The sequence below is a fragment of the Marinirhabdus gelatinilytica genome, assembly GCF_003353425.1.
Classification (GTDB): domain Bacteria; phylum Bacteroidota; class Bacteroidia; order Flavobacteriales; family Flavobacteriaceae; genus Marinirhabdus; species Marinirhabdus gelatinilytica.
In genome coordinates, this window is record NZ_QRAO01000001.1 from 865,073 (window position 1) to 922,743 (window position 57,671).

A 57,671-nucleotide genomic window follows, 5' to 3' on the forward strand; every position below is an offset into this window, starting at 1 on the left:
TGGTTGGGAAATAATAGGCGGCAGGTGCGCTGTAGGGTGCAGGGGCTATGAGAACGCCATCTTCCATCAAATTTATTTTTGCACTACGTTCAGGTGATGTGCCTCGTAAACTTATATTTGGGCGTAGTCCAAACCCATCCTCTTCGTAAATATTAATTCCTGGAACTGTTTGTAAAACCCTGTTGATATTGGTGTAAGAGAATTTTTTTAAATCCTCTTCAGAAATATAACTCGCAGATCCCGTTTTGTTTTTAATCTCAAATTTACTGCCCAGTATGGTGTTGGCAGATATAATAACCTCTTTTAGACGTTCCGTTTTTTGTTGGATGGTATCTTCTTTTTGAGGATTTGTTTGCCCCCATATATACGTAAACTGTAGGATAAATAGTAGAAAAAATAGAATTCTCATTGGTAATAAATTATTTAGAATGATTTTAAATAGAAGACAAATGTAATGTGCTGATTTCAAAAAACCAATATTATTTAGAATTATTCTTAATAATACTTTTGAAGTATTTTATATTCAGTAGTTTATATCTTATAAGAATTTTAAATTTATTAAAGTGTCTAATAATGGATTACTTAATTAAATTTCTGTTAATCCCAATAAAAACTGTTAAAATTTTGTAATTTTGCAAAGATGAAACAAGTTATCCATAAAATATTATCTATTTCGATGGCTTTTGTAGTGATGTTTTCTACAATGTCTTTTACCGTGGATATGCACTATTGTGGGGGAAACTTGGTTGATTTCAGTTTATTCTCAAAAGCTGAAGGTTGTGGAATGGAAAAGGCACAACCAGTCAAAAGTTGTGAGAATCCTAAAATGACTGAGAAATCTTGTTGTACAGACCAACAAATTGTAAAGGAAGGTAAAGACGACCTTAAAATATCTTTTGACACGCTTTCATTTGAGCAGCAAACGTTCATCGCTGCTTTTACATATTCTTATATAAACTTATTTGAAGGAACCGAATCTGAAGAAGTTCCTTTTGAAGATTACCCGCGACCCTTTGTCAAACGGGATGTGCAAGTGCTGCACCAGACTTTCTTAATTTGATTTGTTAGATTTTTTGAATGAAGCCCAACAGCTACGCTGTAGTGGGCTAAAACTCGTGTTTGTCATTTTTTGCAGCACGTAATTCCAAAACTCTAATAATCAAATGCTATGCTGAATAAGAGCATTAAATTTCTCATAGAAAACAAACTTGTTGCCGTTCTACTACTCGCCCTATTTGTGGGTTGGGGCGTGGTCAACGCACCCTTTAATTGGGAAACAGGCTTTTTGCCTACAGACCCAGTATCCGTTGATGCCATACCTGATATTGGCGAGAACCAACAAATTGTTTTTACAAAGTGGCAAGGTCGCTCGCCACAGGATATTGAAGACCAAATTACCTATCCGCTAACCACTTCGCTTCTGGGCATACCAGGCGTGAAAACCATCCGTAGTTCTTCTATGTTTGGATTTTCCAGCATCTACATCATTTTTGAAGAAGATATCGAATTCTATTGGTCGCGCAGTCGCATACTCGAAAAACTGAACTCACTTCCTGCAGACCTTTTACCTGATGGTGTCAACCCATCACTTGGTCCAGATGCCACAGGACTCGGACAGATATTTTGGTACACTTTGGAAGGTCGTGATAAAGACGGAAACGTAACTGGTGGTTGGGATTTACAGGAATTACGTAGCATACAGGATTACTATATCAAATATGGATTATCCTCTGCAAGCGGTGTTTCTGAAGTGGCTTCCATAGGTGGCTATGTTCAGGAATATCAAGTGGATATTGACCCAGAAAAAATGCGCCAATATAACGTGAGTATGGGCGATGTGGTAAAAGCCGTGAAGCAGAGTAATCAAGATATAGGCGCACAAACACTCGAAATCAATCAAGCGGAATATCTCGTGCGCGGATTGGGCTACGTAAAGTCCATAGCAGATATTGAAAATGCGGTAGTAGATTCTGAAAACTTTACATCCATACGCATTAAGGATGTGGCAAACGTTCATTTGGGACCAGCGGCAAGACGTGGTATTCTCGATAATGAAGGTGCCGAAGTCGTAGGCGGTGTCGTAGTCGCTCGCTACGGTGCAAATCCCTTGGAAGTCATTAACAATGTCAAGGCTCAAATTGCCGAAATAAGCTCGGGACTTCCCACAAAAACACTATCAGATGGTCGCACTTCACAAGTAACCATCGTGCCATTTTACGACCGTACCGAACTCATACAAGAAACGTTGGGCACTCTCAACGAAGCCCTGACTTTGGAAATCTTGATTACCATTTTGGTTATCATAATAATGGTATTCAACCTACGTGCATCCATCCTTATTTCAGGATTGTTACCCGTAGCCGTTTTGATGGTTTTTATCACGATGAAGCTCTTTAATGTAGATGCCAACATTGTCGCATTATCGGGTATCGCCATTGCCATAGGAACGATGGTCGACGTGGGCGTCATACTTGCTGAAAATATGATACGACACTTGGAAGATGAAAAGCTGCGCCTTAATAAAAATGGTACCGAATACACCACAAACGAAATCATCTACAACGCAACTGCCGAAGTTTCTGGCGCTATCCTAACAGCAGTTTTAACAACAATAATCAGTTTCCTGCCCGTATTTACAATGATAGGTGCCGAAGGAAAACTGTTCCGCCCGCTTGCTTTTACCAAAACAATGGCACTCACGGCATCACTCATCATTGCGTTATTTCTCATTCCACCCATCGCGGCATTCCTGTTCCGCAAGACGAGTGTGCGGGAACGTACACAGTATGTCATCAATGGCTTACTTGTTTTATTGGGAATTATCGCCATCGTTTACGGTTTTTGGTTAGGACTAATTCTTATCGCCTTTGCCGCAACATCATTTTTAAGGATGCGAGGTACGCTTTCGCTAAAGCGCAAAAACCTGCTTGACATCATCATTTCATCGGTTGCCATCGTATTCCTTCTGGCAGAATACTGGCGACCATTAGGTTTCGACCGAAGCATTGTGATGAACCTGGTATTTGTTTCCATCATCTGTTTTGGACTTCTTGGTGTGTTTTCGATTTTCAGGATATACTATGAGCGTATTTTGAAATGGGCACTTCAGAATAGGTATCTGTTCTTAATCGTTCCGGCTACGGTACTCACGCTGGGTATCATTATAATGCGGAATACGGGCAAAGAGTTTATGCCAGCGCTCAATGAAGGTTCATTCCTATTGATGCCCACATCCTTACCGCACGCAGGTGTTGAAGAAAACAAGCGTGTGCTGCAACAGCTCGATATGGCGGTGGCAAGCATCCCAGAGATTGAAACTGTGGTGGGAAAGGCTGGAAGAACGGAAAGCGCACTCGACCCAGCACCACTCTCAATGTATGAAAATGTTATTCAGTATAAATCTGAATATATGCGGAATAGTTCTGGCGAGCGACAACGCTATAAGGTCAATGACGATGGGTTATTTGTACTGAAGAATAACAAATTCATTATCAACCCAAATTACGAGGTAGATGAGGATGCCAATTATGACGAAGCCTCACTCAAAACCACTGCCACACGGGAAGATTTGATTGAAGATGAAAACGGCGAATACTACCGAAACTGGCGACCAGACATTCAAAGTCCAGATGATATTTGGAACGAAATTGTGCGAGTAACCAAGTTGCCAGGCGTTACATCTGCACCCAAGTTGCAACCCATCGAAACACGATTGGTTATGCTACAAACAGGAATGCGAGCACCTATGGGCATCAAGGTAAAAGGGCCTGATTTAAAATCCATAGAAAACTTCGGACTGGAATTGGAAGACATTTTAAAACAAGCCGAAGGCGTTAAGGAACAAGCTGTTTTTGCAGACCGTATCGTGGGCAAACCCTACTTGCTCATCGATATTAAGCGAGACCAATTGGCTCGATATGGCATATCCATTATGGATGTACAGGAAATCCTGCAAGTGGCCGTGGGCGGGATGCCACTTACGCAAACTGTGGAAGGTCGTGAACGCTATGCCGTGCGTGTGCGCTATCCACGAGAATTACGGGCAAATCCAGACGACTTGCGTAATATCTATGTTCCCGTTGAGAAAGGAAGTCCTGTACCGCTGGGCGAATTGGTTGAAATTCGATACGAACAAGGACCACAGGTCATTAAAAGTGAAGACACTTTTCTTATTGGCTACGTGCTGTTTGACAAACTCGATGGCTTTGCCGAAGTGGATGTGGTAGAAAATGCCCAAGCCTTGATTCAAGAAAATATTGATAACGGTTCGCTGGTCGTACCACAAGGTGTTAGCTATCGCTTTACGGGTACTTATGAAAATCAGTTGCGGGCAGAGAAAACCTTATCGGTTGTCGTACCACTCTGTTTGCTGGTTATTTTCTTGATTTTGTATTTCCAATTTAGGTCGGTTTCTACATCGCTTATGGTGTTTACCGCCATTGCCGTAGCCTTTGCAGGTGGTTTCATAATGATTTGGTTGTATGGGCAAGATTGGTTTTTCAACTTCAGCTTTTTCGGCGAAAATCTGCGGGACTTGTTCAATATGAAAACCATCAATTTAAGTGTGGCCGTTTGGGTAGGTTTTATTGCCCTTTTCGGTATCGCAACGGATGATGGTGTAGTAATGGCCACCTATTTAGACCAATCTTTTAAAAGCAACGAGCCAGACAACCAAAAAGGCATACGACTCGCCACTTTGGAAGCCGCAGGTAAACGTATTCGTCCGTGTTTGATGACAACCGTAACCACAGTTTTGGCACTACTACCAGTACTCACATCTACAGGAAAAGGAAGCGATATAATGATACCGATGGCGATTCCCATTTTTGGCGGAATGATAATCGATGTCACGTCCTATTTCCTACTGCCAGTCCTATATAGCTGGAAAAAGGAATACCAACTTAAAAAAGCAAACAGATGAAAAAATTAAAATATATACTGGTGTTTTTGTTTGTTTCCGCTTTCGCGAAAGCACAACAATTACAATCCTACATTCAGGAAGCTGAGGCCAACAATCCAGAAATTCAAGCCTTTGAATTGCGATACAACATCGCCGAAGAAAAGGTAAACGAAGCCAACTGGATTCCCAATACCGAAGTAAGTGCCGGCTATTTTGTGAGCGAGCCTGAAACCAGAGTGGGCGCACAACGTGCACGAATTGGTGTAAAACAAATGTTGCCGTGGTTCGGCACTATCACGGCTCGTGAAAATTACGCAACAGCAATGGCAGATGCCGAATATGTGGAAATCACGATTGCAAAGCGCAAGCTCGCACTTTCGGTCGCACAATCGTATTATCGACTTTATGCTATAAGAGCCAAACAAGAAGTGTTGGACGAAAATATTCAGCTACTGGAAACCTACGAACAACTTGCACTCACATCTGTAGAAGTGGGCAAAGCGAGTGCCGTAGATGTATTGCGACTTCAAATACGGCAAAATGAATTACAACAACAAAAGGAAGTGCTGGAAGAAGAATTTACAGCAGAACAAACGGCTTTCAACAACTTGCTCAACCGTGATGCAATAATGACGGTTGACGTCGTTCCAGAAATGGAAATTCCACAGGAAGACCCATTTTACAAAAATGAAGCGTTAGCACTCAATCCCGAACTGCTCAAATATGACAAGCTCTACGAATCGGTAGCACAATCTGAACTGCTCAACCAGCGCGAGAGTTTACCAATGATTGGTTTTGGTTTAGACTACTTGCCCGTAACAGAACGTAGCGACGTCAACTTCAGCGATAATGGGAAAGATGTATTGATGCCTATGGTATCGGTTTCCATACCCATTTTCAACAACCGTTACAAATCCATTTCAAGACAGAACGAGTTGCGACAGCAAGAAATAGAGACCCAAAAGGAACAGCGATTGAATGTGCTGGAATCCGCTTTCGCGAAAGCGCAATCACAACGCAACCAAGCACGCATCGCATACAACACACAAGAGCGCAACCTAAAACAAGCCCAAGATGCCGAAGAAATTCTGGTAAAAAATTATGAAACTGGCACTATCGATTTTAATGATGTGCTGGACATTCAGGAATTGCAGTTGAAGTTTCAAATGAATCAAATCGAGTCGGTGCAAATGTACTACGTGCAATCGGCCATTATTAACTATTTAATCAATTAATTATGGTCAATGATTTTTACATAAAGAATATGGTATGTGATAGATGTATCAAGGTTTTAAGGGATGAACTGGATAAGCAAAATATCGAATTGTTACAAATCGAATTAGGCCGTTTGCGTCTCCATATCGAGAGCGATGATGAAATCCAAAAATTGGAAACGTTGCTCGAAAACAATGGTTTTTCCCTTATAGATAGTACCGAAGAAAAACTCACAGAGCAGGTTAAGGTAGAACTGATTAAAGCATTACAAAAATTGCCTTTAGAACTAAACGAGAAATTATCCGTGCATTTAGCAGAAGCATTGGGTCAAGAATACTCAAAAATCAGTAAGGTATTCTCTTTTACTGAAGGAATTACCATTGAAAAGTATTTCATCAAATTGAAAATTGAAAAGGTGAAAGAATTGATTCAAGGCAAGGAACTCAACTTTACCGAAATGGGACAACTTCTGGGTTATAGCCATATTAATCATTTGAGCAGTCAATTTAAAAATGAAACGGGAATGAGCTTGACAGCCTATAAATCCCAACAGAAAAATTTTAGGAATTCATTGGACAAAATTATGTAGATAACAACCATAATTATGACACAAGCAGTTGATTTACAACAGTAATTTTATTAAAATAAAATTAAGAACTATGAAAATAACAAACATAATCAATACAACACTTCTATTGTTCCTTACCTCGGTTACATTTGGCCAAGTCGGAACAAACGGTGATGACCGTAAAGAAGAAGGACGACCTGTAAAAGAGTACAATCTTACCTTGGAACAAAAGGAAATGACCCTTGGAGGCGTAACGGCCAATGGAATGACTATAAATGGCAGCATTCCTGGCCCTACATTAGAATTTAATGAAGGAGACCTTGCCATAATCAATGTGACCAATAAAATGGACGAAGAAACTTCAGTGCATTGGCACGGTTTAATCCTTCCAAATTTCTATGACGGTGTGCCTTATTTAACTACGCCGCCAATTGAACCTGGCACAACTTTTCAGTATAGAATTCCTATTAATCAATCCGGCACCTATTGGTATCATTCACATACTTTATTACAGGAACAAAAGGGAGTTTATGGCTCTATTATCATTCATCCAAAAGAAAAGACATTGGATTATGATAAAGATTTGGTTGTGGTACTTTCTGATTGGACCAATGAAAAACCTATGAATGTGCTACGCAACCTCAAAAGGGCTAACGAATGGTATCAGGTAAAAAAGGGTACATCAGTGCCCTTAAGTAGAGTCATCAAAGAGGGCGCATTGGGAGCCCAATTCAAATTCTGGCGAGACCGTATGGAGGGAGCAGACATAACAGATATTTACTACCCTGCTTTTTTATCCAATGGAAAAAGAGTAGCAGAATACCCAAAGTTTAAAGCAGGAGAAAAAATCAGGCTTCGCTTTATAAATGCATCGGCTTCATCCTATTATTGGGTGGATTTTGGAGGGGGTAATCCAATGATAGTTTCAGGTGATGGTGTGGATGTAGAGCCCGTACATAAAAGCCGATTTCTTTTTGCAGTGGCAGAGACCTATGATGTTATTGTTACTATTCCGGAAGGGACTTTAGAAATTACCGCCACGGCACAGGATGGTTCTGGCAATACTTCAATCCGTTTGGGAAATGGAAAACTTTTTCCGGCAACGGTAATAGATAGGCCAGACAAAGTAGCAATGATGAAGCAAATGGCAAAAATGGATATGAAAATGGGTGCACCTGCATTGGTGGGAAACAGAAAGAAAAAAACACCGGAGTTTTTGATGCAGAAATATGGAATGAAGATGGATATGAAAGATGGGCAGATGAAAATGAACAATAATATGTCAATGGATGAAGGTACAATGAAGAAGCAAATGGAAATGAAAGATGACAAAATGGATATGGACAATACAATGGAGATGAAAAAGGACTCTATGCCAATGAGCCATACCGAAGCATCGAGCAAAATGAAAGACCATATGAATCACGATATGTCCAAGATGCAAAAAGACAGTGCCACTTTTGATTACAGTACTCGTAAAACCTATTTTAACTATGATTTCTTAAAGGCAAAGGAAGAAACCACTTATAAGAAAGACATACCGGTAAATGATATTCTGCTCAACCTAACAGGAAATATGCAGCGCTATGTATGGAGTATGAATGGCGTACCACTTTCTGAAACCGATAAAATCAAAATAAAAGGAGGAGAAGTAACAAGAATCACACTAAATAACATAACAATGATGCACCACCCAATGCATTTGCACGGGCATTTCTTTAGGGTAATCAATGAAAACGGGGAGCGTTCGCCCTTAAAACATACGGTCAATGTGCCACCGATGCAAAAAGTGGTCATTGAATTCTATAACGAAGAGTATGGTGATTGGTTCTTTCACTGTCACATATTGTATCATTTAATGAGTGGTATGAACCGTATATTTAGTTATGATACACCACGAGATGAACGGATGGAGGAATTTCCGGTTGAAAAGCTTATACACGAGACTGACCTCTATTATTCTTGGGGGGCTGCACGCGTAGGATCAAACTTTAACGAGCTGTTTTTGATGTCGAGCAACATCCGTAACGAATTTGGACTGCGCGCCGAGTTTGATTATGACCAAAATGCCGAGATAGAAGTAAATTATAATCGATACCTCAATGATTGGGTACGCGTATATGCAGGGGTAAATACCGAAACTTCTACACCAGATTCTTACGATACATTTAATACCGTTGGACTGGTCGGGGTTAAATACTTTACGCCTTACAGATTTAATGTAGATGTGAGTATGGACCATCAATTACGCCCAAGGATACGGCTGGATAGAGAGTTGTTGATTTTTCCAAGAATATTTTTAGAAGGAGAGTATGAGTACAGAGCGGATTTTGGTTGGGTCAATGATTTGGAAAATAATAAATCTTTTGAAAGCGAAACCCAATGGTTGGTAGGGCTCGCATACATCGTTTCCAGAAATTTTTCAATACAAGGAAATTACAATAATCGTTATGGCTGGGGAGGCGGCCTTTTAGTCAGATTTTAATAAATGGCACAATACAAGAAAAATAGTTTGAGTTTAACCGGAGCGGTGTCGCTTGGTACTGGTGTAATGATAGGTGCAGGAATATTTGCCTTGTTAGGACAGGTAGCTGAGTTATCAGGGCAATGGTTTCCGTATGCTTTTCTTGTAGGTGCTATCATTTCAGGATTTAGTGCATATACGTATGTGAAACTTTCCAATGCGTATCCATCTGCTGGCGGTATTGCTACCTATCTAAAAAAGATATATGGTAAGGGTGTGGTAACAGCTTCTGGAGCCTTGCTAATGGCATTTTCAATGGTGATTAATGAAAGTTTGGTAGCACGTACTTTTGGTTCGTACACGCTTCAATTATTCGATATAAATGACAATAGTGTTTGGGTGCCTATCCTTGGGGTAGTACTGTTAATCGTTGCGTTTTTAATCAATATTTCTGGAAACAATATCATTGGCAAATCTTCCTTTGCAATGGCTATTTTAAAAATTGGAGGTATTGCAATTTTTGCCATTGGTGGATTATGGGCGGCAGGATTTTCATTTTCTGAAGTTGTCCCTTCAGAAAGTTTGACAGAATACCCTATTACCAATTATTTAGGAGCCTTGGCTCTTTCAATTTTAGCTTATAAGGGCTTTACTACAATCACAAATAGCGGTGAGGAAATCACCAATCCCAATAAAAATGTAGGACGTGCTATAATAATTTCACTTGTTATCTGTACCGTGGTATATCTACTTGTTGCATTCGCTGTTTCTTCTAATCTTACTATTGAAGAGATAATCAAAGCTAAGGACTATTCATTGGCCGAGGCATCAAGGCCTGCTTTCGGAAAGTACGGATTATGGTTCACTGTGGGTATCGCTATCATAGCTACTATTTCAGGTGTGGTAGCAAGCATTTTTGCAGTGTCAAGGATGACTACAATGCTAACTCAGATGAATCTAATTCCCCATAAACATTTTGGGTTACCTGGTAAGTTGCAAAAACATATGCTCATTTATACTGTGGTATTGGCGCTCACAATGACCATTCTTTTTGACCTTACAAGAATTGCATCATTAGGTGCTATTTTCTATCTAATTATGGATGTAGGAATTCACTGGGGCGTACTTAAAAATATGAGAAAAGACATAAACGCCCGTGCCTCTATTCTATATACAGCAATATTATTGGATTGTATTGTTTTGGCCGCATTCTTATGGATAAAGGCTTCTAGTGACCTATTGGTCGTAATTGTAGCCGCAATACTGATAGTATTGATTTTTTTAGGTGAAAAATGGTTCTTGAAAAATAAAAATGAAGAAAATCAAATGAAAATGAATGAGAAATTATGATTGATATCAAAGAATAAAAAAATAAATGTTTAACAAAAAAAGAATAAAATTATGATGCTATTGTATTGGATAATTGGTATAGCCATTCTTGTATGGGTGATTTTTCTTATTTCTGGAAGAAGAAAAAAGTAAAACTTTGGTAGTTAAAGTTTTTAAAAATCTTACTTGAATTGTGAAATATACCAACTGAAAGTTCAAAGAAATTGAATAAAGAATTAAAAAAACAAATACAGCTAATAAAACAGAAGAGTTATGGAAAATAGCGAGGACAAAAAACAAAGATTGCATAGTCAGAATTATACTGAGAGCCGAAACACATCTTACAGTATTGTTAGACGCTACGGTTCCATAACTTTTGATGAGGCACTAACACAGTTAAGAGATGTTTTAAAGGACAAAGGATTTGACATCATCGGAGAAATGGATGTCAAGGACTATCTGAAGGACTATAACATCGATATGTCTCACCTAATAATTATGATGGTTTGTCATAAAGAAACGGCTGCCAACTTACTGTCCAACGATATCCAAATGACCTCACTCGTGCCTTGTAAAATTAGCATCAAAGCAATCGATGATGCTTCTTTAATCGAGGTTTCTATTGAAGACGTTGAGACAACTTGGGCCATCTCTGACAAATCTGAAATAGAAGAAATAGCAAAAAGCGTAGGACAAGATTTAAAAGGAATCTTAGACCATTTAGGTCCAAAACATTTTAAACTATAGAATAATAATTTAACTCAAAAACAATGAAAACACTATTAAAAACTTCAATTCTAACCCTTGCACTCATTGCAATTGTAAGCTGTAAGGAAAAACAAACCGTAGAAATTAACACCCCTGAAGAGGTGAAGGCGGCCAAGAAAAAAACCGCAGATATCGCAGACCAAGGTTTTATTGACGGAATGACGGGAAAAGTATGGCATAATTATCTTGAAATCAAGATGGCACTTGTAAGAGACGATGCAGAAAAGGCAAGATCCATAAGTAAGGATATGGCTGCCTCTTTTGGCGAAGAAAGAATGGAGATGAAAAACTTAGCGCAAGATATGGCCAATACTGAAGACATTAAAACCCTGAGAGAATTGTTCGCACAATTTACCGAAAAGGCAGGGCCAATGTTTGAAGATGCACTATCTGAAGGAACCATATACAAAAAATTCTGCCCAATGGCATTTAACAATGAAGGTGCCTTTTGGTATGCCGACGTTAAGGAAATAACCAATCCCTATTTCGGAGATAAAATGTTGAAATGTGGGTCGGTAAAGAAAACTATTAATAAATAACCCTTAAATAAACAAAGATGAAAACGATTAAACAAAAATTAATTATACCCATAATCGCAATAGCTTTAGTTAGTGTTACTGCTTGTAAAGACGGAAGTAAAAATGAACCTGCAGCACCAATGAGCAACGAGATGTACCAAGAGCCTATGGATGACAAAGACGATATGTCAATGAGTGACAATCAAGATGCAAAAGCAGAAGCAATCCTGAAAGATTACTTCAACTTGAAAGATGCTCTTGTAGGCGATGACAATGATAAGGCAAAAGAATTGGGCGCAACGCTTGCAAGTACTTTAGGAAGTTTTGATGCATCCAGCTATTCAGATAGTGAACAACAGGATCTCAAGGATATTATGGAAGATGCAATTGAACACGCAGAACACATTTCAGAAAGTGATATAGCACATCAGCGAGAGCACTTTAAAGTTTTAAGTAAAGATGTTATAGATATGGTTGCTATAACAGGTACAGAGATGAAACTCTACGAGCAGTTTTGCCCTATGTATGATGGCGGAACGGCGTGGTTAAGTACTAAAGAGGAAGTACGCAATCCTTACTACGGTAGCAAAATGTTAACCTGTGGCGAAGTACAGCGAGAAATCAACTAAATGAAAGTAGTAAAAATCATAGCGGTAGTGTTATTGGTAGCGTTTGTGGGGATTCAATTTATACCCACAACACGCAACCAAAGTAATATGGTACCCGAAACTGATTTTATGTTGGTTAATAATGTTCCAGAGAACATTCAAAACAAGTTACAGGTATCCTGCTATGATTGTCACAGTAATAATACGCAATACCCTTGGTATAATAAAGTTCAGCCTGTTGCTTGGTTTTTGGAAGACCATATTAAAGAAGGCAAGGCCGAACTAAATTTCAATGAATGGGATTCACTATCAAGCCGAAGAAAGACCAGTAAGTTAAGGTCTATCATCAACCAGATTGAAAATGGCGAAATGCCTTTGGATTCTTATACCTTGATTCATAGAGACGCAAAGTTTTCAGAAGCGGAGGCAGAAGAAATAATCAACTGGGTAACACAATTAAAAGACAGCTTATAAATAATTAAAAAATAAAAAGATGAAAAAGTTAAAAATGAGTATAGCCACTATGTTATTGTTGGCAGTTTCTTTTACCAATGCGCAGGAAAAGGAAAAAATGAAGATGGACCATAAAATGGACCACGGCAAAATGATGGATATGAACAGTGATGCAAAAGCAGAAGCAATTTTAAATGATTATTTCAGTCTAAAGAATGCCTTGGTGGCAGACGATACCAAAAAGGCAGCCCAAGAAGGTGCAAAATTGGTAGCTTCTCTTAAAGCCTTTGATACCAGTAGCTATACCAAAGAACAGCAAGAAGAATTGGCCGATATTATAGAAGATGCTACAGAACACGCAGAACATATTGCTGAAAGTGCTATTGACCATCAAAGAGAGCATTTTAAAACATTGAGCAAAGATATAACGGATATGGTGGCGATTACAGGAACAAAGAACACACTGTACCAACAATTTTGCCCTATGTACGATAAGGGTAGTGCTTGGTTAAGTACAAACAACGAGATAAGAAACCCATATTACGGCAGTAGAATGCTTAAATGCGGCAAAGTACAAAAGACTATTCAGTAGATAATCCCTTCCCTAAGCATTTTTTGTTGTTCTGGTTTATTAGTTAACAGAATACATAAAATGTCCGGAATATCTTGAGTAGTCATTAAGTCCTGTCGTGGGAAGGAAAAATAGATGATGGTTAGTGTTAGTTCCTTCCCAGGTCAGGCAAAAATTTAAGTCCTAATAAGAGAGAGGGTGCATACTGTTTGGTTGGTTAATGAAACCCTTTCTCTTAATTAGGTACAACAGATTTTGTGAAATAGAAAAGTTGATTTGGTTAGTAGCAGCCTGCACAAGGGAGAGGGATTAAACCCTTAAAATAATAACATCTCTCTTCCTATGTCAGGCAATTTAAAACTTTTGAAAAAGAGAAGTTTAGTGAAGAGTACTTGGTTTTGGGAGGTGAACATTTGAAATGGTTGATTGGTTAATAACAGTTCGCCTCTCATTATCAAGTATAAATTTAGGGTTGCAGCTTCATTAAAGAAAACTGAAAAATAAATAGGTAATGAAAGATTGTTGCAATACAGGTAATAGCAAAGCACAGATCAAAAACCCGTTAAAAAAGTGGTTCAATTATATAATATATACTGTTATAGCCGTCGTAGTTCTTGGGGCTTTAGTATTAAAATTAACTGGCAACTAATTGTAATTAATAAAAGTTAATGTGAAAACATAGAAAAATTAATAAACGAAACCGAAACAAAGACATATGAAGAAATTTTTATAAAACCCTCAAAAGAATGTGTGACGAAAAGGACATAGAAACCACGGCTGCCTTTTATGGGCAACTTTTCAATAGTTCAAAGTACGTACTATTGGTAGTGCTTATTGCTACAGCTATCGGGCTGTATGTTTTGCCTAATATTAATGCTACTTACGCAGTGATTATACTATTGGCTATAACACTAATAAAGATAGGATTTATCATAGCCCTATCCTTTAATCAATTAATGAAAATTATCGGACAGAGCCATTTGCTGAGCCACGTTTTGATGTTATTCGGATTTTTAATTGTCCTGATTGTACTTTCATTCGCTTTAGACTATACAGCATTACATTTTTTTGATTCTACTCATTTTAAGATAAATAATAGTTCCGGAAATAATGGGCTGTTGACATTTTTCGATATGTCCTATTTCAGTCTAATTACATTCTCATCTGTAGGCTACGGTGATATAGTTCCAAAAACGATTACAGCTAAAACCTTGGTGGCACTTGAAGTGGCTCTCAGATTTTTTGTCCTTGTATTTGGTATCGCAAACGTGAATAGAATTCGAGTAAATAAATAACCCTAAATAACAAAAATTATGAAAACTCTAAAATTAACAACAATCCTAATGCTACTTACGTTTGCCACAGGCCAAATGTTTAGTCAAAACGTAGATTTAGGCACCGAGAAAGAAGCTGTTCTAAAAGTAATGAAAACCTATAAGGATGCGTTACAAAACTTGACAACTGAAGGTACTTTTGACCTATTCACAGAAGATTCCGAGGTTTTTGAATCTGGTGGTGTTGAAGGCACCTACGCCCACTATATAGAACATCATTTGGGTCCAGAATTGGGGCATTTCAAGAAATTTGAATTTTCAGATTATGAAATTGATGCAGAAGTAGATTTGCCCTATGCGTTTACTACCGAAACTTATGTCTACACCATAGTTCTCAATCCCGATGATAAAGGCAATACCCGAACCATAAAGAAAAAAGGGGTGGCGACTTCTATCCTTAAGAAGATAGATGATAAATGGCAGATAGTTAAAACCCATTCATCATCAAGGAATGCAAAATAAAATTTAACCTGTGAGCGAGTTTTTAAAACAATGGGGCGAAGCTGCCTATACCACAACGGGATTTTTCTGGATGGCTTTGTGGGCATTCATCTTGGGCTACATAATCAGTAGTATGATACAGATTTTTGTGACGGAAAAACGTATGCAGAAAACGATGGGGAAAGACGAATCCAAAAGTGTGCTGTTGGGTACATTCTTCGGATTTATCAGTAGCTCGTGCAGTTTTGCTGCATTGGCAAGTGCAAAATCTCTCTTCAAAAAAGGGGCGAGTTTTGTGTCCTCTATTGCCTTCCTGCTGGCATCAACCAATTTAGTCATCGAATTGGGAATCATTATTTCCATCTTTTTGGGATGGCAGTTCGTGGTTGGGGAATATGTTGGCGGTATATTGCTCATACTTATATGCTGGATTCTCATTCGTATCATCAATCCCAAAAAACTCATTGAAAAAGCGAAAAAAAACCTTGAAGGGCAGGACGATGATGAAATGGATGGTTCCAAAGACTGGAAAAAGCAGATACAACAGGAAGATAGCTGGTCACGGGTCGCCAAGAAGTATAAAATGGAATGGCAGATGGTCTGGAAGGACGTAACAGTAGGCTTTACCATTGCAGGAATCGTAGCGGCCTTTGTCCCTGATTCATTTTTCCAAACCCTGTTTATCAACAGTGGTCAAGGCAAAACTGATTTTACCTTTCTCGAAGTTCTGGAGCATATTGTCGTGGGGCCAGTTGCTGCATTTTTGACCTTTATCGGTTCTATGGGCAACATACCTTTAGCAGCCCTACTATTTGGTAAGGGCGTAAGTTTTGCGGGTGTTATGGCATTTATTTTTAGCGATTTGGTTGTTTTCCCAGTATTACGAATTAACGCTAAATATTATGGTTGGAAAATGTCGTTTTTCATTTTGTTTCTACTTTTTACGGCTCTAATTGGAACATCTTTGGCCCTGCATTATTCATTCGACTTGCTGAGTATGTTACCAGACCCTTCGCAAGTCAAGATTCAGGATAAAGACCATTTCAAGATTGATTATACATTCTACTTAAATATTACTTTTCTTATGATTTCAGGATACCTGATTTATTTAGGATTTTACAAGAAAAAGGATGTTGAGCATTCAATGAGTGAAATGGCACCAAAAAGTCCATTACTGGAAACAATATTAAAATATGCGGCCTTCATTTGCTATGTGTGGTTAGCAGGTGGATTGATTGTAAAAATCTTTATACAATAACTATGAAACACAAATATCACATACACGGTATGACCTGCAATGGTTGTAGAAAACACGTTGAAGAAACGCTTTCTAAAGTAGAAGGTGTTACCAATGCAACTGTAGATTTAGAAAAAGCTGAAGCGACCATTGAAATGGAATCCCATATTCCAATCGAAAAATTTCAAGAGGCGCTTAAAGCTAAGGGTGGTCAATACAGCATCCATCAGAATGGCGAACATCAGCATACCCACGATAAACAGAAAGTTGAGAAACCTAAGGGTAAAGGAACGGGGACATTCTATTGCCCAATGCATTGCGAAGGTGATAAAACTTACGACCAACCAGGCGACTGTCCCGTTTGCGGAATGGACTTGGTCGAAGAAGTAAACCTAACGGCGACTTCTGAAACGCAATATACTTGCCCAATGCATCCAGAAATCGTTCGTGATCAACCGGGCGATTGCCCTATCTGTGGAATGGATTTGGTGCCTATGGAACCCGATTTGTCCGCAGAGGAAAAAACCTATAAAAAACTATTAAAAAAGTTTTGGGTAGCGGTTGCTTTCACATTGCCCATTTTTATCATTGCAATGTCCGAAATGTTGACCAGTAACCCATTGGAAAATTTATTAGAGATAGAATATTGGAATTGGATTCAATTCGGTTTATCTCTACCAGTTGTTTTTTATGCCACCTGGATGTTTTATGAGCGAGCGTACCGTAGCATCAAGACGTGGAATCTTAATATGTTTACCCTTATTGGAATTGGCACAGGGGTAGCTTGGCTATTCAGTGTCTTTGGTATGTTGTTTCCTGATATTTTCCCGGCCCAATTCAAGACCAATTCTGGGACCGTATTTGTTTACTATGAAGCTACCACCGTAATCTTAACGTTGGTATTACTGGGCCAAGTACTCGAAGCCCGTGCCCATAGCAAAACCAACAGCGCAGTAAAAGAGCTGTTGAAATTAGCACCTAATAAAGCTATAAAAGTTGTAGATGGCCTTGAAGAAGAAGTCAGTATCGACCAGATAGAAAAAGGTGACATTTTACGTGTGAAGCCAGGGGATAAAATTCCTGTGGATGGTGTGATTACAGAAGGAAGCACTACGGTAGATGAATCGATGATTACGGGCGAACCTATTCCTGTAAACAAAGCAATAGATGATAAGGTAAGTAGCGGCACTATCAATGGCAATCAATCCTTTTTAATGAAAGCTGAAAAGGTAGGTAGTGAGACTTTGCTATCGCAAATCATTCATATGGTGAACGACGCCAGTAGAAGTCGTGCACCCATTCAAAAATTAGCCGATACAGTTTCTGGTTATTTTGTGCCTATAGTGGTCATTATTTCACTCATAACTTTTGTGGTTTGGGCAATATGGGGACCAGAACCAACTTATGTATATGCCTTAGTCAATGCTATTGCCGTATTAATTATCGCTTGTCCCTGCGCTTTAGGTTTGGCAACACCTATGTCGGTGATGGTAGGAGTCGGAAAGGGTGCTCAAAATGGGGTGCTCATCAAAAATGCTGAAGCTTTGGAGAAAATGGATAAGGTAGATACCCTTATTGTAGATAAAACAGGAACGATTACAGAAGGAAAACCAACCGTTGAAAAAATGGATGCTTTTGGGGACCGCTTTCGCGAAAGCGAAATACTTCAACTTATCGCTTCCTTGAACAGTTCAAGTGAGCATCCTTTGGCTGAAGCTACCGTAAAATATGGAAAGGAAAATAAAACTGAACTTTTAAAAACTGAAGACTTTAGTGCGGTAACCGGAAAAGGTGTGGAAGGCAAGGTAAATGGAAAAAGTCTTGCATTGGGAAATGCAAAAATGATGGAGTATGCAAATGCTTCGCTTTCAAAAGAAATGATTACCGAAGCACAGACGTATCAAAAACAAGGTAAGACAGTTTCTTATTTGGCAATAGATAAAATAGTTGCTGGCTACGTAGTCATTGGCGATAAGATAAAGGAAACAAGTGCCAATGCTATTAAAGCACTTCAAGATAAAGGCATCGATGTGATAATGCTAACTGGCGATAACCACGAAACAGCACAAGCCGTAGCATCAGAATTAAACTTGGCAGATTTTAAAGCCAGTATGTTACCAGAAGACAAGCTCAAAGAAGTAGAAAAACTACAAGAAAACGGAAAAGTAGTCGCTATGGCAGGTGATGGAATCAACGATGCCCCTGCATTGGCTAAAAGTGATGTAGGAATTGCTATGGGAACAGGAACGGATGTAGCGATAGAAAGCGCAATGATAACATTGGTAAAAGGCGATTTACAAGGAATTGTTAAAGCGAGAAACCTAAGCCATAAAGTAATGCGTAATATCAAACAAAATCTCTTTTTTGCATTTATATACAACACCTTGGGTGTGCCCATTGCTGCGGGTGTACTATATCCTGTTTTCGGATTGCTACTATCACCAATGATTGCTGCCTTGGCGATGAGCTTCAGTTCCGTATCGGTAATTTTAAATGCCCTTCGATTAAGAACCAAAACAATTAAATAACATTATCTATGAAAATACAGTATTACATATTTGTCCTAATAGTACTTTCTTCTTGCGAACAAAAAGGTGAAAAGACCAAAGAAGTTGTGACGAAAGAAATAGAAACAGTTTCTAAAACCGCTGAACCCGACAAGAAAAAACCATTAAGTCCGCATACCGAAACAATAGCAATGGTCGGCGATGCTCATATTCATATCGATTATTCATCGCCAGGCGTAAGGGATAGAATTATTTTCGGTGGACTGTTGGCTTACGACCAAGTCTGGCAGGCTGGTGCCCATATGGCTACTTGGTTGGAAACAAATAAGGATTTAGAAATTGATGGCAAGGTATTAAAAGCCGGAAAATATGGATTTTTTGTAATTCCGAATCAAGAAGAATGGACTGTCATTTTCAACAGGAATTGGAACCAACACGGAAAGGATGATTATGATGCGAGCGATGATGTATTACGATTTAAAGCAACGCCTAAAATTCCCGAAGAAATCAAGGAACATTTAGAGTACAAAATAAACAAAACAACTGAGACTTCAGGAACAATCTCAATGAGTTGGGAAAAAGTAACGATTGAGTTTCCTTTTGAAGTAAAGTAAAATGGTGAACAGAAAAACAGCGAAATGGATTAGAAAAGCGCACCGCTATTTGGGTATCTTTTTAGGTATTCAGTTTCTGATGTGGACGATTAGTGGAATGTATTTCAGCTGGACGGATATCGACGAGATACACGGTGACCAATTTAAGAAAGAAGCACCTGTGCAGACCTCATTTAATGATTTGCTCAGCACATCCCAACTTGCTATAAATGAGCCTGTACATTCTTTGGAATTACTGGAAATAGCAAATGAACCTTACTATTGGATTAATGAAGCACAGCTTTATAATGCCAGAACAGGACAAAGGAAAAATGGGATTTCTAAAAAAGAGGCTCAACAAGTTGCAAGTAGGTATATGTTGAACGATTTAGAAATAGCAAAAATTCAATTAGTCTATTCTGTAAGCCCACATCACGAATATCGCGGTCGCCCACTTCCAGCCTATGAAATTTCGTATGAGACACCACAAAATTTAAAAGCCTATGTGGCAGTTGAAAATGGTGCATTTCAAACGGTGAGACACAGGGATTGGCGTTGGTTCGATTTCCTTTGGATGACACATACAATGGATTACCAGGGAAGGGATAATTTCAACACGTTGTTGTTAAGGGCATTTTCACTTTTGGGATTGATAACCGTATTGAGCGGTTTCGTATTATGGTATATCAGTTCGCCATCGATCAGAAAATTAAAGAAGAAGTTCAAATAAATAATAATTTAAAAACCAAAAACAATGGATTCAAAAGAAAACACAAAAGACGGAATGAAGAAAAATACTTACGGAAAGTTTATGGCTATGCTTGGGCTTTCATTTATAGCAATGTACATCACAATGTACCTAAATACCTACGAATGGGACCACGTTTGGTTCAGCCTTACAAGATTTTATATGGTTTGCCTCGGTATAGCTGCAATGGCAGTAATTATGTTGTCATTAATGCTAAATATGTATAAGAACAAAAAAAAGAACATAGCTATTTATTTGGGGAGTTTAATACTTTTTGTGAGTGCATTGGGTCTGGTACGCGAACAAAAATCAACTGTAGGTGACGTTCTCTGGATGAAAGCAATGATTCCACACCACTCTATCGCTATCTTAACGAGTAAAAGAGCCGATATAAAAGATCCGGAAGCCAAAAAACTTGCTGAGGAAATTATAGAGGCACAGTTGCGTGAGATTGCTCAAATGAAAAAGATAATATATAGATTAGAAAACCAAAAAGAGGAATAGTAATTGTACTTATTCTTTTAAAATTAAAGCTTGTTCGCAACAATACTTAAGACTAAATAATTATTTAGTTAGTCTTAAGAACATATAATAAATTAGGTGATATGAAAAAGAATGTAATATTCATAGGTCTTGCTCTTATAGTAGGCTTATTAGGAGGGTGGCTTATATTTGGAGGCTCAACGAATGACAGGAGTCCTGTAAAAGACTTATCGGATATGTCTGATCAACACGATCATTCTGGGGAAACCGTTGAACAAATGTGGACCTGCTCAATGCATCCACAGATTATGCAACCCGAAGCTGGCGATTGTCCTATATGTGGGATGGACTTAATCCTTGCTGAAGCTGGTGCTGAAGGTCTCGCGGCAAACGAAATAAAAATGACTGAAAATGCAATGGCATTAGCAAATATCCAAACCACTATCGTGGGCAATGCAGAAGCCAGCGATGATGATGGGATGGTATCCCTTTCGGGAAAAATAGCTGCAAACGAAGAAAACAATACCGTACAATCCAGCTATTTTAAAGGCAGGATAGAACAACTCAATGTTAATTATGAAGGACAGCAAGTAAACCGTGGTCAGCTATTGGCTACTATTTACGCGCCAGACCTTGTAGCGGCACAACAGGAACTGATTACCGCAGCATCATTCAAAGCATCACAACCGGCTTTATATAATGCCGTGCGAAACAAACTCAAAAACTGGAAACTTTCAGACACTCAAATCAATGCCATAGAAGAAAGTGGAACAGTTCGCGAAAACTTCCCCATTTATGCAACGGTTTCCGGAACGGTATCAGAAGTAATGGCAGCACAGGGCGATTATGTAAATCAAGGACAGCCTATTGTGAAGTTGAGCAATCTTAATTCGGTTTGGGCAGAATTTGATGCTTATGAAAATCAGCTATCACAGTTCAATGTGGGGCAAAAAATCAATATCACGACCAATGCTTATCCCAATAAGGAATTTGAAGGCACTATTTCTTTTATTGATCCTGTTTTAAACAATACCACACGAACGGTAACAATACGTGCGACTCTGCAAAATAGAGATGACCTATTTAAGCCAGGAATGTTTGTGACGGGTAAGGTCAAGGGCGCAACGCAAACTATGGAAAATACACTTACCGTGCCTGCAAGTGCTGTACTATGGACGGGCGAGCGCTCATTGGTATATGTAAAAACCAATCCTAACGAGCCTGTATTTGAAATGCGCGAAGTAACCTTGGGCAATCGCTCTGGCGAAACTTACCAATTATCGGCTGGATTAAATAACGGCGATGAAATTGTTACCAATGGAACGTTCACGGTAGATGCAGCAGCACAATTACAGGGTAAAAAATCAATGATGAATCAGCAAATGATGCAGGACGAATCAGCTATGATGGGCGATATGGAAATGAGTTTCAGTAACAGTTTTAGTTCTGCATTTAATGAAGCATTACCGTCGTATCTCAAAATGAAAGATGCATTGGTAGAAAGCGATGCTGGTCAGGTTTCCACTTTCGCGAAAGCGACATCAAAGAAATTAAAGGAAATTTCTACATCAGATTTAGGCAAGATGGAAAAGCAACATCTTACCAAAAGTATTGAGATGCTGGATGCTATCGCCACAAACGACAATCTGGAAAACCAGCGTGCTCACTTTGTCATTCTAAACAAGAATATCGTACCTATTGCTATGAACATAGAAAACTCAACAAATTACTATGTCCAAAAATGCCCGATGGCAAACAACAATAAAGGTGCAGTTTGGTTGAGTGCTGAAGAAGAAATTAGAAATCCATACTATGGTGATGCAATGTTAACCTGTGGTAGTGTGATTGATTCCAATAAGTAATAGACCATTAATAAACTAAACTTAATATGTTAATTCAAACTTTATAACTTTTGTGCTTTTCCAGTAAATTATTTTAATAAAATATAGAGTGTATTATCATACAATATATCCGCAATTTAAACTCGTAAAATACTTCCATCAAAAGACTACGGCATAAAGCCAACGCTTCTTCCCTTACCCATTTATTCCGTTTCCTTTTGAGCCAAGATTTTATCTTCCGTTTGGTTTCTGCTCAAATATTGTTTAATCAAAAATTTGAGTATTATGACAACAAAAGCGAGTACCACAAAGAAGCGCAGTAGAGCAAAAGCAACTGCCAAAAAAGAAGTTAGCGGAAAAAAATCATCCGTACTTCAAATTCAGAACTTACCATTGGGTAAAATCAAGCCTGACCTTGAACAGCCGAGAAAGACCTTTAACGAGGATGCGTTAAAGCAGCTTTCTGAGAGTATCGAAAAGCACGGTGTGTTGCAGCCAATCACGGTAAGGCAACTAAATGGCCATTACATCATCGTGATGGGCGAACGTCGATATCGTGCGAGCAAGCTTGCAGGAAAAAAGTCCTTACCCTGTATCGTAAGAACTTATGAGAACAACGATGTTCTGGAAGTTCAGATTATCGAGAACCTGCAAAGACAGGATGTCGAGCCCACCGAAGAAGCTGAGGCGATTGCTTACCTAAGTGAGAGATATACACCTACCGAAATTGCGAAGCGATTGGGTAGAACGGATAACTTCATCAGACAGCGTCTAAAACTGGCTGGATTGATTGACGGTTTTAAGCACTTTGTCCGTAATGGTGAGATGACAATTTCATTAGGCGTTGGTGTCGCACTCTTCGAGCCGGAAGAACAACAGATGATGTTAGAAACGATGGGCGAAGATTTTAATGCACATCAGATAAACAGGATGATTAAAGACCAGACCTATGATTTGGAAAAAGCATCTTTTGATGTAGCCGATAAAAAATTGGTCCCAAAAGCTGGGTCTTGTGTTGAATGTCCTTTCAACGCCGCAAATCAAGGCAATCTGTTCGGCGAAGGAAAAATGGTCTGCACAAAAGCAGCCTGTTTTGAAACTAAGAAAAGTAAATCGTTCTTGAACCTGATTGAAAAGTCCAAGAAAGAGAACATACTATTGATTCCTGAAATACGACAATATTGGGTAGATGACGAGAACAATCGGCTCATTATATCTCAATTAGAAAAGAACGGATTGATAGTCTATCTATTGGACGATGTTGAAATTATAGAGAATCCGATTGAGCCAACAATCGAAGCTATTCAGAAAGAATATCAACATTACGAATATTCTGAAGATGAATTAAAGGCAGAATTGGATGAAGCAATGCAGAATTATAAAGAAGCATTGGAAAAATTCAATTCAGCAAAAGTAGATGGATTTAAAAACGGTATCGTGTTCCATCCAGATTCATTTCAGCACAAGGAAATCTTTGTAAGGATTGTTGAAAAATCCAAAAACGATTCTACGGAATATTCGGCACCATTGGCCAACAGAAAAATGGCAGACTGTACACCGGAAGAACAAATTGTTAAAATCAACGAAAGGGAAATCCGGAAGAAGCAAATTGAGAACAACAAGCAGTTTGAAGAAGTTGTGCAGATGATTCGTGAGACAAAATACATCGATACGAAGAAGACACTTTCAACAGATGAAATGGTGGCATTCTCGATATCGCTATTTGAGAACAATGTGGACTATATGAGTCAACGAAAGTATTTCTCAAAGTTCTTATGGGAAACTTCAAAGATGACCAAAGTTGAAATGGTAGAGAGTTTCAAGAAGAAGTTCAAAAAGGAAATCTTTCACAAGTTGATACGCTATATGCTCACAAAGCAAGTGCATTTTGGCGAAAGCAATCACGTCAATAATCTGACAAACATTTCATTTTACAACGCAATGAAAGGATATTACAAATCCAAGATTGCCGGCATAGAAAAGGAATATACCGAGAAGAGAGACAAGCGTGAGGAACGTTTGAAAGAGCGCATAGCGGTTCTTGAAAAGCAAATTCAGGAACTCAACGATTAGCTTTTGTTGTTCGGAAGAAGGGTCGGCATTCGTGCTGGCCCTTTTTCTTTTTTATGATGATTCATAAAAGTGATGAGTAGAAAAAGGGGGTTATCAATCAATAGTTAGCGCAAAGGTAAACTCGTAAAACACACCCATCAAAAGACTACGGCATAAAGCCCACGCGACATCCTACGCTTATTTATTCCGTTTCCTTTTGAGCTGAGATTTTAGCTTCCGTTTGGGTACTGCTCAAATATTGTTTAACTAAAATTCAAAAGTTATGTATTTACAAAATTTGCAACAGGATGAAATCTTTGTTCCATCAGAAATGAAATCCTTAAAAAGTCTGACACAGATGGAATCCCGACGAGGTCTTGAAAATGTCATTATCTCAAATGGCAAAATCGTCAATGTGGTCTCGAATAGCTACGGACACATTCCGAATCAACTATTCTTTAAGAAAGCCGAGGAAATGTTGACCGATGCACAACTGAACTTCCACAAACGCACCATCAACAAGAATGATAGGTCGTTTATTACCGACTTTATCATCGACGACAAAAGCCAGTTTACGGTTAAGAACGATAAGGACTTGATACTGCCGATGCTTCGGTTCAAGAACTCGTATGATGGTAGCGAAAAGACCTCTGGTCACTTTGGTTTTTATAGAGAAGTATGTTCCAATGGCCTACACGTTTCCCAGGCTGAAATTGAGTTTTCAATCAAGCACAATAAGAACAATACGCACCTCATTATGCCGAGGCTGAACAATCTATTCGATAAATTTTTGGATAATGAATTCTATACCATTACCAAGAAATTCGACAAGATGAAAGAATTTAAAATCATCGATACACAAGAATTTGTGAAGGCAATTCTCGACAGAACGAAACTGTTCAGATACGAATGTAGCGACAAGAACAGCGACCCTTCAAAAAAGTCTCGCGAGGTTATCGAAATATTGAACTACGAAGCCTTGTTGCTCAACGAAGAACCAAATCTATGGTTGGGTTACAATGCCTTCAACTCGGTACTTCATAACGTTTTGAAGAAAAGCTTCGGACAACAAGAGCGGTTGGATAAAAAGCTGTTTGATGAAGTCTATGCTATGGCATAAAGTTAATATAGGTTTGTCCAGTACCTCAAACTGGATTTTGATTTATCATTCCTTAAGGTGTCACTAAATTTTACCATTAAAAAATGGGCTATCAAGGGCATTCAAACTTATCCTGTAAGAAAAAAGTGTGTAAAGTGATCGGATGGATTTTTTTCTATTTAAATTTGATGATAATAAATTTACACGACCATAAAGTATATTTTGGAGAAATTATTTAAAACCACATATTTTAGTCAGTTTGAACCTGCCCTAATCAGCGAGATGATTGAGGTTGGGGAATTTAGTCAAATTTCTGAAGGTCAAGACTTAATTAGAGTTGGACAATTCATCCATTTTATACCATTGGTAATTCAAGGTAGTATTAAAATAATGCGTCCTGATGATGACGGAAATGAGTTATTGCTTTATCATTTAGAAGAAGGAGGAACCTGTGCGATGTCAATGAATTGTTGTTTGGGAAGCACAAAAAGTGAAATACACGCGATTGCAGAGACTGATGTCAAGATTCTTAAAGTACCAGTTGCCAAAATGGAAGAGTGGTCCAGTTCTTATAAAACCTGGAGACATTTTGTTTACAACAGTTACCATAACCGAATGATGGAAATGTTGGACAGTATAGACAATATTGCATTTAATAATATGGATGAGCGATTGGAAAAATATCTTCAGGATAAAATGGAAATATTAAATAGCAAACACATATACTCAACTCACAAAGAGATTGCACAAGACCTGCATACCAGTCGTGTGGTAATTTCACGCCTGCTGAAGAAAATGGAAAATAGCAATAAGTTAAAATTGCACCGCAGTTTTATTGAAGTCCTGTAACAACAGTTACAGACTTTGAACATACCGACACGTACATTTGTTCCATAATTTTCTGAACAAATGGAAATCGTAGAAATTTTAGGTTACGTAGGTGCTCTTTTGATAGGACTTGTATTAGGGTTGATTGGTGGTGGTGGCTCAATTCTTACCGTTCCTATCTTGGTGTATGCACTTGCGCTTAACCCAGTAATTGCAACAGCATATTCATTATTTGTGGTGGGAGCAACATCTCTTATTGGCGCAATTAAAAATATGATGAAAGGGATGGTGGATTATAGAACAGCCATCATTTTTGCTGTCCCAGCTTTTATAGCTGTTTATCTTACTCGGGCATTCTTAATTCCTGCTATTCCTGAAGAACTTTTTAGTGTAAACAGTTTTATGGTCACGAAGAATCTGGCCATAATGCTCTTTTTTGCCATTATTATGTTGCTCGCATCTGTTTCAATGATTCGAAACAAGCGAAAAGAAATTGACGAGGAAGCTCAAATAACCTATAACTATCCTTTAATAATTATAGAAGGTTTGGTGGTGGGAACTATTACAGGTATAGTAGGTGCAGGCGGTGGCTTTTTAATTATACCTGCCTTGGTTCTCTTAGCAAAATTGCCAATGAAAAAAGCAGTTGCGACATCCCTTTTAATAATCGCGATTAAATCTCTGATTGGTTTTTTGGGCGATGTTCAGAATTTAGATATTGACTGGCCATTCCTTCTTATTTTTACAGCAATTTCGGTTGTGGGCATTTTTATTGGGATATGGCTCAATAAATTTATAGACGGAAAGAAACTCAAGAAAGCATTTGGATGGTTCGTTCTTGTAATGGGTATTTATATAATCTACAAAGAACTAACAATGTAAAATACAAGGATGGAAAAATACATTGACATAATAATAGAATCTTTTATTGGCTATTGGGACTACCTTGTTTATGAAATATCAAACCCCTCTTGGACCAACTATTTCTATTGGCTTATTGGGCTTTCTTTGATGGTTTTCGCTTTGGAAATCATTATTCCCTGGCGAAAAAAACAACCTATTTTTAGAAAAGGATTTTGGCTGGATGCTTTCTATATACTGTTTAACTTTTTCCTATTTTCTCTTGTAGGTTACAACGCCTTATCAAATGTAGGCGTCGCCCTATTCGATGATTTTCTTAGTAGTTTTGGTGTAAACAATATAGTGGCTATTGAAGTTCAATCGCTACCAGAATGGTCGCAATTGTTGATTATGTTTTTAATTGCAGATTTTGTCCAATGGAACGTGCATAGATTGTTGCACCGCGTATCTTGGTTATGGAAATTTCATAAAGTACACCACAGCGTTAAAGAAATGGGCTTTGCGGCACAGTTTCGGTTTCATTTTTTGGAAACTATAGTATATAAAACTATACAGTATATCCCATTGGCAATGATTGGTTTTGGCATACAAGAATTTTTTATTGTTCATATGTTTGCCGTTTTTGTTGGGCATCTCAATCACGCCAATTTAGGCTGGAGCTATGGTTATTTAGGCTATATATTTAACAACCCAAGAATGCACATTTGGCATCACGCTAAAGAGTTCCCCAAACAATTTAAATACGGGATGAACTTTGGTCTCACACTTAGTATATGGGATTATTTATTTGGTTCTGCCCACGTACCTAAAAGTGGCCGTAATTTGGAAATTGGTTTTCAAGGCGATGAAAGTTTTCCGAAAACTTTTTGGCAACAACTTATATATCCATTTCAGAAAGAGAATAAATAGGGAAAAACACAATACCCAAAATACTTTGGGGGCATCATTAGTAACTGCTATTAATTGTAAGCTTGTTTTAGGGTAAATGTTAATCTTTTTTTAAAACATTAACTTGTGTATCAAAGGTTACCACTATTGGTTGAGATTCCAATTATTTTTGAAATGAACGAAAAAATTTAATCATAAAATTATGGATATAAAACAATTTGAATACAAACCATTGGCGCATTATTCCTATGCGATTATAAGCGAAGGCAAAATGGCCGTTATTGACCCAGAGCGTGACCCGAAGCAGTACTACGATTTCGCAAAAGCCAACAATGCTAAAATCGTTGCAGTTATTGAAACACATCCCCACGCAGATTTTGTAAGTTCCCATTTACAGATTCATAAAGAAACCGGTGCAACAATTTATAACAGTGAAAAAACCGGTGCAGATTACCCACACACCGCTTTTGATGAAGGCGGCACCTTAAAAATTGGTAATGTTGTACTAACGGCAATCAATACACCAGGCCACTCGCCAGATAGTATAACGGTAGTTGCAACCCAAAATGATAAAACAGTACTTTTTACTGGCGATACGCTATTTATAGGCGATGTTGGTCGTCCAGACTTACGCGAAAAGGCAGGAAATATGCAAGCCAAACGAGAAGAGTTGGCTGAAATGATGTATGATACCATACAGAATAAGTTCAATGGTTTACCAGATGATGCCATTGTTTATCCCGCTCACGGTGCAGGTTCACTTTGTGGAAAAAGTATGAGTGATGACAACAGCAGTACTTTAGGTAACGAACGAATGGGCAATTGGGCTTTTAAAGAACAATCGAAAGAAGAATTCATAGAGAAACTTTTGGATAGTCAACCATTCATACCCTCATATTTTGGTTATGATGTAGATACAAATAAAGATGGTGCAGAGAATGTTCAACCATCCATAGATAGAATCCCATTTAAGGAAAATGCTACAGCCAAAGGTTTAATTGTTGACGTTCGCGATGAGGAAATCTTTAAAAAAGGACATCTTGAAGGCAGTTTTAACATTCAGGCAGTTTCAGATAATGCAAAATTTGAAACTTGGTTAGGTGCCATTGTAGAACCAGAAGAAGAATTTACTTTAGTTATAGATAGTAAAGAAAACAAAGAAAAACATTTGCACCGTGTGGCTAAAATAGGTTATGAAAAACAATTAAAGCAAGTTATAACGCTTTCTGATAAAAATTTAGTTTCTACCCAGGCCTTGGACTTGAAAGACTTTAAGAACAATCCTGATAATTATACCATTATAGACATTCGTAATAAAAGCGAAATTGAAGAAGGAAAATATTTTGATAGCGCCTTAGCTCATCCTCTAAATGAACTTCGAGATACGTCTGAAGATATACCTACAGATAACCCAATTGTAGTGCATTGCGCAGGTGGTTATCGCAGTGCTGCTGGAAGTAGTATTCTTCAGAAAAAACTTAATGATGTAACAGTGTATGATTTAAGTGATGACATAAAGGAATTCAAATAAAACCTAAAAGCATATAGGTTAACGGCATCAACTTTAAAATTGATGCCGTTTTTTTTAATTGTTTTTTACTTTAAATCTAACAAAAAATCCTTGAATTCTTGGTCACTATAATCGGCCATACCTTTATGAGTCAAAGCCAAATTGCCAGCCGCATCAATTATATAGGTTGTTGGTAATGAAGATGATTGGAACATTTCTGGAAGATTACTCGCAGGAGCGTAAATCGGTAAATCATAACCCTTGCGCTTATCAAAATCTTTAGCCTTTTCAAAATCATCATCGAAGGACAACATTACAAACGCAACTTCATCGCCCATTTCTTCGTGCAATTCATCGATACTGGGCATTTCGGCAATACAAGGCGGACACCAAGTTGCCCAAAAATTCAAAAATATAACCTTACCTTTAAATTCTTTCAATGACCTTGTTTTGCCTTCAGCGTCAATCAATTTTAGGTTCAAATCTGCTTTGGTAAGATTTGGCATTGATGCCTCATCGTTATTTTCATTGTTTCTTACCTGCGCAATTTCTTCTACATCAGGATTCATCAAGCCTGTAGCGAGTAATCCGCGTTGCGCAAAACCTACGACTTCTGTATGTAAACCAGTTGCGTAAAGTGTAATGGCCACTATCGCAAAAATTCCATATTGTATCCACGTTTTCTTTTTGTTTTTATTTTCTTTCTTAGTATTCATAACTTTAATTTTTATTGAAATTTATAGTTAGTTTTGGGCACGGTCGAAAAGGAATACGTGCCGAGATATTCACAATAGGCTCTTCCTTCCAAGGTGGGCGATATGGGCGAATTTTTTTTAAGATATTCCTCTACCACATCGTGAATGGTATAATCCATTACTTCCACATCTTTCACATTAGCCATCCTGCAAAGATTTTCAATTGGGTCGCCTGGTCGTACACAAGCAGAAATCGTGTAGAATTTGTCATCTTTCATAGGCTCGTCGTTGACCGTTATTGCTGAGATACGGTTTCCACGTTCGTTTTGACTATTAAAATTAACTTTCATTCCAGAGAACCGAACCAACCAGCCACCAAAACGTTCGGTTGGGTTTTGGGAAAAGGCATTGTGCATTTCCTTTTCTAACCAATCTTTTATTTGTTTACCAGTCGCCTTTCCTGTCTTTACTTTTTCGTTTACAGGTAGTAAATTCCAAAGATTTGCACGAGTAATAGGTGCAGACTTCCCGTCTTCGGGAACGATGGGATTACCAAATCTAAAACCGTTTGATATTGAAATATCAGCACCCGTTTTCCAACGTGCGGCATCGGTAATCATATTGTCCATTGGGTTTTCAACAGTAAGATAGCGATAAATAGGTGTCTTTGTGTACCCAATCACTGTTTCCAAATGCTCTTCGTAGGGCGCTTTTGCCTTATCAACAAGCGACTGTACTTCCTTATCAGCTGGAAAAACCTCTGGGTCAACATCAATAAGTTCATAATCATCATCCACCAATATGCCATCCACAAAATGCAAGGTAAGCTTACCAACAAAAGAACCAAACGCACCTGGTTCGGTAACCTTGGCGAATTTGCCTTGTATAGGTTTGCGCACGCGCTCGTGTGTGTCATTCCCTAATATGTAATCTACACTTTCTGAAATGGTATTGTTTGCGAGTTCGACCTGTTTAAAAACACCAAGATGCGTTACTAAAAAAAGTACATCCAAGTCTTCATTGACCTTTAAATCATCCACTTGCTTTTTCAAAACATTGGTAAGTCCACTAAAGGCAATCCCTTTACTAAAAATTGGATTTTGCCTAACGGGAACATCAGGATCGTTTATGCCCATAAAGCCAATACGAACACCTTCTATTTCTTTAACAGAATAAGCGGGAAACAAAAGTTCTTCGCTTTTTTCGTGGTACATATTCTGTGCAATGACATCCGTGTCATATCCCTGCATCACATCTATCATCACGTCCTTGCCGTACACCACTTCCCAGTTACCTGGGATGATGACGTCATAGCCCATATTTTTGATGAGTTCGAGCATTACTTTACCTTCAGACAGCGCCGTGTAACCACTGCCTTGTATTAGGTCGCCACCATCAACTATAATTGTTCTATTGGGATTTTTTTGTCGTTCCATTTTAAAGAGCGTCTTTATATTGGCCAAACCGCCACGATTTTTAAAAAGTACGTTCTCGTTTTCCCAAAAAAGTTCGGGATGTGTATCAAGCTGTCCGTGTATATCGGCAGTTTGTAATATAGTGATGCTCAAGGTGTCTCGTACAGAATTGTTTGTTCCCATTCCATTCGATATTTCTGTTTTGCACGAGACCAAAACCAATAGTATTCCAATTATCGAAAGAGCTGCAATGACACTTTTCTTAAATATTCTCATAATTATAGGCTTAAACTTTTATATCCTATTTTCTGAAGCTGAAAGTTGTATAGAATACCATTTTCGACGGTTTTCATTTCTTTGGGTACTTTCGTTTTATCAACCTTGAATTTATTGAGCGAAAAACCACAGGCCACCAATTGGACACCAGCATTTTCAGCACGCTCTATAAAGCTTTTCATTTTAGAGCTATCTGTAATATCGCCAATTTCCTTGCCGCAAACGATAACTTCAAACTGACCAAAATTGCTACCATCTTCTTCTTTTAATGATTCCGCAGTTAAAATTATTGGTTCTAATTGGGGCACTTTTTTAGTGAGTACCACATAATTATGTTTGTTTGTATCTACAGTGTTTTGCGCTAAGGAACTACAACTTGTAAAAAGAGTCATTACTATTACTACTGTACTATAAAAAATTGTTTTCATTTTAATTTATTTTAAAAGGTTACTGGTGTCGTTCAGTATAAAAAAAAGAAGTCCACCGAGAATTGCTATATTTTTAAAGAGTGGTCCAAGGGTTGTAATTTGCCCTACTTGAACCGTTAATGTGATGGGTATTAAAACCGTCATCAAAACTATTGCCGCCCATTTGGTTTTATATCCTATCAGGAATATAAAACCTGCTGTTAACATTACGATACCAGAGATAATGATTAGCCACTGAGGTTCGCCAAAGAAATAGGCAATACCCTTAAAACTGGCTTGTTCAATACGTTTGGCAGTTTTCTCTATGTTAAGCAAGTGATTAAAACCTGCAACGAGAAATATGCCGCTCACCAATATGCGTAATAGTTGTATGGAACGACGGCTTATTAAAATTTTTGTCGTCATTATAAATGATGTAAAAAATGATTGAATTTGCGTGGTGTTTATCCATAATGGTTTAACAGACCATAATTATGATGTGTGAAAGAGCAGTACGGAAGCACCAACTTTAAAATTTTATAAAAAAGTGATTACACCAAACGTGGTGGCGGAGAATCGTTATCTAAATAGCGATAACTTAGTACTGAAAAAAAATGTTCATTGAAAATTGCTGTAGGTCTTGAAATATTTGTTTCCCAAGAGAAAAATTCAAATTGAAACTGCGAGGTACAAATACCATTTAGCATAACAACTTGTGAAGTGCTAATGTCAACTTGCGAAAATTCGATTGTTTTATTTGTCTGTTTTGGGGAGTTTTTCTTTTTACAATTAGGTTTTACAAAAGATATGTCATTTCCGCTGAACAAAGCGTTCAACCCACTTGCATCGATGACGATAAACTTCGCCATAAAGATGAATGTAAGAAATAACGCTATATAAGTTTTAGATTTCACAATTGATACAAAAATAAGAGAAAGGGTTTGTTCTATGTGTAACCTTTGTTACCTAACTTAATATAATTTAAAACAGGTAGGATATACGTAAAAAACAAATACGTTAGCCTCAGGTTTTATCACTTTAGTACTTGAAATGCCCAAACTATTAACAAAAATCCAACACCCGTTATTGCCGGCGCTGGTATTTTCATAACAATGCCAACAACAATCATTGCAAGGGCAGTTAAAGCGAGTAGTATAGAAATCAAGTTTAATTTTTTATTACGTGTCATAATCTTCAATTTTATTTAATGATAATAAAAATCAATTCAGATTAATGTAACTATTGTTACCGTTTGGCTATATTGAAATCAGCATCTTTGCATAAATTTTATAATATGGATTTGATATATGAACCGTGGCCGTGGTATGTGGCGGGACCACTTATTGCCCTTGTGATGTTCGTTTTATTGCTCGTTGGTAAGCAATTTGGAATGTCGTCAAACCTTCGGACAGCTTGTGCTGCTGTGGGCGCTGGAAAAGCATCTGAATTTTTTAAATTTGATTGGAAGGCCGAACGATGGAACTTGATGGTTGTACTCGGTGCAATTCTTGGCGGTTTTATTGCATCCACCTATTTGAGTGAAAATACAGTAAACATTAATTCCGAAATCGCTCAACAACTATCTGATGATTACAACATCAAGAGTGCTGGCCAAGCATACCTTCCAACTGAAATCTTTGCTGCCGAAAATCTTGCTAACCCATTAAACATTGCCATTTTGCTAATTGGTGGAATACTTGTGGGATTTGGCGCAAGATATGCCGGTGGTTGTACATCTGGTCACGCCATTTCTGGATTGAGTAATTTACAATTACCATCGTTGATAGCCGTCATAGGCTTCTTCATTGGTGGACTTGTTATGATTCATTTATTATACCCTATTATCTTTTAAATTATGCGTTATATCACATACTTAGTTATTGGTACTTTCTTCGGAATAATTATGTTTAAATCTGAAGCTGCATCGTGGTTTCGCATTTATGAAATGTTCCAGTTTGGCAGCTTTCATATGTACGGTATTATAGGTTCCGCCTTGGTTCTTGGTGTTATTGGTATTCAAGTCATCAAAAGAAAAAACATCAAACCTTTGAATGGAAGCGAAATGAGTTTGCAGCCAAAGAATAAAAGCGTTGCTCGGTATCTTATTGGTGGAATAATCTTTGGATTGGGCTGGGCACTTGCAGGTGCTTGTCCAGGGCCTATGTATGTTCTTGCAGGGGCAGGCTATATCTCTATTTTAATAGTGATTTTTGGGGCAGTCGTTGGAACTTTTTTATATGGTTTGATTAAGGACAGGTTGCCACATTAATAAAATAAACTTTTTGATTTTTTTATTTAAATGTTTTCTTTCTATTTGTGAAACTGAAAAGTAAAATTAATTTTCATTAGTTTTGTATTTGATGCAAAAACCAAATAAAATAGCGGCATTCTTCTTTTTAGGCTTATTTAGTCTAATGATGCTGCATCAGGTTCTTCCACATTTGCATCATCAGCACGAGGAAACGCATTCCCATTCAGATATTGCGCATACTGGCGAACACCATCATCACGATGACGGTTCTCACGGGAAAGAAGAATCCCCATACGGTTTCTTTGGATTCTTTATGGATATGCACGTTCATTCAACGGTGTCCAGCGATATTGTTGTACTTAAAAGGAATACTGTTGAGCAACAGACTACTGTAGATGACAATATTGTAAAAGCTGTATCTGATTTTCAAGAATTTTATGTCGTTGATAAAAGGCAAAACGCTAAGCCCCCAATTTATCAACCACCCAGCTGTTATTTCAACTCTTACCTTTCATCCCTCGATTTACGGGGTCCACCATTTTTAGGTTAATCGTTTAGGAATACCTACCGCTACGGAAGGAATCCTCTTATACATTAAGATTAAACCTAAAATTTCAAACAATGAATAAATTCATCGTGTCCGCGATTTGCGGATGCCTGTTCTTTGTTAGCGGTTTCTCACAGGATAAAAACATTGGGGAACTGCTTAACGAAATAGAACAGAACAACACAGAGTTAAAAGGCTATCAATCGTTCATTGAAAGCCAACAACTCGAAAACAAGAGCGCCAATAATTTACCCGACCCACAGCTTTTAGGCTATTATTTGCCATTTGGCGATAACGCAACGGGAAATTATTCCGAATATCAAATATCGCAATCTTTCGAATTTCCGACGGTTTATGGTTCACGCAGTAAATGGAACGACCTAAAGTCGATACAACTGCAAACGTCCTATGCCAAAAAGCGGCAGGAAGTTTTGTTGGAAGCGAAATCGGTATTGGTTGAACTCGTTTTCCTTAAAAAGCAGAAAGCCGTTGAAACCGAAAGACGAACCCAAAGCAAACAGGTTTTTGACCAGATTCAAGAGCTTTATGATAAAGAGCAAGTGGGTATTTTGGATTTGAACAAGGCGAAAATCGCTTGGATTCAAGAGCAATTCGTTGTTCAACAGATTGAAAGCGAAATCCAAATTGTACTGTCTAAACTTAAAACCTTGAATGGTGGAAAAACCATTGATGGCTTTACACCAGATATTGATTTAATTAATGAGGTTGCTACGGTTGAAAGGCTTTGGCAAGAAAAATTGGCAAACGATCCTTCTTTACAAAGTTTAAAGGCTGCTGAAACGGCTTCGCTTCAAAAAGTAAAACTGGAAAAAAACAAGGTCTTGCCAAATGTGGCACTCGGTTACAATTATCAGGGTGTTAGTGGTAGCAATTATTCAGGTTTTTACGGTGGCCTTTCTATTCCGTTGTGGAACAGCAACAACAAAGTTAAAGCAGCCGAAGCCGATTATGAGTATCAGCAAGTCAACACCCAAGTTATTACTGCATCGCTTTACGCGCAATTTCAGGAAACATACAATCGATACGAATTGATGCTCGAAAAATACAATGAGTATCTAACCACAATGGGTAATTTAAACAGCGAACAACTGCTTTTTAAGGCCTATATGTTGGGCCAATATTCGTTTATGGATTACTATGTAGAGCTTCAGTTTTACCGAAATGCATCTGACAGAATATTGCAGATGGAAAAGGAAATCCAACTACTACAGGCAGAATTATTAAAACATACTTTATAAACCTCAAAAACAAAGATTATGAACATTTCAAAAACAATATTCGCAATAGCAATCGCCTCAACTTTTTTGGTAACCTCTTGTAGGGAAACAAAAAAAGAGAGCACAGATGACCACGGTCACGAACACAATGAAGACGGAAGCCATATGCACGAGGAAGACATAGAACAGGAAGAATTTGAAGTAGGAAAAGATGCTATGGAACAAAACGCTAACGACCAAGGTCACGACCACGATTCGGACGGTAACCATTCAGATGATGATTCTGATACCCACAAACACGATGATGGGTCAGAACACCACGACCATTAAAAATCAAAAACATACGAAAGATGAAATATATAATAATAGTGCTCGCCTTTTTGGCAATGTCCTGCAATAACAAGGCGGAAGACGCACACGCACACAACGAAGATGGTAGTCACGTGGGCGAAGAAATTCCACGATTGAGCCATACTATCTGGACGGATAAAACAGAACTCTTTGTTGAGTTTCCTGCGCTTATAGTAGGTAATGGAAGCAAATTCGCAGCCCACTTTACGGTTTTGGATAATCACCAGCCCGTTCGTGATGGTTCTGTAACGGTCAGTTTAATAAAAGATGGTAAAGGAATCAGAAATATGGTAGATGCACCGTCATCACCAGGTATTTTTTCACCTGCCATACAACCGAAAGAAGCTGGAAACTATCAATTGGTTTTTGAATTGGCAACACCAGAATATTCAGATAAAATTTCCATTGATGATGTAGTCGTATATGCCACTACGGATGAAGCCTTAGAAGCTTTAGGTACGGAAGAAGAAGATGAAGGAATCTCGTTCTTAAAGGAACAAGCTTGGAAAATCGATTTTCAGACGGCGCCTGTAGTTTCAGGTAAAATCTACGATGTTATCAATACGTCTGGTGTTTGGATGCCATCGCCAGGTTCTACAAAGTCCTTGGCGGCAAAATCCAATGGTGTGGTAGATTTTAAAGTTAATAACCTAACCGAAGGTACAGCGGTAAAACAGGGTCAGTTGTTGATGAGCTTGAACAGTCAAGGTTTGGCATCCAATAATTTAAGTACGGATATCGCTTCCGCGAAAGCGACATTCCAACAGGCCAAATCGGAATATGAAAGAAAGAAAGAGCTATACGAATCCAAAATAGTCCCGAAATCTGAATTTGAAAAAGTAGAGAGCAGTTTCGAGATAGCCAAAGCCAATTATCAATCATTGGTATCCGGTGTCTCGGGCGGAAGCAAACAAATACGTGCACCTTTTGATGGTTTTATCAAATCCATAACCGTTTCCAATGGCGATTACGTAGAACAAGGCGTAGCGCTTGTAACCATTGGGACGCATCAATCCAGAGTTTTAAAAGCGCAGTTAGCACCCAACTACGGACTTGCGATGGGCAATGTACAAGGTATATGGTATCAGGATAATGATAACCTATGGAAAGACGTAACTGATGCCGAGGGCAAAATACTTTCGATTGGTAAGGACGTGGAACGTGAAAACCCTTTGATTTCTGTTTTTGCAGAAGTCAATGCTAACGTCGATATGCCAATAGGAAGTCTAACACCTGTTCAGATAGCGATGGGAAATGCAACACAGAACACAATGATTCCTGTGAATGCTCTCTTGGAAGACTATGGAAGCTATTCAGTTATCGTTCAACTATCAGGCGAAAGTTTTGAAAGACGACCTGTTCAGATTGGAAAGCGCAATGGCGAAAATGTAGAGATATTGGAAGGTCTACAAGTTGGCGAAGTGGTCGTGACAACAGGAGCATATCAAGTTAAAATGGCTTCAATGTCAGGTTCCACACCTGCACACGGTCACGAACATTAAAAACGAAGAGAGATGTTAAACAAAATATTATCAATTTCACTTCAAAACAGATTGCTCATTCTATTGGGAGCTGTTGCATTGAGCGTTTTGGGAATCTATTATGCGCGTACTATGAACGTGGACGTATTCCCAGACCTCACGGCACCTACGGTAACCATTCTTACCGAAGCCCACGGAATGGAATCTGAAGAAGTAGAAAAATTAGTGACCTATCAACTGGAAACTGCCTTAAACGGTTCGCCCAACGTGAGGCGAATCCGTTCCTCATCGGCGGCAGGTGTTTCCATTGTTTGGGTAGAATTTGAATGGGGAACGGATATTTACCGTGCCCGTCAAATTGTAAGCGAACGTATCCCGATGGTACGAGAGAACCTGCCTGAAGGAATCGGTGCACCAACGATGGCACCTATTTCATCCATTATGGGCGAAATAATGCTCTTGGGAGTGACATCAGACAGTCTATCGCCAATGGAACTGCGGACATTATCCGACTGGACCATCAGGCCTCGTATAAAGGCCATTGGCGGTATTGCAAATGTGGTGGTCATTGGCGGCGATTACAAGCAATACCAAGTATTTGCAAATCCTGAAAAGATGAAATATTACGACGTGAGCCTCTCAGAATTGGTAGAACACGTTAAGGAAGCAAATCAAAATGCGCCCGGTGGTGTCATCAATCAATATGGCAATCAGTACATCATTAAGGGAAGCGGTAGAGCCTATGCGCTGGAAGACTTACAGGAAGCAGTACTTAAGGAAGTGAATGGTCAAACCATCAAGATTAAAGACGTTGCAACCGTACAAATTGGTGCAGCTGATAAAATTGGCGATGGTTCATTAAACGCAAATCCCGCTGTGATTCTGACTATTTCTAAACAGCCCGATGTAAACACCTTGGAGCTGACAGACCGCTTGGACGAAGCCATTGCAGATTTAGAAACTACATTGCCCAAAGGGGTCAACATCAAAAGTCAAATCTTTAGGCAGTCTGATTTCATAGATGCTTCTATTAGTAATCTAAATATGACTCTTTTAGAAGGTGCGTTTTTTGTAATGATTATCCTGTTCATCTTTTTAATGAACTGGAGAACGACCCTCATATCTCTGTTGGCAATTCCTATTTCCTTATTGGTATCCATCATCATTTTAAAATGGCTGGGTTACACCATAAATACAATGAGTTTGGGAGGTATGGCTATCGCTATTGGTGCTTTGGTGGATGATGCCATCATTGATGTGGAAAATGTATATAAACGCTTGCGTGAAAACATCAGAAAACCGAAAGCGGAGCGGGAATCGACCATAAAAGTAGTGCGTGACGCTTCAGTAGAGATACGAAGTTCTATCATTATTGCAACCTTAATTATCATCGTATCATTTGTTCCTTTGTTTTTTTTAAGCGGAATGGAAGGTCGATTGTTGCAACCGCTGGGAATAGCCTTTGTAACATCAGTTTTAACCTCATTGGTAGTTGCCGTAACGGTAACGCCTATTCTGTGTTCCTATTTATTGGACAATGAAAAACTTTTGAACAAGCAGGCTGAAGGAACACGTGTGGAGCGATGGTTACAAAAGCATTATGGCAACCTTTTGGAACGTGCAACACGAATTCCCAAAACCATTATCGGCGTAACTGTGATTGCCTTTCTGTTAAGTCTTTTAGTGGTCACACAATTAGGGCGGAGTTTTCTTCCTGAATTCAACGAAGGCTCTTTGGTCATAAGTGTCGTTGGTCCACCAGGAATGTCTTTGGAAGAAAGCAATAAGACAGGTAAATTAATCGAGACTATACTGTTGGATATGCCCGAAGTAGAAGTCGTAACACGAAGACAAGGTCGTGCCGAACTGGACGAACACGCACAAGGTGTAAATGCTTCCGAAATTGATGTGCCTTTTGTACTTGAGGACAAAACAAAAGAAGAATTCTTTGAAGAAGTCCGAAACAAATTGAGTGTTGCACCAGGTGTCAACATTACCTTGGGACAACCCATCGCCCACCGTATTGACCATATGCTTTCCGGGACACGCGCCAATATTGCCATCAAGATATTTGGATCAGATTTACAACGACTGTTTGAAGTAGGCAAAAGTGTAGAGCAGAACATCAAGGATATTGATGGACTGGCAGATGTTGCGGTTGACCAGCAAATTGAAGTACCACAAATACGCATCAAACCCAAACGCCAGATTTTAGCAGCGTATGGAATGACGGTAGGTAATTTGATGGAACAAGTAGATATCGCATTTGCTGGCGAAGAAGCAGGCGAAATTTACGAAGGACAACAGTATTTTGATTTGGTGGTTCGCTATGAAAAACCATTTCGGAACAATATTGAGAACATCAATAAAACTCTAATCAGTTTACCGGATGGCGGGCAAACCACGCTGGGCGAATTGGCGACCGTACAATCGGTAAGCAGTCCAAACACAATCAATCGGGAAGATGTACAACGAAAGATTGTGGTCGCCGCCAATGTCCAAGGTAGGGATCTGCGCGGTGCGGTAAACGAAATAAAGGAAGTTGTGGGCAGCAACGTGAATATGCCGGAAGGCTACCGTGTGCAATATGGTGGACAGTTTGAAAGTGAATCAAAAGCATCACAGCTTCTATTGATAACGGCCATTATTGCAATAGCCATCATTTTTTTGCTATTATATTATGAGTTCAAGGATGTAAAACTGGCATTCGTAGTCTTAATCAATTTACCTCTGGCATTGATTGGTGGTATTTTGATTGTTTACTTCACATCAGAAATCATCAGTATTGCAGCGACTATAGGTTTTATCAGTTTGTTTGGTATTGCCACACGAAACGGTATTCTCTTGGTCTCACGATATGAAGATTTGAGAAAAGAAGGAATCCAAGGATTTCAATTGATAAAGAAAGGAGCATTAGATAGATTGAATCCCATATTAATGACTGCCTTTACCACAGGGCTGGCATTGATACCATTGGCCTTAAAAGGTGGCGAACCTGGAAGTGAAATTCAAAGCCCGATGGCGGTTGTCATTTTGGGCGGTTTGTTGTCGGCGACTATTTTGAATTTGGTGGTAATTCCTTGTGTGTATCAGTTGGTTCTGAAAAAGGAAAAATAGTAAACGAATTACAATTAAAAACCTTCTTACTATGGTAGGAAGGTTTTTTTTTATACATTAATTTTATAATTCCACTCAGCACATTCCCCTACATTCCACGCTTGCCTGCTGAAAAAGCAGGCAACCACTACACTTCGGGCAAAAAGCTTCACTACAAACGTCTTGGACACAATCCCCAATTTCAGCTTTCCATTCCGCTAACCCTTCCCGCTATGCTGGGAAGGAACACTACATTCCAGAGCCAAAATCGTGAATTAAGTCCGCTTTAAATTCTACAAAACAGGATAATTCATTTTCATAACTCAGATAACATTATATTCATATATTATACCAAATTATATGCAAACTAAAGATTACTTACAACTATTAGAATATATATAATTTGAAAGTTTTAATTATTATAAATAACGCTGCTTACGGTAAGTTAAAAACCCGTTATGTATTAAGAATAGTAATTTAGTTAAGGAAAGAAGTACTGAGTTTTTCAGGAAATACTTAAAAATATGGAAATACTTGATTATTTTGATAGTTTCTATAAGATTGGAAAAGAAGCTAAGCAAGAATTAAAGAATATAATAATCGAAAAGCAATATGGTAAAAATGCTATTGTTCAAGATATTGGAAATACGTGCCGAACATTATATTTCGTAAAAGAAGGTGGGGCGAGGATATTTTATTACAATAAAGGCAATGACATTACTGAGCATTTCGCATTTAAAAATGAAATTATTGTTCGAGCAGAAAGTTTATTTACAGGACAAACTACTACGAAAGGTATTGAGACCATTGAAAAAACAATTATGTTCACCATTGATGCAAATGCTTTGTTCAGATTATATGATGATTACCATAATATAGAACGTCTGTTCCGATTGATTTTTGAAAATGAATTTGTCAATGCTATAAGAAGAATTGAGAGCTTTCAATTGAAAACCGCTACTGAACGTTATATAGAATTATTGAATTTTACTGATTGGGTTCAGAAAATTCCACTTAAACACATTGCATCTTACTTGGGAATTACACAAGTTTCGTTGAGCCGTATTCGAGCAAGTCTGACGTAATTATTTATCATTTGTTAAAGGAAACGCAATCAAATAGATTGAACTTTGTTGCACTATATATTTTTATTTATTAAAAATGGAAAAGGTCAAACTTGGATTGAAAGAAAATTGGAAGCAGTTTGCGCTCTTGGTAATCGTAAATGCCTTTGTGGGCGGAATGATTGGACTGGAGCGCGCTATCTTTCCGCAATTTGCCGAGTTGGAATTTGGGGTTGCTTCCAAGACAGCTATTCTCTCGTTTATTACTGCATTCGGGATTACCAAGGCAATAGCCAACTATTATACAGGTCGGCTTGCCAATAAATTCGGTCGTAAGAACTTACTTTTATTCGGTTGGTTAATCGCTATTCCTATTCCATTTATGTTGATTTATGCACCCAGTTGGAGTTTTGTGATTTTTGCAAATGTGTTATTGGGCGTAAGCCAAGGGTTAACTTGGAGCAGTACAGTAGTAATGAAAATTGACATTGTTGGCGAAAAAGACCGTGGCTTTGCAATGGGTTTAAACGAGTTTGCAGGATATTTTGCAGTTGGTGTCGTTGCCTTCTTGACAGGCCTAATTGCTAACAAATATGGTATAACACCCTATCCATTTTACCTTGGTATATTCATTTCAATCGTTGGTTTTATTTTGACAGCCGTGTGGGTAAAAGACACAAGGATTTTTGTTCATAAGGAAAGTTCGACCGACAAAACGGCTAAGCTTGACAATATATTTTTAGAAACGACTTTTAAAAACAAGACTTTGAGTTCAGTTACACAGGCAGGACTTGTAAACAATCTGAATGACGGAATGATTTGGGGCTTGCTTCCAATCATCCTATTATCTCTGAACTATAACAACGAGAATATCGGAATAATTACGGCCATTTATCCAACTGTTTGGGGTATAGGACAACTATTTACGGGCAAAATGTCTGACCACTACTCAAAAAAGGCTATGCTATTTTGGGGTATGCTTCTGCAAGGATTATCAATATTGCTCATTCCATTCAGTAGTGATTTTTATGTTTTAGCAGCCATTTCGGCAATTTTGGGTTTAGGAACGGCATTGGTCTATCCTACTTTTCTCTCAACCATTGCCCAAGCAACAAACCCAAGCCAACGTGCGGAAAGTATCGGTTCATTCAGACTTTGGCGAGATTTAGGATATGCCTTTGGTGCAATAATATCAGGTATAATTGCTGATTTATTTGGAGTTGAATATGCTATTTTCTTAATAGGTGGCCTGACCATTATTTCTTCGCTCATTATCAAATTCCGGATGCCAGAACAAATAAAAACAATCAAAGAATGTATTGAAGTGGATGAAGTAAAACAAGCCTTTAAAAACAACAAATAAATCCAAATCATTGATGTAAGAAGCAAAGAAGAATATGAACAAGCACATATTCCAAGTGCTTTGAATATTTCACTTCAAGAGCTAAAAGAAAAAAAATCTCGCAACTCGATAAAAACTTTCAATTTGTTACTGCTTGTGGTAAAGGAGGTAGACGTTCAGCGGACGCAGCAAAACTGTTAAAAAGCCTGAACTTAATGCTAATTGGCTTTGTGGTGGAGCAAATAACTGGCTCAAAATCAATGAATGATATAAAATACTGTACCCAATAATGGCTAAATATTATTTGATGATCGCGCATACTTTTGAAAATTTGAGTAGCTTTTTATAATAGTATACTTGTAAAGTTAAATGCCAAACTACACAACTACTCATTTCAAAATGGAGGCCGTTGAACAAAGTAAATCAAACTATCACATACCACTCAGCCCATTCCCTTTATTTCGTGAAAAACTACATTCCCGTGCCAACATCGTGAATTAAGTTCGCTTGAAACCCGTCTTATTTTTCACGAAGTCTATTTGTTTTTTAATTCAGTTATATTGTATGAAATTTTAGCTTAAATGGAAAAACTAACGGAAAATAAAACCATTGAATTACTGATGCCTCATTTGGTTCAACAAGGCTATGAGATAGAGAGTTATTGCTTGGGCCAAATGAGAGGATATGATATTGTAGCTGTTAAGAATGACAAAAAATTATTAATTGAGGTAAAAGGTGCAAAAGCACATAAGGATTCGCCAACAAAGCGACGAGATTATTTCAACTCTGGACAGATTAAAACTCATTTAGGTAAAGCAATTATTAAATGCTTAGAAACCAAAGTTGCGTTTCCAAATGCAAAAATTGCCATTGCTCATCCCGAGGATAAACAAATAAGAAAAGCAATAGCCAGTATTATTCCAGAGCTCAATAAGATAGGTATACAGCATTATTGGGTTAATGCTAATGGAACGGTAACCCTTGAAAAATAATTGATTTTGAATACAACAATGAATTCCAAATTATCTTCTTTATTTCATTTCTTGAATGAGAACAGATATTATAATAAATGGGTTCAATCAAATTCTTATAACCGGTTTTTAGCGCCGTTCGATTCACTCGAAGATAAATTATATTCAGTTCTTCATCACGTAGCGAATACACAAAGCCAACCTAAAATTGACTTACTTGCACCTTTTTTTCAGAAAGTATATTCGAATAAATTACAGCTTCATAGTTTTAAGACATTCATCGATTTTCTAACAGATAAAGAAAATGGTGCCTATAATTATGAATCTCTTTACTATGGTATGTTGAGACAAAAAGGGTGGGGCAACAAAACATCTGCCTTATTTACCAAAACCATTTATCACTTACATAATGTTAAGTATGAATTTCAAAATTCAATATGGGACGATGCACCCAAACTCATAGACGTGAACGAGAAATTTTTCTTGCCAGTTGATGCTGTAATTGAAGCAATTTTCCATCGTATTGACCCAACAACTAAATGGAATTTCCATAAAATAAATAAACTGCTACTGCATAATTATTCTTCTGAAGAAATGGAAGTTTGGGATGACCTTTGGTTTTGGGGGTTTATAAATCAACGCGGTTCTGGTCTAACAAGAGAATTTGTTTGGAACGAATCCAAATATTGGACATTACTTGAGACTGAAAAGAATAATGCTGTGATTGAAGAGATAAAATTGAAATCGTTGCAATTCCTTTCCATATTGAACCCAAAACAGCAACATATGTATTTGCTATTATCATATTCTAAGTATGTCTGAATTTAGATAGGTTTAATTTCCAATTATTACCACTTAATCTATATAGTGGCAATAATTTGTTTTCAAATATTCGCCACTTTTTTGTATTTTTGGCAAAGTTTTGATTTTTAACTATGCCAAAGATTATTGAAAATAAACTGATAGAAGCTTTCAAAGACCGTAGTTCTTTTGATAGGGATGCGCTATATAACTTCTATCTGGATTTCGAACCGGATCTAAAAGAAAGTACATTTAGTTGGCGAATTTATGACCTGAAGATAAAGGACATAATTAAAACCATTGGTCGTGGACTTTATGTTATTTCCTATAAACCTAAATATAAACCTCTTCTATCTGATAGTGTGTTCAAGATAGCCCGTAAAACCAATGAGCATTTTGAAGACATAAAATATGCCATTTGGGAAACCCAATGGCTCAATGAGTTTTCTCAGCACCAGACGTCAAATCAAATGATTGTCGTCGAAGTAGAAAAAGAATTTGTAGACTCACTCTATTACTACCTAAATGATAATCTAAGAATGGATTTTTTCCTAAATCCAGATGAAAAGGAAATTCAATTCTATATTTCAGAAAGTAACGTGCCAGTTATCATTAAACGTTTGGTGACAAGGGCACCCATACAAAAAATAAAGAATAAAAAAGCGGTAGTGCCCATTGCAACTCTTGAAAAGATTATGGTGGACCTGTTTGCAGATGAAACTCTGTTACATTTTTACCAAGGTTCTGAAATGGTAAACATCTACGAGAAAATAATTGATAGATATAGCATCAATTTTACAAAGTTGTTCAGCTATGCCAAGCGACGCAAAAAAGAACAGGAAATAAAGCAGTTTATAAGCAACAACATTCCAAATTTTTTAGAAGATATTCAATATGATTAACAACAAAAGTTTTGAAAAGGAATGGCTGAATGGCTTCCGTGCAAAAAAGGAACATAAGGGAATCGATGTAACCATTCTGGAAAAAATGGTTCTCGCACTATCATTACTCGAACATTTAAAAGTTTCAGGACTCGATTTTGTTTTCAAAGGGGGAACATCACTTGTGCTTTTGCTAAAAGAAGGGAACCGATTTTCTATTGATATCGATATTATTTCGAGCGTTGAGCGTGATAAATTAGAAGAAATTTTGGATGCAGTTGTAGCCAATTCACATTTCAAAAAGCACGTGATTAATGAGCATAGAAGTTATAAGGAAGGTGTTCCAAAGGCACATTACACCTTTGAGTTCGAGTCGGTATATAATCCAAACGTTCCTGGAACCATTCTATTGGATATCCTTTTTGACAGTCCGCACTATCCAGAACTTATAGAATCGCCCATTGAAACACCTTGGCTGTCAATCGATGGAACTGCTACAACGATTACTACGCCTTCGGTAAACGCTATTTGTGGCGATAAGCTAACAGCTTTTGCACCAGATACCATAGGCATACCATACTACAAAGGCGACCAGTTATTTGCAATGGAAATCTGCAAGCAATTGTTCGACTTGGGAAAACTTTTTGAAAATATTACTGATGTAGCAATGGTAAAGAAAAGTTTTTCAGCTTTCGCGAAAGCAGAACTATCCTATCGAAGTTCAGACAAGGATTTTAGTAAAAGGAAACTCAATGAAAAGGATGTGCTATGGGATTCCATAAATACCTGTGCTATTATGGCAAGACGAGAACGTAACCCAACCGCTGAAAAGAAAAAGAAATTTGCAGATTTAAGCTCTGGCATACGAAGCTTTGGTAGCGCATTTTTAATGACAGGGAACTTTAGGATTGAAGAAGCATTGGCAGCTTCGGCCAAAGTAGCTTATTTGAATGCTATTATTCTACAAAAAGAGGATGTTGAAATAGAATATTATGAGAATCAGGATACAAAGGAATTGGTTATTAAAAATCCGGATTGGGCCTTTTTGAACAGATTAAAACGCCAACCCGATAAATCTATATTTTATTATTGGTACAAGGCGGTAGAACTATTGTAAATTAATGTGAATGGAATTAAAGTATATTATAGAAACCTGTGTCGCTATCGACATCGCAATTTTGGGTATAGCATATCCTATTATCGTGGATAAAATATCCAATATAGGCCACAAGTTTTCATCAAACTATCTGGCTAATGCTTTTGAAAATGAATTTCCGCAGACAAAACTTTTTGGGATATTTCCCGGAAGGTCAAGAAGAATAACAGTATTTGAATGGGTTTTGTTCTTTACAATTGGCTCGTTTATATTCTTAATATTAGACCTTGAACCACTTTTTTGGAAGGATAGTTGGATGATGCAAAACTCAGCAAAACTTCTAACACTATTCTTAACAGTATCATTGGTTGTCATTTTTATTATTTGGTTAGATAAGGTTTCGCTGTACAATGGCAAGTCCACACGTTTGCTTACCTATATAATTTCCGAATACCGAAAGCTAAAAAAAGATCAAGATGATAAATACCATTTTAAGATTATCAATGAACTTGCAATATTTGCCATTAGGACACAGGATAAAGGTTTAGAGGAAACATTGGTTAATTTCTACACGGAAGAATTCAATAATTACCGTGCTAACTTCATTAGACCAAGAGAGGAAGAAAAACCTGATGGGTTTGAAAACTTTAAAGTTGAGTTTAATCACGAGTTTCATTATGGTATTAGGGAAATTATAAGAGAAGTTGCCAAAGGTAGAAATGAAGACTTACAAAGTCTCGAATATTTTGTTGTAAGTGGCGTATGGCTAATGGGACAAGGTATTTTTGAAACACCCATCTCAAATGACACCTATAAAGAACTTTGGCGCAATGTTGTACTCATATCAAACAATCCCAAGTTTGTAGGTAATTATTGGGGCACGGCACATCAATACTTTAATTTTGGATTGCAACGAGTCTATGGCACAGATTACAATTTTGAGACTAAAAAATATGATAACCAGTCATTAATAGATAAAAGAGACAACGAAAGAAAACGTTTTTTTGAGTTTCACTTGGCATTAGGAGGCTTATTGATTTATCAGAAAAACTATGAAGCTCTTAAAACATTATTTACATACACACAACACCAGCCACCTAAATATGTTCTGCTGCCTAATAATATGACCGAGATTTTTACGTGGTTCAGTAGCTTTAAAGACGAGTTTGGGAGAGGTTATTACCCTATTGATTTATCATACCCTTTCCCAGGATTGGATAATTTAGGAAACAGAAGGCGTGTTACATTCTACATCTGTCAGTATTTGACATTGCTTTTTCTAAGGCAGTTTACATTGCCAAAATACAATACCTACGACAATTTTACAGGACAACCTACATTACCTCAAGCCGAAGTGTTAGAACTATTACGATGGCAAGAATCCATAAATTATTTCAGGTTTTGTTTAAAAAAGGTGTTGAAAGATGAAAATCTCTTAAATACAATATGATATGAAAAAGAAGGAGATGAAGAAGCTAAAAAAGAAGTCATCAAAATTTATTGATGTTCTCGAGTCATCAATTGAAGAGGCTATTGAAGCTGCAAGATTAAATGCGGATATTGACTACGAAAAAGAATGGGAATTCTATGAAAAATCTAAAGATGCGATTGTTGGAGCATTAGAAAAGTTTGATAGTATTCAAAATTCAGAGAAGGATTTTGAAGGAGAGCCTACTATATCTTTCGGTGTAAACGGTACAATGAATTTATTTCAAAAATCTGCATTTACAACTGGAGATATTCCACATCTAAATGCAGACACGATATTATCCCAGCAGATAGTTTACCAGAACATCAATTATTATATTCCCAATGCGTTTTTATCGGCACGGAAAAAGAGGTATCTTCTTCGTAAAGAAGATTTGGTAAAAGGGATAGAAAAATTAGGTTTTGATGTGGACAGAGATATTATGGTAGCAATGAATCTTAATATATATGGTATCGATGATTTCCAGAACATTGAGGAACATATTACCCGAGTTCCATCTACAGGACTCAAAAATGTACTGTTTGTTTTGCCGAAAGCCGATTTGCCTATCCTAAAACATAAAGAACTTGAGGATAGTGAACAGCAAGAACATCAATTGGGCATATTAGATGATGATAGAAAAATCTATGGTTCTTTAATCGACCTAACACAAGATGCCAATGCGGGACATAGAGAAAAATGGAAAAATTCAAACATTGATTTTGCGACCGATTTAAAAGTACAGCTAACTATAGCTTTTATTACTGAAGTTGTTTGGAAAGCCAATGCTAATGTAGTTCAAATTAATATTGAAACTTCATTAAAAGAACAGGGCATCGTAAATGAGCTGTCTGATATAGAGAAGTTAGTGCCAAAAAAGGAAACCAATGATTGAGTTCAGAAACCCTCATCATATAGAACCACCAGGCGTTTTGAGACAAATTCTATCTCATCCCGTAAATGACACAGAAGTTATTGAACTTGCAGTTTTTCAAGAACATCGTTACGCATTTTTCTATTGGAACAAATGGATGCAAGACAACAAATCTAAGATTCCACCTTGTTTGGTTTCAATGGATTGGCATCAGGATTTATGCTATCCGTGTGAAACAGAAAGAGAATGGCTTGATAAATTGGATTTGACAAGCGATGCAGAAGTCGCTTTGTTTTCTTGGGCCAAATTAGCTGGAAATAACGATGGGCATATTCTGTGTGCGGCATATCTTAACTTGATTGGCGATATTTATGTGCATTGTAGGCAAGAAATGGAACCAAATACTTGGCAAGATGAAGAATTGATAGACACCTATGGCAACAAACACACCATCAAAAAATTCAAAACTTATGAAGGTCTTCAAGATGCGCTTTTGAAGTCGTCAGAGTCGTCCGTATTTTTTGATATTGACTTGGATTTCTTTTCAGTAAATAACGGCCTGAGTGATGGCTCGTTCGAATTCACGTATCTTCAAGAAGAAGAAATAAGAACGATGTTCGATAAAGACCATCCGCTAATAAGTTGGATTTTTGAGCGGATAAAAGGGTTTACTATTGCAACAGAACCTGAACATTGTGGTGGGCTTTTAAAAAGTAACAAATTTCTTGACCTAATTAGTGACATTTATTTCAACCCAGAGTTGTTTGCCCCAAAATGCAATTGGAAATAGAAGCCAAAGTATTAATAATCCACTCAGCACATTCCCCTACATTCCACGCTCGCCTGCTGAAAAAGCAGGCAACCGCTTCATTTGTTAAAAGAGCTTCATTACAAAGGTCTTGGACGCAATCCCCAATTTCAGCTTTCCATTCCGCTAAACCTTCCCAGTGCAACGCGAAGGAACATTTGTCTTGAGCGCAGTCGAAGGGCTACATTCCAGAGCCAAAATCGTGAATTAAGTCCGCCAAAAGTTGATAATATTCATACAATATATCAGCAATTTAAACTCGTAAAATACACCCATCAAAAGACTACGGCATAAAGCCACCACCTACACCAATCCTAATTTATTCCGTTTCCTTTTGAGCTGTGATTTTAACTTCCGTTTGGGTACTGCTCAAATATTGTTTAATAAAAATATACCATTATGAAACGAGTATCCGAACAGTCTAAAATTTCGCTACAAGAAGCTGAAATGCATTATGAAAAAAGTAGTGAAAATTACAGCATTGATAGTGGCGAAGGCCATATAGCTTATTACCGAGATAAATATCCGCAGCATTATAAAATGCTATTAAATAACGTTTAACCTAAAATTTAGAAGCTATGTGTTTACAAAACTTGCAACAGGATGACATATTTATTCCATCAGAAATGAAATCCTTAAAATCTCTGACCCAGATGGAATCCCTTAAAGGGTTTGAAAATGCCATAATCTCAAATGGAAAAATTGTGAATGTTGTGTCTAACGATTACTGCCACATTCCAAATCAATTGTTCTTCAAGAAAGCTGAAGCAATCTTGGTTGAAGCTCAATTTGAATTTTACAAACGAACCGTAAATAGAAATGACAGGTCGTTCATAACAGAATTCATTTTTATCGATAAAAATCAATTTACAGTCAAGAATGAAAATGATTTGATATTGCCTATGCTTCGCTTCAAAAATTCGTATGACGGAAGTGAAATGACTTCAGGTCACTTTGGGTATTACAGGGAAGTATGTTCTAATGGTCTGCACATTTCAGAAGCGCAAATCGAATTTTCAATAAAGTACAATATAAACAACAGCGAGATGGTAATACCAAGACTGAAAAATTTATTAAATGAGTTTATGAACAACAATTTCTACAAAATTGCAGAGAAGTTTCACAAAATGAAGAACTATAGGGTTACTGACACAAAGGAATTTGTAAAAGCTGTTTTAGACAAAACAAAATTGTTCAGATATGAATGTGGCGATGAAAATCGTGAGCTTTCCAAGTTATCCCTTGAAGTTATCAGAGTCTTGAACTACGAAGCTCTACTGCTTGATGAAGTGCCTAATATGTGGTTGGGTTATAATGCATTCAATTCAACAATACACGAAACATTAGAGAAAAGCTTTAGTCAACAAGAACTGTTGGATAAGAAGTTGTTTGATATAATTTATGAAATGGTGTAATAATGATAAAGGTTTGTCCAGTACCTCAAACTGGATGGCTGAACATATCGCGAACGATTACTTCTAATCCCACTCAGCACATTGCCCTACATTCCACGCTCGCCTGCTGAAAAAGCAGGCAACCACTTCATTCCGTGAAAAGAGCTTCACTACATATATCTTGGACACAATCCCCAATTTCAGCTTTCCATTCCGCTAACCCTTCCCGCTATGCTGGGAAGGAACACTACATTCCAGAGCCAAAATCGTGAATCAAGTCCGCTTTTCTAATCGGAAAGCCATCGGCTTGATTTTCTTGACAGGATTTTCGGCACGGTCTTCTTGAGCCCTCACTCGAAAATCCTTAAAAATCAAACCGCTGTCTTACACATTTTAAGGGGTTTATAATGGATAAAGCCTTTGTTGTTTTTCGGGTCGTCGAAAAACAGGCACGACATAACCAATTCTAAAATAAACACAGCTACTTATCTCGCTTAACTGCCGGTACGCTCAAACGCAACTGCGTTTAAAAGAATTGCTAATGCCCTTATGGAACTTGTCAAGACTGCACAAGTTTTAGTGAAAAATAAGGTTTCTACTTCCTTGAAATCCGCCGAAAAAAGGCGAATTTACTACGTCGCAAACACACCTGATTTTACCCGAAAAGTCTTGACAAAACCCACTCTATCCATTGTGCGATGCACAGAAGAAAAGAACAAACACCCCTTAAAATTTAATCTGTTTTAAATCAATAGGGGAAATATAAATCACTTAAATATTTTATTATGAGTACTATTAGAAATCACGTACAATTGATTGGAAACGTTGGACAAGAACCAACAGTTACGAACCTTGAAAGCGGTAAGAAAGTAGCCCGCTTCTCAATCGCTACAAACGAGTATTACAAAGACAGTAAAGGCGAAAAGCAAACGGACACCAACTGGCATACCGTTGTGGCTTGGGGCAAGACGGCTGAAATCGTTGAGAAATTTGTCGAAAAAGGCAAAGAAGTAGGAATTAAAGGGAAGCTAAAAACCCGAACCTATACCACCGATGATGGTAACCAACGCTATGTAACGGAAGTTGTAGCCGATGAAATCCTATTACTTGGAAGCAAGAGCGACAAGTAATCTTTAAAAAGAAAGAGGGCGCACCTGTCGAAAGTTTCGCCCTCTTTTTCATTATTCACACATTTAAATATATGCACAATGAAAGCACAAGTTAACGAAATAAAAGAGCGGTTGCAATATTTTACAGGAACAGAAATGTTCTACCAAATCCCATTATTAAGAACCCGATTTACGGACGGATTGAAATATTTATCAGAAGTCGCTGAATGTTTTTGGCTCATTACGGACACGTCCGTAATTGCAAAAAGTCTGATGAACCGAAGCGAATTTATCACAATCGATTTTAAAAGATTGCCCGAAGAAAAACAGGATTATTCTGGTTATGAAGCTGAGATAATTTACAGCGACGGCAACGATAATATTTTGGAAAAACACGGTTACAGGGCAACCGATTTTCCACTCGATGAACTGCGGTTATTTTTTGTAAATGATACGCTGATGTTGCCAAGTGAATACTAAATTTTGAAGTTATGATTTACATTAAATTTCAAGATTTGAGCGAGGAAAAACAAGAGGAACTCTTACAAGTTTCGAGAGAACACGTTACACATATTTATGGGGAATCCATCCAAAAATATGTTGACGAAACTGGGGCAGATTATGATAGTTTGATAGATGAAGAAATGATTAAGAATTTATACACTTATAACTTCGTTTTCAACATATAATTTCCCAATGATAATTTTAAAACACCTCTAAATTTTAGAGGTGTTTTTCTATGTAATTAATATATAATCAATAAAAAAACGTATCTTTATTTCGCTGAAATTCAGCATTCAAATTTAAGTAGGGTTATCCACTTTTCGACTTTCGCCGATAACCGTACACATCGAAAAACAACATATCGGAAAATCATTTTCCCTGAAAATGGCAATCGGCTCTTTAGCCGGATTGTATGGATTTTTGTCACGCTTACGCGTGACGAAAAGGAATAGCAAGAGGGTAACGGGCTGCGCCGCGTTACATATTCCATTTTCATTTTAATCTATTGATTTTTAAGTACTTAAAAATAAAGTAGATATAAAAAACCCATCGATTTGCGTCAAATGGTCTTGAAACACCAGTAAACAGGGATGGATTTACGTCAAATCTTTAAAAAAGCGAAAGGAAATGGACTCATTCATCACTATCAGGTTCAAACGGAAAACTGCCAAAAGGTTTCAGGAATTTTCCAAAAAGCACTTCAAAACGCACACCGAAGCGATGGAAAATATCCTTGATTTTTTCCTTTACAATGAGATATCCCCAAAGGAAAAATTGGGACCAACTGGACGTACTATGGAAGCTAAGTTACTCAAAAGAATCAATGCAGTTATCGCCATAATGCGAGATGTGGAAAAGACACAAACCAAACCTACAGTCGCAATGTTGCAATCCCTTTTTGTAATGGACGAACCCAAAAAGAAACCGCTCATTTTGGAAAAAAAATATGCTGAGGAAAAGAAAGAAGTACGCTTTCGCGAAAAGCGAAACACCAACAATGAACTTTAAAAATTTAGCTTATGTACATTACGATCACACCTCAAAAAATGGGCGGTAACTTTTCAAAAAGTTCAGCAGATTTTGTTGGCTATTTAGAGAAGGAAAACCAAGGGTTGGAACATCAGGATATGGAACATTTTTTCAATCAATATGGCGATGAAATTTCCGCTGAAGAAGTAGTCAAAGAAATAGATGGAAATACCGCAAAATTGGAAAAACACGAACCAAGATTCTATTCAATTACCGTGAGCCCTTCAAAATATGAATTGCGAAAACTTCAGAACAGTAGCGAAGATTTAAAAACCTACACCCGTGAACTGATGAAGGATTATGTTACCAGCTTCAATCGGGAAATTCACGGAAGACCCATAACCATAGACGACATAAAATACTATGCCAAAATTGAACATAAAAGAATGTTCAAGGGAACAGATGTTCAGATTAAGGAAAACCAACCTTTCGCCACAAAAATACTTCAGCTAAAAACCGATATCCGAAATATTCAAGAAGGACGAGCTGAAGGGAACATTCAAAGAATGAAAAAGGAAATCTCTATACTGGAACGCCAAGCGCCACATCAACAAAATGGAAAACGGATTGTCCAGGGAATGGCGAAAGATGGAAACCAAAGTCATATCCATATCATTGTGAGCCGAAAGGATACATCAAACAGATTCAGTTTGTCACCAGGAAGTAAATACAAGGCATCCGATGTGAAGTTGAATGGGGAAACCGTAAAACGTGGTTTTGACCGTGATAAGTTTTTTGAGAAAGCTGAAAAGACGTTTGACAAGACTTTTGGCTACAAACGTAACTTTGCCGAGACCTACAAAGCACGAAAGGATTTTGTAAAAAATCCCAATCTATATTTCGCTGCCTTGATGAATTTGCCAGCAAACGAAAAGGCATTGGCGTTTAAAATGATAACCAAAACAGGATTACCGATAGTGCCAAGTATTCCAGTCAGTCAAACACAAATCGCACTTCGGATTTTCAAACGGTTAAGACGTGGCGCAGAAGTGGCCATCAAATCAAGTTCCATCGGAATCTAATTGATATGGAAATGGACAACCTCATAACTATACTTTCAATTATTGCTGTGGCCAGTATGGTTTTTTATGCGATGTTTCGAGTGAGCAAGTATGCGCTTTTCTTGAATTTTATAATGCTTTCGTGCTTGGTTTTCTATTTAACTGAAGTGAACGAATTAGTATCGATATTGCTATATCTGGTATGCCCTCTAATGCTAATTAATATAGGATTGTATGTTTTTCTGCATAAAACTGAAAATGCACAAAATAGCGATAGAAAGTATCAAGTCAATTTTGCTACGACTAAAGGAAATTTCAAGTTAGATAATATTAAACGTGGCGCATCTATCATCGGTTCTGCCGGAAGTGGAAAGACTGAAAGTGTGGTCTATGGCTTTTTAAAACATTTCCGGAAAAAGCACTTCTGTGGAATCATTCACGACTACAAGGATTTTGAACTGACCGAAATGGCGTATCCGCTTTTCAAGGATAGCGATATTCCGTTTAAGGTCATTTCCTTCGATAAAATAATCCATAGGGTAAATCCTATTGCACCACGCTATTTAGAGAACGAGGAAAGCGTAAACGAAGTGTCACGGGTATTAATCGAAAACCTTTTGGAACAAAGAGAAAGCGGAACTACTGGAACTACAAAATTCTTTAACGACGCGGCGGAAGGTTTGATTGGTGGATTGATTTGGAAACTGAAAACCGACTATCCCAACTACTGTACGCTTCCACATTTGATAGCAATTTATCAAATGCTCGATACCGATAGCCTAATCCAGTTTTTAGAAACCAACACCACATCGAGAGCGATGGCAGATGCATTTATTAGTGGTAAGGATTCTGATAGACAGACCGCTGGTGTAAAAAGTACATTGGCAAATGCTCTGAAACGAATTAGTACACAGCGCATTTTTATGGCTTTGTCCGCAGACGAAGTGCCATTAAACATTAATAGCGAAGAAAATCCTGCAATCATTTCGGTAGTGAACAATCCAAAATATGAGACATCCTATTCGCCCGTTATTGCAACCATAATACATACGATTACCAAGCAAATGAGCGTGCGCGGTCAAAGACCGTCGTTCTTGCTGATGGAAGAAGCACCTACGATTCGTCTGTTGAATATGCACCGAATTCCGGCAACGCTTAGAAGTTATGACATCGCTACTATTTATGTGATGCAGGATAAAATCCAGAATGATATGATGTACGGCGATAAGGCAAGCAAGGCGATATTAAGCAATCTATCCTATCAGTTTTTCGGCAAAGTTAACGACCCAGACACGGCTAAATATTACGAACGCTTTTTTGAAATTATCAAAGACCCTACGAAAAGCATCAGTCGTGGTCATAATCTCGATTTTGATACGCGGATTACTACTGGCGAAAAGGAAATTCCGAAAATTAGAGCTGATGTGTTTTTTAGATTAAAACAGGGCGAGTTTATTACCTACGCTGATGGTAAGGATAAGAAAGTGCAATTTAAATTGTCAAGAATACAAAGGCAGCTTCCTGAAGAATTCAAGCAATTTTCTCAGGTAGATTTAGCAACTAATTTTACGAAGATATATAGAGATGTAAAAACTATATTTAGTTAACCAATTCTGGTTTCATTAATAAATATTATGATTTCACTATCTTGATAGGATAATGTTATATTTATAATTGGTAAATGAGTTTTAAACAATACTACACATCAATGCTTTAATTGAAATTTGAAAAACGCTGAAGAAATACAAGAACTAAA

59 protein-coding genes (2 of these 59 running past the window's edge) are annotated in these 57,671 nt (G+C 37.7%); 52 read left to right on the forward strand and 7 right to left on the reverse strand.

The features are described 5' to 3' along the window. A protein-coding gene (locus C8D94_RS03915; protein ID WP_115122571.1) for a TonB-dependent receptor family protein crosses the window boundary here: on the reverse strand, positions 1-409 show its 5' end (the start). 1,820 nt of this gene lie to the left of the window's left edge; only the first 409 of its 2,229 coding nucleotides appear in the window; its start codon is at positions 407-409; the stop codon falls past the left edge of the window. Positions 410-640: 231 nt separating this feature from the next. On the opposite strand from C8D94_RS03915, the gene C8D94_RS03920 reads away from it, so the two are divergent. From C8D94_RS03920 to C8D94_RS04040, 25 genes are all read left to right on the forward strand, one after another. Beyond that, entirely contained in the window at positions 641-1,060 is a 420-nt protein-coding gene (locus C8D94_RS03920) for an HYC_CC_PP family protein (protein ID WP_115122572.1), read from the forward strand. Between the two features lie 108 nt (positions 1,061-1,168). Then, positions 1,169-4,921, forward strand: coding sequence for an efflux RND transporter permease subunit (locus C8D94_RS03925; protein ID WP_115122573.1), 3,753 nt, complete (start codon positions 1,169-1,171; stop codon positions 4,919-4,921). Further along, on the forward strand, positions 4,918-6,135 hold the full coding sequence (locus tag C8D94_RS03930; protein WP_115122574.1) for a TolC family protein: 1,218 nt from the start codon (positions 4,918-4,920) through the stop codon (positions 6,133-6,135). The genes C8D94_RS03925 and C8D94_RS03930 overlap by 4 nt, the downstream gene beginning before the upstream one ends. A gap of 2 nt (positions 6,136-6,137) precedes the next feature. Next, the gene (locus C8D94_RS03935; RefSeq protein WP_115122575.1) at positions 6,138-6,704 is read left to right on the forward strand and encodes a helix-turn-helix domain-containing protein; all 567 of its coding nucleotides are present in this window, start codon (positions 6,138-6,140) and stop codon (positions 6,702-6,704) included. Between the two features lie 70 nt (positions 6,705-6,774). Then, on the forward strand, positions 6,775-9,168 hold the full coding sequence (locus tag C8D94_RS03940) for a multicopper oxidase domain-containing protein (protein WP_115122576.1): 2,394 nt from the start codon (positions 6,775-6,777) through the stop codon (positions 9,166-9,168). A gap of 3 nt (positions 9,169-9,171) precedes the next feature. After that, on the forward strand, positions 9,172-10,497 hold the full coding sequence (locus tag C8D94_RS03945) for an APC family permease (protein ID WP_115122577.1): 1,326 nt from the start codon (positions 9,172-9,174) through the stop codon (positions 10,495-10,497). Positions 10,498-10,749: 252 nt separating this feature from the next. Beyond that, positions 10,750-11,223 carry a DUF302 domain-containing protein gene (locus C8D94_RS03950; RefSeq protein WP_115122578.1) on the forward strand — a complete coding sequence of 158 codons (474 nt, stop codon included), beginning with the start codon at positions 10,750-10,752 and terminating at the stop codon, positions 11,221-11,223. Between the two features lie 23 nt (positions 11,224-11,246). Beyond that, on the forward strand, positions 11,247-11,783 hold the full coding sequence (locus C8D94_RS03955) for a DUF3347 domain-containing protein (protein WP_115122579.1): 537 nt from the start codon (positions 11,247-11,249) through the stop codon (positions 11,781-11,783). A 17-nt stretch (positions 11,784-11,800) separates the two neighbouring features. Continuing rightward, positions 11,801-12,391, forward strand: coding sequence for a DUF3347 domain-containing protein (locus C8D94_RS03960; RefSeq protein WP_115122580.1), 591 nt, complete (start codon positions 11,801-11,803; stop codon positions 12,389-12,391). Next, positions 12,392-12,844 (forward strand): heme-binding domain-containing protein, encoded by a 453-nt coding sequence (locus C8D94_RS03965; RefSeq protein WP_115122581.1) that lies wholly within the window; start codon positions 12,392-12,394, stop codon positions 12,842-12,844. A 19-nt stretch (positions 12,845-12,863) separates the two neighbouring features. After that, positions 12,864-13,415 carry a DUF3347 domain-containing protein gene (locus tag C8D94_RS03970; protein WP_115122582.1) on the forward strand — a complete coding sequence of 184 codons (552 nt, stop codon included), beginning with the start codon at positions 12,864-12,866 and terminating at the stop codon, positions 13,413-13,415. 725 nt (positions 13,416-14,140) lie between these two features. Then, the gene (locus C8D94_RS03975; protein WP_115122583.1) at positions 14,141-14,689 is read left to right on the forward strand and encodes an ion channel; all 549 of its coding nucleotides are present in this window, start codon (positions 14,141-14,143) and stop codon (positions 14,687-14,689) included. A gap of 18 nt (positions 14,690-14,707) precedes the next feature. Further along, positions 14,708-15,190 carry a nuclear transport factor 2 family protein gene (locus C8D94_RS03980; protein ID WP_115122584.1) on the forward strand — a complete coding sequence of 161 codons (483 nt, stop codon included), beginning with the start codon at positions 14,708-14,710 and terminating at the stop codon, positions 15,188-15,190. Between the two features lie 10 nt (positions 15,191-15,200). Next, positions 15,201-16,427 (forward strand): permease, encoded by a 1,227-nt coding sequence (locus tag C8D94_RS03985; RefSeq protein ID WP_115122585.1) that lies wholly within the window; start codon positions 15,201-15,203, stop codon positions 16,425-16,427. A 2-nt stretch (positions 16,428-16,429) separates the two neighbouring features. Beyond that, a complete protein-coding gene (locus C8D94_RS03990) occupies positions 16,430-18,934 on the forward strand; it encodes a heavy metal translocating P-type ATPase (protein ID WP_115122586.1) in 2,505 nt (834 codons plus the stop codon). A gap of 8 nt (positions 18,935-18,942) precedes the next feature. Next, entirely contained in the window at positions 18,943-19,527 is a 585-nt protein-coding gene (locus C8D94_RS03995) for a DUF2911 domain-containing protein (protein WP_115122587.1), read from the forward strand. Between the two features lies 1 nt (position 19,528). Then, positions 19,529-20,236, forward strand: coding sequence for a PepSY domain-containing protein (locus tag C8D94_RS04000; RefSeq protein WP_115122588.1), 708 nt, complete (start codon positions 19,529-19,531; stop codon positions 20,234-20,236). 24 nt (positions 20,237-20,260) lie between these two features. Beyond that, the gene (locus C8D94_RS04005) at positions 20,261-20,758 is read left to right on the forward strand and encodes a DUF305 domain-containing protein (protein ID WP_115122589.1); all 498 of its coding nucleotides are present in this window, start codon (positions 20,261-20,263) and stop codon (positions 20,756-20,758) included. 101 nt (positions 20,759-20,859) lie between these two features. Next, a complete protein-coding gene (locus tag C8D94_RS04010; RefSeq protein ID WP_115122590.1) occupies positions 20,860-22,599 on the forward strand; it encodes an efflux RND transporter periplasmic adaptor subunit in 1,740 nt (579 codons plus the stop codon). Positions 22,600-22,863: 264 nt separating this feature from the next. Then, a complete protein-coding gene (locus tag C8D94_RS04015) occupies positions 22,864-24,651 on the forward strand; it encodes a ParB/RepB/Spo0J family partition protein (RefSeq protein WP_115122591.1) in 1,788 nt (595 codons plus the stop codon). A 262-nt stretch (positions 24,652-24,913) separates the two neighbouring features. Then, positions 24,914-25,750 carry a DUF932 domain-containing protein gene (locus tag C8D94_RS04020; protein WP_115122592.1) on the forward strand — a complete coding sequence of 279 codons (837 nt, stop codon included), beginning with the start codon at positions 24,914-24,916 and terminating at the stop codon, positions 25,748-25,750. A 261-nt stretch (positions 25,751-26,011) separates the two neighbouring features. Beyond that, positions 26,012-26,578: a Crp/Fnr family transcriptional regulator gene (locus tag C8D94_RS04025; protein ID WP_394340207.1), complete on the forward strand. Its 567-nt coding sequence runs from the start codon at positions 26,012-26,014 to the stop codon at positions 26,576-26,578. A 60-nt stretch (positions 26,579-26,638) separates the two neighbouring features. Beyond that, on the forward strand, positions 26,639-27,439 hold the full coding sequence (locus tag C8D94_RS04030; protein ID WP_115122593.1) for a sulfite exporter TauE/SafE family protein: 801 nt from the start codon (positions 26,639-26,641) through the stop codon (positions 27,437-27,439). A 9-nt stretch (positions 27,440-27,448) separates the two neighbouring features. Next, the gene (locus C8D94_RS04035; RefSeq protein ID WP_115122594.1) at positions 27,449-28,327 is read left to right on the forward strand and encodes a sterol desaturase family protein; all 879 of its coding nucleotides are present in this window, start codon (positions 27,449-27,451) and stop codon (positions 28,325-28,327) included. Positions 28,328-28,508: 181 nt separating this feature from the next. Further along, positions 28,509-29,837, forward strand: coding sequence for an MBL fold metallo-hydrolase (locus C8D94_RS04040; protein WP_115122595.1), 1,329 nt, complete (start codon positions 28,509-28,511; stop codon positions 29,835-29,837). A 65-nt stretch (positions 29,838-29,902) separates the two neighbouring features. On the opposite strand, the gene C8D94_RS04045 is transcribed toward C8D94_RS04040, so the two are convergent. The 6 genes from C8D94_RS04045 to C8D94_RS15235 form a co-directional block, all read right to left on the reverse strand. Continuing rightward, the gene (locus C8D94_RS04045) at positions 29,903-30,532 is read right to left on the reverse strand and encodes a TlpA family protein disulfide reductase (RefSeq protein WP_115122596.1); all 630 of its coding nucleotides are present in this window, start codon (positions 30,530-30,532) and stop codon (positions 29,903-29,905) included. Between the two features lie 11 nt (positions 30,533-30,543). Then, positions 30,544-32,202: a bifunctional metallophosphatase/5'-nucleotidase gene (locus C8D94_RS04050; protein WP_115122597.1), complete on the reverse strand. Its 1,659-nt coding sequence runs from the start codon at positions 32,200-32,202 to the stop codon at positions 30,544-30,546. A 2-nt stretch (positions 32,203-32,204) separates the two neighbouring features. Beyond that, positions 32,205-32,630, reverse strand: a complete 426-nt coding sequence (locus C8D94_RS04055; RefSeq protein ID WP_115122598.1) for a DsrE family protein — start codon at positions 32,628-32,630, stop codon at positions 32,205-32,207. Positions 32,631-32,636: 6 nt separating this feature from the next. Next, positions 32,637-33,035 (reverse strand): DoxX family protein, encoded by a 399-nt coding sequence (locus tag C8D94_RS04060; RefSeq protein WP_115122599.1) that lies wholly within the window; start codon positions 33,033-33,035, stop codon positions 32,637-32,639. 125 nt (positions 33,036-33,160) lie between these two features. Further along, positions 33,161-33,478 carry a hypothetical protein gene (locus tag C8D94_RS04065; RefSeq protein ID WP_115122600.1) on the reverse strand — a complete coding sequence of 106 codons (318 nt, stop codon included), beginning with the start codon at positions 33,476-33,478 and terminating at the stop codon, positions 33,161-33,163. Between the two features lie 164 nt (positions 33,479-33,642). Further along, positions 33,643-33,798 (reverse strand): hypothetical protein, encoded by a 156-nt coding sequence (locus C8D94_RS15235; protein WP_170134710.1) that lies wholly within the window; start codon positions 33,796-33,798, stop codon positions 33,643-33,645. Between the two features lie 105 nt (positions 33,799-33,903). Between C8D94_RS15235 and C8D94_RS04070 the strand changes: the two genes are divergently transcribed. From C8D94_RS04070 to C8D94_RS04195, 27 genes are all read left to right on the forward strand, one after another. Further along, on the forward strand, positions 33,904-34,461 hold the full coding sequence (locus tag C8D94_RS04070; RefSeq protein WP_115122601.1) for a YeeE/YedE family protein: 558 nt from the start codon (positions 33,904-33,906) through the stop codon (positions 34,459-34,461). Between the two features lie 3 nt (positions 34,462-34,464). Further along, positions 34,465-34,878, forward strand: a complete 414-nt coding sequence (locus C8D94_RS04075) for a DUF6691 family protein (protein ID WP_115122602.1) — start codon at positions 34,465-34,467, stop codon at positions 34,876-34,878. A gap of 91 nt (positions 34,879-34,969) precedes the next feature. After that, positions 34,970-35,410: a hypothetical protein gene (locus C8D94_RS04080; RefSeq protein ID WP_115122603.1), complete on the forward strand. Its 441-nt coding sequence runs from the start codon at positions 34,970-34,972 to the stop codon at positions 35,408-35,410. Positions 35,411-35,481: 71 nt separating this feature from the next. Next, a complete protein-coding gene (locus C8D94_RS04085) occupies positions 35,482-36,666 on the forward strand; it encodes a TolC family protein (RefSeq protein WP_115122604.1) in 1,185 nt (394 codons plus the stop codon). Between the two features lie 18 nt (positions 36,667-36,684). Beyond that, complete coding sequence (locus tag C8D94_RS04090) at positions 36,685-36,975, forward strand: hypothetical protein (RefSeq protein ID WP_211308895.1); 291 nt, start codon at positions 36,685-36,687, stop codon at positions 36,973-36,975. Positions 36,976-36,995: 20 nt separating this feature from the next. Continuing rightward, positions 36,996-38,498, forward strand: coding sequence for an efflux RND transporter periplasmic adaptor subunit (locus C8D94_RS04095; RefSeq protein WP_115122605.1), 1,503 nt, complete (start codon positions 36,996-36,998; stop codon positions 38,496-38,498). A gap of 12 nt (positions 38,499-38,510) precedes the next feature. Beyond that, positions 38,511-41,594: an efflux RND transporter permease subunit gene (locus tag C8D94_RS04100; protein ID WP_115122606.1), complete on the forward strand. Its 3,084-nt coding sequence runs from the start codon at positions 38,511-38,513 to the stop codon at positions 41,592-41,594. 101 nt (positions 41,595-41,695) lie between these two features. After that, a complete protein-coding gene (locus C8D94_RS15240; protein ID WP_170134711.1) occupies positions 41,696-41,863 on the forward strand; it encodes a hypothetical protein in 168 nt (55 codons plus the stop codon). 234 nt (positions 41,864-42,097) lie between these two features. Then, entirely contained in the window at positions 42,098-42,658 is a 561-nt protein-coding gene (locus C8D94_RS04105) for a Crp/Fnr family transcriptional regulator (protein ID WP_115122607.1), read from the forward strand. A 76-nt stretch (positions 42,659-42,734) separates the two neighbouring features. Next, positions 42,735-44,000: an MFS transporter gene (locus tag C8D94_RS04110; protein WP_115122608.1), complete on the forward strand. Its 1,266-nt coding sequence runs from the start codon at positions 42,735-42,737 to the stop codon at positions 43,998-44,000. Positions 44,001-44,009: 9 nt separating this feature from the next. Beyond that, the gene (locus C8D94_RS15560) at positions 44,010-44,180 is read left to right on the forward strand and encodes a rhodanese-like domain-containing protein (RefSeq protein WP_394340208.1); all 171 of its coding nucleotides are present in this window, start codon (positions 44,010-44,012) and stop codon (positions 44,178-44,180) included. 380 nt (positions 44,181-44,560) lie between these two features. Then, positions 44,561-44,971, forward strand: a complete 411-nt coding sequence (locus C8D94_RS04120; RefSeq protein ID WP_115122610.1) for a hypothetical protein — start codon at positions 44,561-44,563, stop codon at positions 44,969-44,971. A 6-nt stretch (positions 44,972-44,977) separates the two neighbouring features. After that, positions 44,978-45,772, forward strand: a complete 795-nt coding sequence (locus tag C8D94_RS04125) for a hypothetical protein (RefSeq protein ID WP_147278493.1) — start codon at positions 44,978-44,980, stop codon at positions 45,770-45,772. Positions 45,773-45,885: 113 nt separating this feature from the next. Further along, positions 45,886-46,653, forward strand: coding sequence for a DUF6577 family protein (locus tag C8D94_RS04130; RefSeq protein WP_115122612.1), 768 nt, complete (start codon positions 45,886-45,888; stop codon positions 46,651-46,653). Further along, entirely contained in the window at positions 46,646-47,749 is a 1,104-nt protein-coding gene (locus tag C8D94_RS04135) for a nucleotidyl transferase AbiEii/AbiGii toxin family protein (RefSeq protein WP_115122613.1), read from the forward strand. The genes C8D94_RS04130 and C8D94_RS04135 overlap by 8 nt, the downstream gene beginning before the upstream one ends. 10 nt (positions 47,750-47,759) lie before the next feature. Then, positions 47,760-49,178 carry a hypothetical protein gene (locus C8D94_RS04145; RefSeq protein ID WP_170134712.1) on the forward strand — a complete coding sequence of 473 codons (1,419 nt, stop codon included), beginning with the start codon at positions 47,760-47,762 and terminating at the stop codon, positions 49,176-49,178. Between the two features lies 1 nt (position 49,179). Next, positions 49,180-50,091, forward strand: coding sequence for a hypothetical protein (locus C8D94_RS04150; RefSeq protein WP_115122616.1), 912 nt, complete (start codon positions 49,180-49,182; stop codon positions 50,089-50,091). Continuing rightward, positions 50,084-50,860, forward strand: a complete 777-nt coding sequence (locus tag C8D94_RS04155; protein ID WP_115122617.1) for a UPF0489 family protein — start codon at positions 50,084-50,086, stop codon at positions 50,858-50,860. Before C8D94_RS04150 ends, C8D94_RS04155 begins: the two co-directional genes overlap by 8 nt. A gap of 417 nt (positions 50,861-51,277) precedes the next feature. Then, the gene (locus C8D94_RS15245; RefSeq protein WP_170134713.1) at positions 51,278-51,439 is read left to right on the forward strand and encodes a hypothetical protein; all 162 of its coding nucleotides are present in this window, start codon (positions 51,278-51,280) and stop codon (positions 51,437-51,439) included. A gap of 17 nt (positions 51,440-51,456) precedes the next feature. Continuing rightward, entirely contained in the window at positions 51,457-52,293 is an 837-nt protein-coding gene (locus C8D94_RS04160; RefSeq protein WP_115122618.1) for a DUF932 domain-containing protein, read from the forward strand. A gap of 764 nt (positions 52,294-53,057) precedes the next feature. Continuing rightward, positions 53,058-53,402 carry a single-stranded DNA-binding protein gene (locus tag C8D94_RS04165; RefSeq protein WP_115122619.1) on the forward strand — a complete coding sequence of 115 codons (345 nt, stop codon included), beginning with the start codon at positions 53,058-53,060 and terminating at the stop codon, positions 53,400-53,402. 78 nt (positions 53,403-53,480) lie between these two features. Next, positions 53,481-53,861, forward strand: coding sequence for a DUF6876 family protein (locus C8D94_RS04170; protein ID WP_115122620.1), 381 nt, complete (start codon positions 53,481-53,483; stop codon positions 53,859-53,861). 11 nt (positions 53,862-53,872) lie between these two features. Next, positions 53,873-54,070, forward strand: a complete 198-nt coding sequence (locus C8D94_RS04175; RefSeq protein WP_115122621.1) for a hypothetical protein — start codon at positions 53,873-53,875, stop codon at positions 54,068-54,070. 442 nt (positions 54,071-54,512) lie between these two features. Beyond that, positions 54,513-54,893: a BfmA/BtgA family mobilization protein gene (locus C8D94_RS04180; RefSeq protein ID WP_170134714.1), complete on the forward strand. Its 381-nt coding sequence runs from the start codon at positions 54,513-54,515 to the stop codon at positions 54,891-54,893. Between the two features lie 11 nt (positions 54,894-54,904). Continuing rightward, entirely contained in the window at positions 54,905-55,936 is a 1,032-nt protein-coding gene (mobB, locus tag C8D94_RS04185; RefSeq protein WP_115122623.1) for a MobB family relaxase, read from the forward strand. Positions 55,937-55,941: 5 nt separating this feature from the next. Then, positions 55,942-57,522 carry a type IV secretory system conjugative DNA transfer family protein gene (locus C8D94_RS04190; protein WP_115122624.1) on the forward strand — a complete coding sequence of 527 codons (1,581 nt, stop codon included), beginning with the start codon at positions 55,942-55,944 and terminating at the stop codon, positions 57,520-57,522. Positions 57,523-57,639: 117 nt separating this feature from the next. Beyond that, positions 57,640-57,671 carry the 5' end (the start) of a PDDEXK family nuclease gene (locus C8D94_RS04195; RefSeq protein WP_115122625.1) on the forward strand. It continues 1,456 nt past the right edge of the window, so 32 of the gene's 1,488 nt are visible here — the first part of the coding sequence; it begins with the start codon at positions 57,640-57,642; the stop codon falls past the right edge of the window.

Bases quoted from the DNA above. Each gene is read 5' to 3' on its own strand.
- C8D94_RS03920 (WP_115122572.1), top strand. From the start codon at position 641: ATGAAACAAGTTATCCATAAAATATTATCTATTTCGATGGCTTTTGTA.
- C8D94_RS03925 (WP_115122573.1), top strand. From the start codon at position 1,169: ATGCTGAATAAGAGCATTAAATTTCTCATAGAAAACAAACTTGTTGCC.
- C8D94_RS03930 (WP_115122574.1), top strand. From the start codon at position 4,918: ATGAAAAAATTAAAATATATACTGGTGTTTTTGTTTGTTTCCGCTTTC.
- C8D94_RS03935 (WP_115122575.1), top strand. From the start codon at position 6,138: ATGGTCAATGATTTTTACATAAAGAATATGGTATGTGATAGATGTATC.
- C8D94_RS03940 (WP_115122576.1), top strand. From the start codon at position 6,775: ATGAAAATAACAAACATAATCAATACAACACTTCTATTGTTCCTTACC.
- C8D94_RS03945 (WP_115122577.1), top strand. From the start codon at position 9,172: ATGGCACAATACAAGAAAAATAGTTTGAGTTTAACCGGAGCGGTGTCG.
- C8D94_RS03950 (WP_115122578.1), top strand. From the start codon at position 10,750: ATGGAAAATAGCGAGGACAAAAAACAAAGATTGCATAGTCAGAATTAT.
- C8D94_RS03955 (WP_115122579.1), top strand. From the start codon at position 11,247: ATGAAAACACTATTAAAAACTTCAATTCTAACCCTTGCACTCATTGCA.
- C8D94_RS03960 (WP_115122580.1), top strand. From the start codon at position 11,801: ATGAAAACGATTAAACAAAAATTAATTATACCCATAATCGCAATAGCT.
- C8D94_RS03965 (WP_115122581.1), top strand. From the start codon at position 12,392: ATGAAAGTAGTAAAAATCATAGCGGTAGTGTTATTGGTAGCGTTTGTG.
- C8D94_RS03970 (WP_115122582.1), top strand. From the start codon at position 12,864: ATGAAAAAGTTAAAAATGAGTATAGCCACTATGTTATTGTTGGCAGTT.
- C8D94_RS03975 (WP_115122583.1), top strand. From the start codon at position 14,141: ATGTGTGACGAAAAGGACATAGAAACCACGGCTGCCTTTTATGGGCAA.
- C8D94_RS03980 (WP_115122584.1), top strand. From the start codon at position 14,708: ATGAAAACTCTAAAATTAACAACAATCCTAATGCTACTTACGTTTGCC.
- C8D94_RS03990 (WP_115122586.1), top strand. From the start codon at position 16,430: ATGAAACACAAATATCACATACACGGTATGACCTGCAATGGTTGTAGA.
- C8D94_RS03995 (WP_115122587.1), top strand. From the start codon at position 18,943: ATGAAAATACAGTATTACATATTTGTCCTAATAGTACTTTCTTCTTGC.
- C8D94_RS04000 (WP_115122588.1), top strand. From the start codon at position 19,529: ATGGTGAACAGAAAAACAGCGAAATGGATTAGAAAAGCGCACCGCTAT.
- C8D94_RS04005 (WP_115122589.1), top strand. From the start codon at position 20,261: ATGGATTCAAAAGAAAACACAAAAGACGGAATGAAGAAAAATACTTAC.
- C8D94_RS04010 (WP_115122590.1), top strand. From the start codon at position 20,860: ATGAAAAAGAATGTAATATTCATAGGTCTTGCTCTTATAGTAGGCTTA.
- C8D94_RS04015 (WP_115122591.1), top strand. From the start codon at position 22,864: ATGACAACAAAAGCGAGTACCACAAAGAAGCGCAGTAGAGCAAAAGCA.
- C8D94_RS04020 (WP_115122592.1), top strand. From the start codon at position 24,914: ATGTATTTACAAAATTTGCAACAGGATGAAATCTTTGTTCCATCAGAA.
- C8D94_RS04025 (WP_394340207.1), top strand. From the start codon at position 26,012: ATGATTGAGGTTGGGGAATTTAGTCAAATTTCTGAAGGTCAAGACTTA.
- C8D94_RS04030 (WP_115122593.1), top strand. From the start codon at position 26,639: ATGGAAATCGTAGAAATTTTAGGTTACGTAGGTGCTCTTTTGATAGGA.
- C8D94_RS04035 (WP_115122594.1), top strand. From the start codon at position 27,449: ATGGAAAAATACATTGACATAATAATAGAATCTTTTATTGGCTATTGG.
- C8D94_RS04040 (WP_115122595.1), top strand. From the start codon at position 28,509: ATGGATATAAAACAATTTGAATACAAACCATTGGCGCATTATTCCTAT.
- C8D94_RS04045 (WP_115122596.1), bottom strand. From the start codon at position 30,532: ATGAATACTAAGAAAGAAAATAAAAACAAAAAGAAAACGTGGATACAA.
- C8D94_RS04050 (WP_115122597.1), bottom strand. From the start codon at position 32,202: ATGAGAATATTTAAGAAAAGTGTCATTGCAGCTCTTTCGATAATTGGA.
- C8D94_RS04055 (WP_115122598.1), bottom strand. From the start codon at position 32,630: ATGAAAACAATTTTTTATAGTACAGTAGTAATAGTAATGACTCTTTTT.
- C8D94_RS04060 (WP_115122599.1), bottom strand. From the start codon at position 33,035: ATGACGACAAAAATTTTAATAAGCCGTCGTTCCATACAACTATTACGC.
- C8D94_RS04065 (WP_115122600.1), bottom strand. From the start codon at position 33,478: ATGGCGAAGTTTATCGTCATCGATGCAAGTGGGTTGAACGCTTTGTTC.
- C8D94_RS15235 (WP_170134710.1), bottom strand. From the start codon at position 33,798: ATGACACGTAATAAAAAATTAAACTTGATTTCTATACTACTCGCTTTA.
- C8D94_RS04070 (WP_115122601.1), top strand. From the start codon at position 33,904: ATGGATTTGATATATGAACCGTGGCCGTGGTATGTGGCGGGACCACTT.
- C8D94_RS04075 (WP_115122602.1), top strand. From the start codon at position 34,465: ATGCGTTATATCACATACTTAGTTATTGGTACTTTCTTCGGAATAATT.
- C8D94_RS04080 (WP_115122603.1), top strand. From the start codon at position 34,970: ATGCAAAAACCAAATAAAATAGCGGCATTCTTCTTTTTAGGCTTATTT.
- C8D94_RS04085 (WP_115122604.1), top strand. From the start codon at position 35,482: ATGAATAAATTCATCGTGTCCGCGATTTGCGGATGCCTGTTCTTTGTT.
- C8D94_RS04090 (WP_211308895.1), top strand. From the start codon at position 36,685: ATGAACATTTCAAAAACAATATTCGCAATAGCAATCGCCTCAACTTTT.
- C8D94_RS04095 (WP_115122605.1), top strand. From the start codon at position 36,996: ATGAAATATATAATAATAGTGCTCGCCTTTTTGGCAATGTCCTGCAAT.
- C8D94_RS04100 (WP_115122606.1), top strand. From the start codon at position 38,511: ATGTTAAACAAAATATTATCAATTTCACTTCAAAACAGATTGCTCATT.
- C8D94_RS04105 (WP_115122607.1), top strand. From the start codon at position 42,098: ATGGAAATACTTGATTATTTTGATAGTTTCTATAAGATTGGAAAAGAA.
- C8D94_RS04110 (WP_115122608.1), top strand. From the start codon at position 42,735: ATGGAAAAGGTCAAACTTGGATTGAAAGAAAATTGGAAGCAGTTTGCG.
- C8D94_RS04120 (WP_115122610.1), top strand. From the start codon at position 44,561: ATGGAAAAACTAACGGAAAATAAAACCATTGAATTACTGATGCCTCAT.
- C8D94_RS04130 (WP_115122612.1), top strand. From the start codon at position 45,886: ATGCCAAAGATTATTGAAAATAAACTGATAGAAGCTTTCAAAGACCGT.
- C8D94_RS04135 (WP_115122613.1), top strand. From the start codon at position 46,646: ATGATTAACAACAAAAGTTTTGAAAAGGAATGGCTGAATGGCTTCCGT.
- C8D94_RS04145 (WP_170134712.1), top strand. From the start codon at position 47,760: ATGGAATTAAAGTATATTATAGAAACCTGTGTCGCTATCGACATCGCA.
- C8D94_RS04150 (WP_115122616.1), top strand. From the start codon at position 49,180: ATGAAAAAGAAGGAGATGAAGAAGCTAAAAAAGAAGTCATCAAAATTT.
- C8D94_RS04155 (WP_115122617.1), top strand. From the start codon at position 50,084: ATGATTGAGTTCAGAAACCCTCATCATATAGAACCACCAGGCGTTTTG.
- C8D94_RS15245 (WP_170134713.1), top strand. From the start codon at position 51,278: ATGAAACGAGTATCCGAACAGTCTAAAATTTCGCTACAAGAAGCTGAA.
- C8D94_RS04160 (WP_115122618.1), top strand. From the start codon at position 51,457: ATGTGTTTACAAAACTTGCAACAGGATGACATATTTATTCCATCAGAA.
- C8D94_RS04165 (WP_115122619.1), top strand. From the start codon at position 53,058: ATGAGTACTATTAGAAATCACGTACAATTGATTGGAAACGTTGGACAA.
- C8D94_RS04170 (WP_115122620.1), top strand. From the start codon at position 53,481: ATGAAAGCACAAGTTAACGAAATAAAAGAGCGGTTGCAATATTTTACA.
- C8D94_RS04175 (WP_115122621.1), top strand. From the start codon at position 53,873: ATGATTTACATTAAATTTCAAGATTTGAGCGAGGAAAAACAAGAGGAA.
- C8D94_RS04180 (WP_170134714.1), top strand. From the start codon at position 54,513: ATGGACTCATTCATCACTATCAGGTTCAAACGGAAAACTGCCAAAAGG.
- mobB (WP_115122623.1), top strand. From the start codon at position 54,905: ATGTACATTACGATCACACCTCAAAAAATGGGCGGTAACTTTTCAAAA.
- C8D94_RS04190 (WP_115122624.1), top strand. From the start codon at position 55,942: ATGGAAATGGACAACCTCATAACTATACTTTCAATTATTGCTGTGGCC.